Below are 56966 nucleotides of genomic sequence, written 5' to 3' on the forward strand. Positions count from 1 at the left end.
TCCGAGCCAGCTCTCCGGCGGCCAGCGCCAGCGCGTGGCGATCGGCCGCGCCATCGTGCGGCGGCCGGATGCCTTCCTGCTCGACGAGCCGCTATCCAATCTCGACGCCGAACTCAGGGTCAGCATGCGGGCCGAACTGGCGGCCCTTCACGCCCGCCTGAAGGCGACGATGATCTATGTCACCCATGATCAGGTCGAGGCGATGACGCTTGCCGACCGCATCGTCGTCTTGAGAAGCGGCAGGATCGAGCAAGTGGGAACACCGCTGGAACTTTACAACAAGCCGGCCAACCGCTTCGTCGCCGGCTTCATCGGCGCGCCGCACATGAATTTCCTCGAAGGTGCGATTGTTGGTCACGGGGGCGGCTTCGCTGAGGTCGAAACCGTCGGCGGCCATCGACTTTCCGTCATTGCCAAGGAGGCCCGCCCGGCTGGCGAAAGGGTCAGCATCGGCATCCGCCCGCAACATATCACGCTTGCCGGCGAGGGCTCAGCGAGCAGGCTGGACACTCGCGTCACCCTTGTCGAAGAGCTGGGCTCGGAGACGGTGGTTCATGCCGACGCAGGCGGGAAGAAGCTGATCGCTGTCTTTGCCGGCCAGCAGCGGATGAAATCAGGCGACAGCCTGCCGCTGCATCTCGATCCCGACGTACTGCACCTCTTCGGCGAGGACGGCCGGCGTCTGTCCTAAAGCATGGCGCGCAAAAGTGTGCAGCGGTTTTGCGATAACGACATGCGTGTAACAAGCCCAAAACAAAGGCCCGCCCCGAAGCGCGGGCCGAATTTCATATAAGAACAGAGCTTTAGTGGCTGTTCTTGTGGCTTTGTTGGCCAGCCTTTACATGCTGTTCATGGCTGCCGCCGCGGGTTCCGCTGGACTGCGCGTCGCGGCCAACTGAGGCGCTGCGGGCATTAGAGTCGTTCTTGTGACTCTGCTGTCCAGCTTTGACGTGCTGTTCATGGGTTCCACCTTGGTTTGCCATTCGGTTCTCCTTGGGTTTGAACGAGGCCACGTCGACCTCGATGGGAAAACCGGCTCCCAGCGGATGTGTTCCGGATTTTAATATTTCGTGATCTCCGCTCGAAAAGAAGGAGATAAGGAAGCGAACCGGGCGGGTCGGGAGCTCGACTGCCATTTCGTTGACCATCGGGAGAAAGCGGAAAAATCCCGATGTTCTCCAGCACCGCCGCGTCCGCTTGGCGCGGCCCGCAACCTCGGTCCGAAAATGCGCATAACGGCGAAAAGGTTCCAGGAAAACAACCGCATTCCCCCATGCCTGAAGCCTGGACGAGGCGCGCCGGCTCTTTCCAAATCGACAGGTCGCACTAGCTTAAAGGGGACGTGACGAAAGGAGAAACCTATGACCGACGCACCGAATACGGCGACCCCGGCGCGAAGAGTGTTGCGTGGCCGCCCCTACAGCATCGGCGAATTTGCCAGGAAATACCGGTTGGACGACAAGGAGGCAAAGCGCCTCTACGACAAGTTCGGCCCATCGGCCACCGAACTCGACCTGTTGATGGCCGCAAAGCGGCGCCCGCCGAGCCTGCCGACCAATCTCGACGCCTGACGGCCCACCATGAGGATCCGAACCGGAAGCTGCCTTTGCGGGGCGGTCGCCTATCGTGTGGAGGGCGAGCCGTTGCGCACCGGCCTTTGCCACTGCGCCGATTGCCGCAAATCGAGCGGCTCCGCCTTCGTCTTCTTCGCGGTCTGGCCGCGCCAGGCTTTTTCCCACAGCGGCGAGATCGCCACTTTCGCCGGCCGCAGCTTCTGCCCCACCTGCGGCGGCAGGCTTTTCTGCCTCAGGGAAGACGAGGCGGAAATCCGCCTTGGGTCCCTCGACACTCCGCCGACCGACCTTGCGCCTGGCTATGAAGTCTGGATCAAGCGGCGTGAACCGTGGCTGCATCCTTTGCCCGGCGCCGGCCAATTTGCCGAGGATACGAATTGATGGGCGCTGAAGCGCGTCGCGATCGAGATCGCTTGCCACGCTTTAGATCTTTGATTTGCCGCATGTCGTTATCGCAAAACCGCTGCACAGTTTTGCGCGACATGCTCAAGCGCACCGAAACTTGACTTTCCTTACCAATATTTCATTTCACCCATCCGCAATTCCGTGCCAGTTCGGCGGCAACGCTAATCGCCGGTTCATCTGCACTGTGATTATTTCGTCGCAGAGGCCGCAAGCGGCCACTGACTGATTGAGGACGACATGAACAAGATCGTAAGCGGCAGCGAAACCGGAGCAAAGACAGGCGCAGCGTCCGATCTCGCGGCGGTCCTTGCTGCATCGGGACGGCAGGGCAAGCGCAGCCGCTGGCGCGGACGCCTGCTCATCCTGCTGATCCTCATCGCTGCTGCCGCAGTCGCCGCTTATTTCTATATGGGCCGTGGGCAAAGCGAATTGAGCTATGACACCCAGCCGGCAAAACGCGGTGACCTGACGGTGCTCGTCACTGCCACCGGCTCCGTGCAGCCGACCGAGCAGGTGGACATATCAAGCGAGCTTTCCGGCACGGTTCGCGACGTCAACGTCGATTACAACAGCACGGTCACATCAGGCGAAGTGCTCGCTCTCCTCGATACCAACAAGCTCGAGGCGGATGTGAAGAGCTCGCGCGCCAAGCTCAATTCGGCCAAGGCGAACGTCGTCAAGGCCAATGCCGATATGCAATCGGCAGGTACCTCGCTCGAGCGGTTGAAGAGCCTGGTCAGAAGCAACGTCTCCACCCAGCAGAGCCTCGACGACGCCAGTTACAAATATGATTCCGCCGTCGCCGCCAAGCAGATCAACGAGGCCGAGGTCCTGGCCTCGGAAGCCGACCTGCAACTGGCTGAGGTCAATCTCGCCAAAGCGAAAATCATATCGCCGATTGACGGCGTCATCCTCACACGCTCCGTCAATCCGGGCGCCACGGTCGCAGCCTCGCTTTCGGCGCCGATCCTTTTCACCATCGCCGGCGACCTGAAGAAGATGGAGCTACAGGTTGATGTCGACGAGGCCGATGTCGGCCAGATCGCTGTCGGCCAGAAGGCGAAATTCACAGTCGACGCCTATCCCGACCGCACCTTTCCCGCCGAGATCGAGCAGATCCGCTTCGCCTCCGAAGTGGTCAACAATGTCGTGACCTATAAGGCGGTCCTGTCGGTCGATAATGCCGATCTGCTGCTGCGCCCCGGCATGACGGCAACGGCTGATGTCACCGTTGAGGCTGTCAAGGACACGCTGATGGTGCCGAACGCGGCGCTGCGCTACGCCCCGGCACAGGCGGAAAGGCGCGGCCGCGGTATTTTCGGCCTCTTCGGCCCGCCGCGCCAGCGCAACAACAATGCCGGTCCGGCGCTGAAGGGCGCTGAGCGCCGCGTCTGGGTGCTGCGCAACGGTCGCCCGGCGCCTGTTGTCATCCAGGTCGGTTCATCCGACGGCCAGTTCACCCAGGTCGTCTCCGGCGACATCAAGGAAAACGACGCACTGGTGACCGACGCCACGACGCGTGCGAATTAGGCGGAGAGACGGATGGCAAGCCCGCCGCTCATCGAATTCAGGCAGGTCTCGAAAATCTACGGCGAGGGCGAGGCGGCGATCCGCGCGCTCGACCACGTCGACCTTGCGATCAACGCCCATGAATTCGTCGCGATCATGGGGCCGTCTGGCTCCGGCAAGTCGACGGCGATGAACATTCTCGGTTGCCTCGATGTGCCGAGTGCCGGCGACTACATCTTCGAGGGCATTCCGACCAGCGGCTTCGACCGCAGCCAGCTGACGCTGCTGCGCCGCCACATGCTCGGCTTCGTCTTCCAGGGCTTCAACCTCCTGTCGCGCACCTCGGCCGTCGAAAATGTCGAGCTGCCGCTGATCTATCGCGGCATGGCGGTGCGCGAGCGGCGCGAGCGAGCCCGCGAGGCCTTAGCGCTCGTCGGCCTCACCGGGCGCGAACATCACAAGACACAGGAACTGTCAGGCGGCCAGCAGCAGCGCGTCGCCATCGCCCGCGCCATAGTCACCGAGCCGGCGCTGCTGCTGGCCGACGAGCCCACAGGCAATCTCGATACGAAGACCAGCGTCGAGATCATGGATTTGATGACGCGGCTGAACCGCGAGCAGGGCATCACCATCGTCATGGTCACCCACGAGCCCGATATCGCTGCCTATGCGCAGCGGCTGCTGCGTTTCGTCGACGGCAAGCTGGAGACTGAGGTCGAGCACCGGAGGAGGGCGGATCATGTTCTTTGAGACGCTGAAGCTGGCGCTGCGGGCCATCAGCCGCAATATGCTGCGCTCGTTCCTGACCGTGCTCGGCGTCGTCATCGGCGTTGCCGCCGTCATCGCGCTGGTGACAATCGGTAACGGCACCACCGCGCAAGTCTCGACCGAGCTGTCGCGGCTCGGCACCAACATGCTGTTCGTCCGCCCCGGCCAGTTCGGCCCCGGCCGGGCGAGCTCCGAGGCCAAGCGTTTCAGCGTCAAGGATGTCGCGGCCATCCGTGATCAGATCACCGGTCTGCGAGCGGTGGCGCCGCTCAGCCAGTCGACGGCGACGGTGATTTTCGGTGGCCAGAACCATTCGACCAGCGTCTCCGGCACCACCAACGATTATTTCATCGCGCAGGACTGGAACCTGGCGCTCGGCCGCAATTTCACCCCCGCCGAGGAACGCGGCCAGGCACGCTGCATCATCGGCGAAACGGTGCGCTCGCAGCTCTTTGGCAGCGCCGACCCCAGCGGCCAGCAGATCCGCGTCGGCAAGGTCTCGTGCCCGGTCATCGGCGTGCTTGCCAAACGCGGCCAGTCCGGCATGGGCAACGACCAGGACGATGTCGTCATCATGCCGGTCAAGGTGTTTCAGCGGCGCATCAGCGGCAACAGCAATGTGCCGCAGATCATCATCTCGGCGCGCGACGGCGTCTCCACAGCCAAGGTTCAATCGGACGTCGAAAATCTCCTGCGCGAGCGCCGCAAGATCGTGCCCGGCCGCCAGGACGATTTCAACGTCAACGACATGACGCAGATCGCCGAGGCGATGACCGGCACGACGACACTGCTGACCGGCCTGCTTGGCGCCGTCGCTGCGATCAGCCTGCTCGTCGGCGGCATCGGCATCATGAACATCATGCTGGTCTCCGTCACTGAGCGCACCCGCGAAATCGGCATCCGCCTGGCGATCGGCGCGCTCGAGAACCAGGTGCTCACCCAGTTCCTGGTCGAAGCGGTGGCGCTGTCGCTGTTCGGCGGCATCACCGGGATCGTGCTGGGGCTCAGCCTCGGTTTCGGCGCCGTGACGCTGCTGAAAGTGCCCTTCGTCTTCAGCCCCCTGATGGTCGCCGTCGCTTTTCTTTTCTCGGCGGCGATCGGCATGATCTTCGGCTATTTCCCGGCGAGAAGGGCCGCGCAGTTGAACCCCATCGAGGCGCTGCGGCACGAATAATGCGTCATGGCAAAGCGCATGATGTCTCTCTACTCCTATTAATCGAACGCAACCGCTATCGGAGGTCAGCATCATGCCGCTCAACAGGCTGGTGATCTACGCCGGCAACGTCGAGGAAACGGCGCGCTTTTATGAGAAGCACTTCGGTTTCAAGGCAACCAGCCTGCCTGGCGACAGGATCATTGAACTGGTCGCTCAGGACGGCGGTGCGAATATCATGCTGCACCAGGCCGCGAAGGGCCAGCGGAGCGGCCAATCCACCGTCAAGCTGGTCTTTGACGTGGAGGATGTCGAGGCTTTTTGCAGACGATGCGCGGAGAATGGCCTCAAGTTCGGTGCCATCCATAAAGCCGATGGTTATCTGTTCGCCAATGCAAAAGACCCGTGTCAAAATTCGATCTCGGTTTCCAGTCGGGCGTTTCGCAAGCGGTGACCAAGGGGTAGCGCCGGCCCTGATGACGTAGGCGAGGCGGTGTGCCTCAGCAGGCCGGGGCGGGTGGCAGGAGCCTTCACGGCGCAGACGTCAATGTCTCGCCGGTTTTCGGTAGCCTCACCTATGTTATCTATCTGTCTCTATTCTGATATTTCAATGCCGACTTGTCTTCGGTTTTTGACCGTGTCACTATGTGATATATCAGACTTGGCGACGGAGCTCCGTTTTGCAGACTTCTCAGAGCCATCTTGCCTATCTCGCGCTGGAGCATCTGATCGTCACGCTGGCGCTGAAACCCGGCGCGCTGGTCACTGAAAAACAGCTGATCGATATGGCGGGCCACGGGCGTACGCCGGTGCGCGAGGCAATCCAGAAGCTCGCCTGGCAGGGACTGATCCTGGTGAAGCCGCGTGTCGGGCTGCAGGTCGCCGAGATCGCGCCTGAGGATCATGGCAATGTCATGCAGGTGCGCCGCGAGCTGGAGCCGATCGCGGCAAGCCTTGTCGCTGAACATGCGAGCGACGAACAGCGCGCGCGTCTCCTCGACTGCGCCCGCGCGATGGAGGAATGCGCCGTCAGCGGCGATCTCGCCGGCTTCTTCGCTGCCGACAAGGCCTTCGACGAAATCCTCGAGGCTGCTTGTCCGAACGGCTTCATCACGGCAGCACTCGGTCCGGTGCAGACGCATTCACGTCGCCTCTGGTACTCCACCGCAAGCCCGGAGCGCATGGATCGCTCCATCTCGCTGCACGTCGCCGTCATCCGCGCCATCCATCAGGGCAGGCCGGATGAGGCGCGTACCACCATGGCGGTGCTGATCGATTACCTCAGCCAGGCCTCTGCATAATTCCTTAAACCGAAATCGGTTTAAGGAATTATGCAGCATTCAAAGCGCTACAGCGTCCTTTGCGCGTCTGAAAGACGCGCGGCGCTGTAGAAACGGCCCCGTTTCCGGAGCCGTTGACAGATCAGATTGTCAGAAATGCTTTAGCCGACGAAAGCGCGCTCGATGACGAATTCGGCAGGCTTGCTGTTGGCGCCTTCATCGAGGCCGGCCTTTTCGAGCAGTTCCTTGGTATCCTTCAGCATGGCCGAGGAGCCGCAGATCATGCCGCGGTCGATTGCCGGATCGAGCGGCGGCACGCCGAGATCGGTGAACAGCTTGCCGGAGGAGATCAGGTCGGTGATGCGGCCGCGATATTCGAAATCCTCGCGCGTGACTGTTGGATAGTGGCGCAGCTTGTCGCCGACGACTTCCTTCAGCAGCTCGTCATTCTGGATCTCGTGTACGAGGTCGAAGCCGTATTTCAACTCGGCGACATCGCGTGTCGTATGGGTGAGGATGACTTCCTCGAACTTCTCATAGGTCTCGGGATCGCGGATCAGGCTGGCGAAAGGCGCAATGCCCGTTCCCGTCGAGAACATGTAGAGACGACGGCCGGGCGTCAACGCATCGAGCACCAGCGTGCCCGTCGGCTTCTTGCGCATCAGCACCTGGTCGCCCGGCTTGATCGCCTGCAGATGTGAGGTGAGCGGACCGTCCGGCACCTTGATCGAGAAGAATTCAAGCTCTTCGGCCCAGGCGGGGCTGGCGATCGAATAGGCGCGGAAGACCGGCTTGCCCTCGACCATCAGGCCGATCATCGCGAATTCGCCGGAACGGAAACGGAAGCCCTGCGGCCGGGTCATCGTAAATCGGAAGAGCCGGTCGGTATAGTGCGTGACATCGAGCACCGTCTCGGCATAGACGCCGGCGGGGATGGACAAGGCGAAGTCTTCGGTCTTTGCAGGCGCGTTCATTTCGGTAGCGGATCCCGTTTCGTCGGATGAACAGTCGGATGCGAGCGAGATATTACAAATCGGGCCGGAATTAAAGGCATTCCATTCCACGCGACGCTTCTAAAGGGAAATATGCATGTCATTGTCAGGATTCAATGGCTGGCGGGGAATGTCGTATTTCCCGCTGGCGAAGCCCGGCAAAGGATGCATATTAGAGCAGCACGCCGGAAACGGATGCCGGTTTTCGGCAAAAACGGTGCGACAACAAAGACCTACGGCGTCGAACCCGATTCAGCAACAGGGTTCGGCGATGGTAGCGAAAAAAAAGATGCTTGCCGGGGCGGGCGCGATAGGGCGGTCGGGGGAATATGAAGATTTTCAACTACAAGCGTGTTCCTTATGCGGAGATGCGCGCCTTTTCCGTCCATATCCTGACGGCCTCCGGCTCCTTCCTTGCCTTTCTCGGCGTCGTTGCCGCCGCCGAGCACCGCTTCATCGACATGTTCTGGTGGCTGGGCCTCGCCCTTCTCGTTGATGGCATAGACGGCCCGATTGCCCGCAAGGTGCGCGTCAAGGAAGTGCTGCCGAACTGGTCGGGCGATACGCTCGACAATATCATCGATTACGTCACCTATGTGCTTCTGCCGGCCTTCGCGCTTTATCAGAGCGGCATGATCGGCGAGCCCTGGTCCTTCGTCGCCGCCGGCATGATCGTCGTCTCCAGCGCCATCTACTATGCCGATATGGGCATGAAGACGGACGAGTATTTCTTCTCCGGCTTCCCCGTCGTCTGGAACATGATCGTCTTCACGCTGTTCGTCATCGATGCCAGCGCCACGACGGCGCTCACTGTTGTCATCGTCTCGGTGGTGCTGACCTTCCTGCCGATCAATTTCCTCCACCCGGTTCGGGTCAAAAGGCTGCGCCCGCTCAATCTCGGCGTCTTTTTCCTGTGGTCGGCGCTCGGGATTTTTTCGCTGCTGATGCATTTCGACACGCCCGAATGGGCGCTCATTCTCTTCATCGTGACCGGAATCTATCTTTACGTCATCGGCGCGGTGCTGCAATTCTTTCCCGCCCTTGGACGCGAAGCTTAGGATAGGCTGATGACCAAAACGCAGGCGGTTTCATTCTCGAGAACGGGCGGACCGGAGGTTTTCGACTATGTCGAGATCGATCTTCCGCCGCCGTCGACCGGGGAAGTGCAGATCAGGCAGGCGGCAATCGGGCTCAATTTCATCGACGTCTATTTCCGCAACGGCACCTACAAGGTGCCGCATCTGCCCTTCGTCACCGGCAAGGAGGGCGCTGGCACCGTGACATCGATCGGTCCCGGCGTCGAGGATTTCAAGGTCGGCGACCGTGTCGCCTATGCCGGCGCCGACGGCGCCTATAGCGTTGAACGCAATATCGAGACGCGGCATCTGGTGCAGGTGCCCGAAGGCATCGAGCTCGAAACGGCGGCGGCGATGATGCTGAAGGGCATGACCGCCGAATATCTCTTGAACCGCACCTTCAAGGTCGGCCCTGAGACGGTCCTGCTGTTCCACGCTGCTGCCGGCGGCGTCGGCCTGATCGCCGGCCAGTGGGCAAAGGCGCTCGGCGCCACAGTCATCGGCACGGCGGGCTCGGAAGACAAGATCGAGCTGGCGCTCGCCCACGGCTACAACCATGTGATCAACTACAAGAGCGACAGCTTCGTCGACCGTGTCCGCGAAATCACCGGCGGCAAGGGCGTGGATGTCGTCTACGATTCGATCGGCCGCGATACTTTTCCACAGTCGCTCGATTGTCTGAAGCCGCGCGGCCTTTTTGCCTCCTTCGGCCAATCTTCCGGGCCGATCGAGAATTTCACCCTTGCGATGCTGGCGCAGCGGGGCTCGCTCTTTGCGACGCGGCCGACGCTCTTCACCTATATCGCCGCGCGCCAGGAACTGATCGACAGTGCGAAAGCGCTATTTGATATTGTGCAAAGCAACAAAGTGCGTATCAATATCAATCAAACCTATCCGTTGCGTGAGGTTGGGCAGGCTCACGCGGATCTGGAAACAAGAAAAACAACAGGAACGACGCTGCTGATTCCATGAGATCCGAACGGACCGGTTGGCAGAAGAAATGAGGGGAACGTGTCGCCATTGAATGTGCCGGATTCCGGTGCGTTATTATCGGTCCAGAAGCTGACGAAGTTCTTCGGTGGCTTTGCAGCCTGCAATGAAATCGATCTCGATATCGCGCCGGGCGAAATTCATGCGCTTCTCGGCGAAAATGGTGCAGGTAAATCCACCCTGGTGAAGATGCTGTTCGGCGTTCTCGAGCCGACGGGCGGGCATATCCTCTGGCAGGGCCAGCCGGTCGCGATCGCATCGCCAGGGGAGGCCCGCAAGCTCGGCATCGGCATGGTCTTCCAGCATTTTTCGCTGTTCGAGGCGCTGACGGTTGCCGAAAACATCGCCCTGTCGCTCGATGACGCCATCCCGATCGACAAAATCGCCGAGGAGGCGAGGGCGCTGTCGGTGGCCTACGGCCTGCCGCTCGATCCGCATGCCCATGTCGCCGATCTCTCGGTCGGCGAGCGCCAGCGCATCGAGATCGTCCGTGCGCTGCTGCAGAACCCGAAGCTAATCATCCTCGACGAGCCGACCTCGGTGCTGACGCCGCAGGAAGCCGACAAGCTGTTCGAGACGCTGTTCAAACTGCGCGCCGAGGGGCGTTCGGTTCTTTATATCAGCCACCGCCTGGAAGAGGTGCAGCGCATCTGCGATCGCGCCACCGTCCTGCGCCATGGGCGCGTGACCGGCGCATGCGATCCCAAGCACGAAACGCCGGCCTCGCTCGCCCGCATGATGGTCGGCAGCGAGGTGGCGACCGTGACGCATCCGGAGCGCAGCGACAAGGGCGAGGTTCAGCTTGCCGTGGCAAACCTTTCCGTCGCCGCGCGCACCCCCTTCGCCATGCCGCTGCGTGATGTGTCGATGGCTGTGCGCTCCGGCGAGATCCTCGCCATTGCCGGGGTCGCCGGCAACGGGCAGAGCGAGCTCTTCGACGCCCTGTCCGGCGAATATCCGGTCGCCTCGGCCGAGGCGATCGTCATCCGCAAGAAGCACGTGGGCAATCAGGGCATTACCGCCCGCCGTCTTCTCGGCGCCGGCTTCGTGCCGGAGGAGCGCCACGGCCATGCCGCCGTCTCCGCCATGAAACTGTCGGACAACCTCGTCCTTGCCCGCAGCCAGTCGGACCGCAAGGCGTTTCTGGGCCTGCTCGGCATCATCCGTCACGCTGCGGTGAAATCTGCCGCAAGGCGCATTTCCGAGGCCATGGATGTCCGCAAGAGCGGCGATGACCCGGCGGCCGGCTCCTTGTCCGGCGGAAACCTGCAGAAGTTTATCGTCGGCCGCGAGCTCGACCGTCAGCCGGCAGTACTCGTCGTCAACCAGCCGACCTGGGGCGTCGATGCCGGGGCTGCAAGCCGCATTCGCCAGGCGCTCGTCGATCTCGCAAGAGCTGGTTCAGCCGTCGTCGTCATCAGCCAGGATCTCGATGAGATCTTCGAAGTGGCGACCGATATTGCCGTCATCTGCGAAGGCCGTCTTTCCCGCCCGTTCCCGGCCGGCGAACTGACGCGGGAAAGGATCGGACTGCTGATGGGCGGACTGCACGAGAGCAGCTCTGCCCCGGAGGCGCCCCATGCGCATTGAACTTGAAAAACGGCCCGACGTCTCGAAGCTCTTCGCCTTCGTCTCGCCGCTGCTTGCCCTTGTCCTGACGCTGGTATTCGGCGCCATCATGTTCGCCATGCTCGGCAAGGACCCGGTCGAGGCACTCGACGCCTTCTTCATCGAGCCGCTGCTCGAGGTCTGGTCGCTGCACGAGCTGGCGATCAAGGCCGCCCCTCTGATCCTGATCGCCGTCGGCCTGGCAGTCTGTTACCGGTCGAATAACTGGAATATCGGCGCCGAGGGCCAGTTCACCATCGGCGCCATTACCGGTTCCTATCTGCCGATCGTCTTTTACGACTGGCATTCGCCGCTCGTGCTGCCACTGATGCTGATCCTTGGCGCGCTCGGCGGTGCGCTTTTCGCCGCCATTCCGGCGCTGCTGAAAGCGCATTTCAATACCAACGAGATCCTGACGTCACTGATGCTGGTCTATATCGCCCAGCTCTTCCTCGACTGGCTGATCCGCGGCGCCTGGCGCGATCCGAAGGGCTTCAACTTTCCGGTTTCCCGTGATTTCGCACCGGAGGCCGTGCTGCCGGCGATCTGGGAAGAGTCCGGCCGCGCCCATTGGGCCTTCATCTTCGCCATTGTCGCCGCAATCGGCGTCTGGTTCATGCTGCGCTATACGCTGAAAGGCTTCGAGATCGTCGTGCTCGGCCAATCGGAGCGGGCAGGGCGCTTTGCCGGCTTTTCGTCGAAGAAGATGATCTGGTTCAGCTTTCTCTTCTCGGGCGCTCTTGCCGGCCTTGCCGGGATAGCCGAGGTCTCGGGCTCGATCGGCCACCTGCAGCCGGCGATCTCGCCGGGCTACGGCTTCACCGCCATCATCGTCGCCTTCCTCGGCCGCCTCAATCCGCTCGGCATCATCGCATCCGGCCTGGTGCTGGCGCTGACCTATCTCGGCGGCGAGGCCGCCCAGCTTTCGCTCGGCGTTTCCGACAAGGTCACCCGCGTCTTCCAGGGCCTGCTGCTCTTCTTCGTGCTCTCCTGCGATACGCTGATCTATTACAAAATCCGCATTGTCTGGTCGCGGCTAAGGGGCAGGGTGGCATGAGCATCTTCGAAGCCATTCTGCTGACTGTCATCACCGCCTCGACGCCGCTCGTCATCGCCGCACTCGGTGAACTCGTGGCCGAGCGTTCCGGCGTTCTCAATCTCGGTGTCGAGGGCATGATGATCATGGGCGCGGTTGCCGCGTTTGCCGGCGCGCAGATGTCGGGCTCGCCCTATGTCGGCATCGTCTGCGGCATTGCGGCAGGCGCGCTTTTCTCTCTTCTGTTTGCCTTCCTGACGCTGACCCTGGTGGCGAACCAGGTGGCGACCGGTCTGGCGCTCACCCTTCTCGGCCTCGGCGCCTCAGGCATGCTTGGCGAAGCCTATGTCGGCATGCCCGGCATCCGGCTGGGAGAGATCGTCATTCCGGTCCTGTCGGATCTTCCGGTCGTTGGCCATGTTCTCTTCAGGCAGGACTTGATCTTCTACCTGTCGATCGCGCTCGTGGTCGGCGTCAGCTGGTTTCTGTTTCGCAGCCGGACCGGGCTGAAGCTCAGGGCGATCGGCGACAATCACGGTTCGGCCCACGCGCTCGGCATTCATGTCATCCGCACGCGATATCTGGCGGTGATGTTCGGCGGCGCCTGCGCCGGTCTTGCCGGGGCGCAGCTTTCGCTCGTCTACACCCCGCAATGGGCCGAGAACATGTCAGCCGGCCGCGGCTGGATCACGTTGGCGCTGGTGGTCTTCGCCTCCTGGCGGCCGTGGCGGGTCTTTGCCGGCGGCTATCTCTTCGGCGCAGTCACCATCCTGCAGCTTCACGCGCAGGCCTTCGGTCTCGGCATTCCCTCGCAGTACCTTTCGATGCTGCCCTATGCCGCGACTATTGTGGTTCTCATCATCATTTCCCATAATCGCCGCACGACGTTGATCAACACGCCCGCGTCGCTCGGAAAAGCCTTCGTGCCGGAGCGATAAAGCAACAACAAAGACGGGTTTCCGCAATAACTTCAAACCAACAGGGGTCCCCATGAAGAAGTTAGCATTCACACTTGCCGCCTCGGCTGCCGCCGTGATCGGCATCTCTTCCGCTGCTCACGCCGCGGACAAGACCAAGGTCTGCTTCGTCTACGTCGGTTCGCATACCGACGGCGGTTATTCGCAGGCCCACGATCTCGGCCGCCAGCAGGTCCAGGCCGAGTTCGGCGACAAGATCGACACGCCTTACCTCGAAAACGTCCCGGAAGGCCCGGATGCCGAGCGCGCCATCGAGCGCCTTGCCCGTTCCGGCTGCAAGCTGATCTTCACGACGTCCTTCGGCTTCATGGATGCGACGGTGAAGGTCGCCGCCAAGTTCCCGAAGGTCAAGTTCGAGCATGGCACCGGCTACAAGGCCGGCCCGAACCTTGCGACCTACAATTCCCGCTTCTATGAAGGCCGCTACATCCTCGGCCAGATCGCCGCCAAGACCTCGAAGAATCACGGCGCGGCCTATATCGCCTCCTTCCCGATTCCCGAAGTCGTGATGGGCATCAACTCGTTCGAGCAGGGCGCCAGGTCGGTCGATCCGAGCTTCAAGCTGAAGGTCATCTGGGTCAACACCTGGTTCGACCCCGGCAAGGAAGCCGATGCCGCCAAGGCGATGGTCGACCAGGGCGTCGACGTCTTGACGCAGCACACCGACACGACCGCGCCGATGCAGGTGGCCGAAGAACGCGGCATCCACGCCTTCGGTCAGGCCTCCGACATGATCGCAGTAGGCCCGAAGGCTCAGCTGACGGCAATTGTCGACACTTGGGGGACCTACTACTCCAAGCGCGTTCACGCTCTTCTGGATGGCACCTGGAAGTCCGAGCAGAGCTGGGACGGCCTGAAGGACGGCATCCTGAAGATGGCGCCCTATACCAACATGCCCGACGACGTGAAGAAGATGGCCGAGGAAACCGAAGCCAAGATCAAATCAGGCGAACTGCATCCCTTCACCGGACCGATCAACAAGCAGGACGGAACGCCCTGGCTGAAGGCCGGCGAGAAGGCCGATGACGGCACCCTGCTCGGCATGAACTTCTATGTCGAAGGCGTCGACGATAAGCTGCCGGGTAAATAATCCCGTAGCCATCTCGCAGATGCGAAGAGCGCCCCTAATGGGCGCTCTTTTTTGCTGCAATGCATCCCAAGATTCCGATTTACAAAAGTAATACTATATGATTTTTTGACCCCTGCGCCGCGAGATGCGGCATTGGGAGGAAATCATGAAATTGAAGACTGCACTTTTGAGTGCCACGATTCTGGCTGCCTGCATGTTCGGTTCGGCTTCAGCCGCCGGCCTCACTGTCGGCTTCTCGCAGATCGGCTCGGAATCGGGCTGGCGTGCGGCTGAAACGACCGTGACCAAGGAGCAGGCCAAGAAGCGCGGCATCGATCTGAAGTTTGCCGATGCGCAGCAGAAGCAGGAAAACCAGATCAAGGCTCTGCGCTCTTTCATTGCTCAGGGCGTCGATGCCATTCTCATTGCTCCGGTCGTTGAAACCGGCTGGGACGACGTTCTCAAGGAAGCCAAGGAAGCCAAGATTCCGGTCATCCTTCTCGACCGTACCATCAAGGCTCCGGACGATCTCTATCTGACGGCTGTTACGTCGGACCTGGTCCATGAAGGCAAGGTCGCAGGCGACTTCCTGGTCAAGACCGTCGGCGACAAGAAGTGCAATGTCGTTGAACTTCAGGGCACAACCGGTTCGTCGCCGGCCATCGCCCGCAAGAAGGGCTTCGAAGAGGCCCTTGCCGGCCACGACAACCTCAAGATCGTTCGCAGCCAGACCGGTGACTTCACCCGCACCAAGGGCAAGGAAGTCATGGAAAGCTTCCTGAAGGCCGAGAATGGCGGCAAGGATATCTGCGCTCTCTACGCCCATAACGACGACATGGCCGTCGGCGCCATCCAGGCGATCAAGGAAGCCGGCCTGAAGCCCGGCAAGGATATCCTCGTCGTCTCCATCGACGCCGTGCCCGATATCTTCAAGGCCATGTCCGAAGGCGAGGCCAATGCCACGGTCGAGCTGACGCCGAATATGGCAGGTCCGGCCTTCGATGCGCTCGAAGCCTATCTGAAGGACAAGAAGGCTCCGGCCAAATGGATCCAGACCGAGTCGAAGCTCTACACGCCTGCCGACGAGCCGATGAAGGTCTACGAAGAGAAGAAGGGTCAGGGCTACTGATCTGATGTGACACTGCTGCATAATTCCTTAAATCGGAATTCGATTTCGGGACAAATCATGCAGCAATTCAAAGCGCTACAGCGTCCTTATGCGTCTCAAAAGACCAGGCGGCGCTGTAGAACCGCACCGGCCCGTCATGGACCGGTGCGGAACTGCCTCGCCGCCTTGGGACATCATGTCCGGCCGCGGCGCGGCTTTTGCCGTCAATATCAGGAAAACAGACCCTTATGACTCACGATTTCGAGAACGTTCTCGCGGCCTCCGGAATATCGAAATTCTTTCCTGGCGCGGTGGCGCTGGATAAGGTCGATTTCACGCTCCGCAGAGGCGAGGTGCACGCATTGCTGGGCGAGAACGGCGCCGGCAAGTCGACGCTGATCAAGTGCATCACCGGCGCCTATCATCGTGATGAAGGCAGCCTGGCGCTCGACGGCCAGGAAATCAATCCGGCCAATACGCTCGCCGCCCAGAAGCTCGGCATCGGCACGGTCTACCAGGAGGTCAACCTGCTGGCCAATCTAAGCGTCGCCGAAAACCTCTTTCTCGGACGCCAGCCAAGACGGTTCGGCATGACCGACGTGCGCGCAATGAACCGCAAGGCGCGCGATCTGCTCACCGGCTACGGCATCGATATCGACGTTACCGCCGAACTTGGCCGTTTTTCCGTCGCTGTCCAGCAGGTGGTTGCCATCGCCCGCGCCGTCGATCTCTCAGGCAAGGTGCTGATCCTCGACGAGCCCACGGCAAGTCTCGACAACCAGGAGGTGGCGCTGCTCTTCCGCATCATCGACGACCTGAAGAAGCGCGGCCTGGGCATCGTCTTCATCACCCATTTTCTCGAGCAGGTCTATGCGATCAGCGACCGCATTACCGTGCTGCGCAACGGCAAGCTCGTCGGCACCCGCGACGCCGCCGATCTGCCGCGCCAGGGCCTGATCGCCATGATGCTCGGCCGCGAGCTGGCGCATGTCGAAGAGACTGTCAGGGAACGCAGCCTTGCGGCCGGCGACGTCCGCTACCGCTTTTCAGGCTATGGCAAACGCGGCAAGGTCAAACCTTTCGACCTTGAAGTGCGCGCCGGAGAAGTAGTCGGCGTCGCCGGGCTGCTCGGTTCCGGCCGCACCGAAACCGCCGAACTGCTTTTCGGCATCGAGCATGCCGACAGCGGCAGCGCCACGATCGACGGCCAGCCGGTGACGATTTCGAGCCCGCGCGCCGCGATCGCAAAGGGTTTCGGCTTCTGCCCCGAGGACCGCAAGACCGATGGCATCATCGGCGACCTGTCGATCAGGGAGAACATCGCACTTGCGCTCCAGGCCCGCCGCGGCTGGACGCGGCCGCTGTCGCGCGCCGAACAGAACACGCTTGCCGACCGCTACATCAAGGCGCTCGATATCCGCACCACCGATCGCGAGAAGCCGATCCGGCTACTGTCAGGCGGCAATCAGCAAAAGGCGATCCTCGCCCGCTGGCTGGCGACCAATCCGAAGTTTCTGATCCTCGACGAGCCGACCCGCGGCATTGATGTCGGTGCCCATGCCGAGATCATCCGGCTCATCGAAGAGCTCTGCGCCGGTGGCATGTCGCTCATCGTGATTTCCTCGGAACTTGAAGAGCTTGTCGCCTATAGTTCACGTGTCATCGTACTTCGCGACAGACAGCATATCGCCGAACTGACAGGCGAGCGTATCACCGCTGCCGGCATCGTCGAAGCCATCGCCGCCGCTGAACACAAGATGGAGGATGCATGAGGTCCTCGCTGAAAGCGCTGGCATATCGCCTGGCGCCGCAATTAATTGCGCTCGTTGTCATTCTTCTGTTGAATTTCATAACGTCCCCGCAGTTTTTTAATGTCGTGGTTCAGAATGACCGCCTCTATGGCAGCCTGATCGACGTGCTGAACCGCGGCGCGCCGGTGGCGCTGCTGGCGATCGGCATGACGCTGGTCATCGCCACCAAGGGCATCGACCTGTCCGTCGGTGCGGTCATCGCCATCTGCGGCGCCGTTGCCGCGTCATCGATTGTCTCTGGAAATTCAGTCTCTTATACCATTATCCTGACGCTTGCGATCGGGCTTGCCTGCGGTGTCTGGAACGGTTTCCTGGTGGCGGTCCTCAATATCCAGCCGATCATCGCGACGCTAGTGCTGATGGTCGCCGGCCGCGGCATCGCCCAGCTGATCACCGAAGGCGCCATCCTGACCTTCAATAATGATGGCCTCACCTTCTTCGGCAGCGGTTCGCTGCTGCTCCTGCCGATGCCTGTCGTCATCTGGCTTCTCGTCGGCCTGCTCGTCATCCTGCTCGTCCGCCGCACGGCGCTAGGCATGCTGATCGAGGCCGTCGGCATCAATCGCCGCGCCAGCACGCTCTCCGGCATTCAAACGCCGGTGCTGCTGATGGCGGTCTATATGCTGAGCGGGCTCTGCGCCTCGATCGCGGGCATCATCGTCGCAGCCGACATCAAGGGCGCCGATGCCAATAATGCCGGCCTATGGTTGGAACTCGACGCCATCCTCGCCGTCGTCGTCGGCGGCAATTCGCTGCTCGGCGGCCGCTTTAGCATTCTCGGATCGCTGATCGGCGCGATGATCATCCAGGCGGTGAATACCGGCATCCTGTCCGCCGGCTTCCCACCTGAATTCAACCTGATCATCAAGGCCGTCATCATTATCGTCATCCTCGTCATCCAGTCGCCGGCGGTGCAATCGCTCGCCATCTTCGCCAGCCGCCGGCAGGGCGGTAGGGAGCAGCCGAAATGAACTCCAAATACCTGCCGCTGCTTGCGACCATCGTCATCTTCGTGCTCGCCTATGCCGGCTGCGCGCTGCAATATCCGAACATTCTGTCGACGCGCGTCATCGGCAATCTTTTGACCGACAACGCCTTTCTCGGCATTGCCGCCGTTGGCATGACTTTCGTCATCATTTCGGGCGGCATCGATCTGTCGATCGGCTCGGTCATCGCCTTTACCGGCGTCTTCCTCGCGGTGATCCTGCAGAACACCTCGATCCATCCGCTGCTCGCTTTCGCGATCGTGCTCGTCATCACCACTGTCTTTGGTGGTATCATGGGCGCGATCGTCCATTATCTCGAAATGCCGGCCTTCATCGTCACGCTTGCCGGCATGTTCCTGGCACGCGGCATGGCCTTCGTGCTCTCGATCGACAGCATCCCGATCGATCACGAATATTATTCGACGCTGACGAGCCTCTACTATCGTCTGCCCGGCGGCGGGCGGCTGACGCTGATCGGCGGCATCATGCTTCTGGTCTTTGCCGTCGGCATCTTCATCGCCCAGCGCACCCGCTTCGGCACCAATGTCTATGCACTCGGCGGCGGTCCGCAGACGGCGCGGCTGATGGGCGTGCCGGTCGGCCGCACGACAATCCAGATCTATGCGCTGTCGGGCTTTCTGGCGGGCCTATCCGGGATCGTTTTTTCGCTGTACACCTCTGCCGGATATTCTCTTGCAGCAGTCGGCGTCGAACTCGATGCCATCGCGGCGGTGGTCATTGGGGGGACGCTGCTGACCGGAGGAGCGGGATTCGTGGCGGGAACCTTGATCGGGATCCTGATCCAGGGGCTCATTCAGACCTACATCACCTTCGATGGTACGCTGTCGAGCTGGTGGACCAAGATTCTGATTGGTCTTCTGCTGTTTGCATTCATCCTGATGCAGAAAGCCATCCTGTTCATTTCCAGTCTGAACAAGAGGTACGCCTGAGGGGGAGACGGATCGCTTGCGCTACAAATTGGACGAGACACGCAAGACGGGGCGCAGAACCCGGACGAGCCACGCTCAGGTCGTCGACGAGCTCGGCAAGGCGATCGTCGCCGGCACCTATCCCGTCGGCTCGATCCTGCCGGGCGATACGGAACTGGCGCAGCGTTTCAAAGTGTCCCGCACGGTCTTGCGCGAGACGATGAAGACGCTCGCCGCCAAGGGCATGGTCGTCGCCAAGGCCCGGGTCGGCACGCGTGTGACCGAGAAGAATCTCTGGAACATGTTCGACAGCGAGATTATCGCCTGGCACTTCGACAACGGCGTGACGGAAGAATTCCTGTTGCAACTCTACGATATTCGCCTCGCCTTCGAACCCTTCGCCGCCGGTCTCGTCGCTGAACGGGCGAATGCCGAGGAGATCGAGACGCTGCGCGGGCTGGCGCTCGAGATGGCAGCGGCGGGTCATACGGCCGACAGCCTGGCACTCGCCGACCTTCATTTTCACCTGGCGATCGCCGAAGCCTCGCACAATCCCTTCATGCGGACACTGGGCAGCCTCATCGAAGCGGCTCTCGTCGGCATGTTCCGGATGAGCACGCCGCCAACCGAAAACGGCTTCGCCAATATCGCCGACACCCATATGCGCATCGTCGATGCGATCGTGTCCGGCGATAACGCCGCCGCGCGCCGTGCGATGGAGGACGTCATCCTGGACGGTCGCATTCATGTGCACGAAGCCTTCGCGGCCCGCGGTTCCGAGGCCGTCATAGGATCGATTTCGGCCGCAATTTCACCTTTGTGAAGGCTTTGCATATCGACAGCGATTTATCCTTAAATCGATTCCGATTTAGGGATTTTTGCAGTATGAGGCGATAAAGCCGCCTCATGGCGCGGATTCGCGGAGCAAATCATGGAACGCACTTGTCTTGCCGTCATCCTTGCCGCCGGTGACAGCACGCGGATGAAATCCTCGAAATCGAAGGTGCTGCATCCGGTCGCCGGACGGCCGATGATCGCCCATGTGGTCGAGGCGGTCGCCTCCGCCGGCATCTCGTCCGTCGCCCTTGTCGTCGGCCGTGATGCCGAGGACGTGGCAAAGGCGGCGAGCATCGGCGGCGTCAGCATCGAATCCTATCTGCAGAAGGAACGCCTCGGCACCGGCCATGCAGTGCAGGCGGCGCGCGACGCGATCGCCAAGGGCTATGACGATATTCTCGTCACCTATGGCGACGTGCCGCTGCAGACCGACGGACCGCTGAAGGCCGCTCGCCAGGGCCTTGCCGATGGCAGCGATGTCGTCGTCATCGGTTTCCACACCGACCGCCCGACCGGCTACGGCCGCCTGCTTGTCAAGGACGGCGAACTCATCGCCATCCGCGAGGAGAAAGATGCGACCGATGCCGAGCGCACCGTCACTTGGTGCAACAGCGGACTGATGGCGATCAACGGCAGAAAGGCGCTCGATCTTCTCACGCGCATCGGCAATGCCAATGCCAAGGGCGAATTCTACCTGACCGATCTCGTCGAGATCGCCCGTTCGCTCGGCGGACGCGTCACCGCCGTCGATGCTCCCGAGATCGAGATGACCGGCTGCAACACCCGTGCCGAACTCGCCGTGATCGAGCGTTTCTGGCAGGAGCGTCGCCGCCACCAGATGATGCTTTCAGGCGTCACCATGATCGCGCCAGAAACGGTTTTTCTCTCCTACGATACCGTCATCGGCCAGGATGCGTTGATCGAGCCGAACGTCGTCTTCGGCCCTGGTACTGTTATCGACAGCGGCGCCGTCATCCATGCCTTCTCGCATATCGAGGGCGCCCATGTCAGCCAGGGCGCGACCGTCGGGCCCTTTGCGCGACTGCGGCCGGGTGCGGATCTTGGCACCGGTTCGAAGGTCGGCAATTTCTGCGAGGTCAAGAATGGCCGGCTCGGCGAGGGCGCCAAGGTCAACCACCTGACTTATATCGGTGATGCCGTCATCGGCGCCGGCAGCAATATCGGTGCCGGCACGATCACCTGCAACTATGACGGCGTCAACAAGAGCGAGACGGTGATCGGCGAAAACGCCTTCATCGGTTCCAATTCCTCGCTGGTCGCGCCGGTGACGATTGGCGACGGCGCCTATATCGCCTCCGGCAGCGTCATCACCGCCAACGTGCCGGCCGACGCGCTGGCGCTCGGCCGTGCCCGGCAGGAGATCAAGCCCGGCCGCGCGACGCTGCTGCGCGAGCGTGCGCTCGCCATCAAGGCGGCGAATAAGGCGAAAGCCTGACCGGCCTTGCGTAACCGGCGGAAATTGAAAGTGACCGCCGAGGTGATTGAGAAATAAGCAGGAATCGTTAGGACTGGCCTCATCGAAGCCTAGAGCAATTCCAGCAAAAGTGCGCAGCGGTTTTGCGTCCGGAATTGCGCAAAGACAAACAGAAGAGCATTTCCGGATTCAGGAAATGCTCGAGTGGGGATACTATATGTGCGGCATTGTGGGGATCGTCGGAACTGCGCCTGTTGCCGGGCGCCTGGTCGATGCGCTGAAGCGTCTCGAATATCGCGGTTACGATTCCGCCGGCGTCGCCACAATTCATGACGGCGTGATGGATCGCCGCCGCGCCGAGGGCAAGCTGTTCAATCTGGAAAAGCGCCTCGACAGCGAACCGCTGCCCGGCATCGTCGGCATCGCCCACACGCGCTGGGCGACCCATGGCGTTCCGAACGAGACCAATGCCCATCCGCATTTCGTCGAAGGCGTCGCCGTCGTCCATAATGGCATCATCGAGAATTTTTCCGAGCTTCGCGACGAACTGACCGAAGAGGGTTCGGTCTTCCAAACCCAGACCGACACCGAAGTCGTTGCCCATCTGATGGCGAAATACCTGCGCGAAGGCCTGGAGCCGCGCGCCGCCATGCTGAAGATGCTGAACCGGGTGACCGGCGCCTATGCGCTGGCCATCATGCTCAAGGCCGATCCCGACACGATCATGGCCGCCCGTTCCGGCCCGCCGCTCGCCGTCGGCTATGGCCGCGGCGAGATGTTCCTCGGCTCGGACGCGATCGCGCTTTCGCCCTTCACCAACGAGATCACCTATCTCGTCGACGGCGATTTCGCCGTCCTCACCCGCGACGGCGTCGCGGTGCTCGATTTCGCCGGCAAGCCGGTCAAACGCGCCCGCCAGATCTCGCAGGCGACCGCCTATGTCGTCGACAAGGGCAACCACCGCCACTTCATGGAAAAAGAAATCTACGAGCAGCCGGAGGTGATCTCTCACGCTCTCAGCCATTATGTCGATTTCGCCGAGAATACGATCGGCGCCAATGCGGCCGCGATCGACTTCAAGGCGGTGACCGGCCTTGCGATCTCGGCCTGCGGCACTGCCTATCTCGCCGGCCTCGTCGGCAAATACTGGTTCGAGCGTTATGCTCGCCTGCCGGTCGAGATCGACGTTGCCTCCGAGTTCCGCTACCGGGAAATGCCGCTGTCGCCGTCGCAGGCAGCACTCTTCATCTCCCAGTCCGGCGAGACCGCCGATACGCTGGCATGCTTGCGTTATTGCCGCGACAACGGGTTGAAGATCGGCGCCGTCGTCAATGTTCGCGAATCGACGATCGCGCGCGAATCCGACGCCGTCTTCCCGATCATGGCCGGCCCGGAAATCGGCGTCGCCTCGACCAAAGCCTTCACCTGCCAGCTTGCCGTGCTGGCAGCGCTGGCGATTGGCGCCGGCAAAGCGCGCGGCACGGTGAGTGCTGACGAGGAGAGGGCGCTGGTGCGCCATCTCGCCGAAATGCCGCGCATCATGAGCCGGGTGCTGAACCTTATTCAGCCGCAGATGGAAAGCCTGTCGCGCGAGCTGTCGAAGTGCAAGGACGTGCTCTATCTCGGCCGCGGCACCAGCTTCCCGCTCGCCATGGAAGGTGCGCTGAAGCTCAAGGAAATTTCCTATATCCATGCCGAAGGTTACGCCGCTGGCGAATTGAAGCACGGACCGATCGCACTGATCGACGAGAACATGCCTGTCATCGTCATCGCCCCTTACGACCGTTTCTTCGAAAAGACCGTCTCGAACATGCAGGAGGTCGCAGCCCGCGGCGGCCGCATCATCTTTATCACCGACGAGGCCGGTGCAGCGGCTTCGAAACTGCCGACCATGGCGACGATCACCCTGCCTGTGGTCGATGAAATCATCGCGCCGATGATCTTCTCGCTGCCGATCCAGCTGCTCGCCTATCACACCGCCGTCTTCATGGGCACCGATGTCGATCAGCCGCGCAACCTGGCGAAATCCGTGACGGTGGAATAAGCCTGTAACGCCGGGACCTACGCGCCGAAACATATTGTGCGACGCCCCGAATTCTGGCAGTTTTGGTCCGCGGACAAGGGGGAAGGGCCGGCGTACCGGCCTGTCCACGACTGAGATGGAGATCATCAGGAAACGATGACCGACAACACCCCCAGAATGCCGGTCGCGACCCGGCTGAGGAATAATTTTCTCGCAGGACTGATCATCTGCGCGCCGATCGCGATTACCATCTGGCTGACCTGGACCTTCATCCATTGGTCGGACAGCTGGGTCCGGCCCTATATTCCGGCGCGTTGGAATCCGGAAAGCTATCTCAATTTCGCCATTCCCGGTTTCGGCCTGCTGATTGCCATCGTGCTGATCACCGTCGTCGGCTTCCTCGGCAAGAACCTCATCGGCCAGAGCATCGTCCGTTTCGGCGAATCGATCGTTCAGCGCATGCCGCTGGTGCGCACGATCTACAGAAGCGTGAAACAGATTTTCGAAACCGTGCTGAAGGAACAGGCGAACTCCTTCAAGAAGGTCGGCCTCATCGAATATCCGGGTCCCGGCCTCTGGGCACTGATCTTCATCGCCACCGACGCCAAGGGCGAAATCGCTTCGAAGTTCAATGCGATGGGCCAGGACATGGTCGCCGTCTTCCTGCCGCCGACGCCGGTGCCGACGGCCGGCTTCCTCATCTTCGTACCGCGCGAGAAGATCGTCATGCTCGATATGTCGCCGGAAGACGCCGCCAAGTTCCTGATTTCAGGCGGGCTCGTGGCGCCAGAACACAAGCCGGCTGATCCGAAGCAGAAGCATTTGCCGCGGCCGAAGCCGGTGGCGGTTTCCAAAGCTGAATGATGCATGTCGCCCAAAAGTGTTCAGCGGTTTTGGGATAAAGACATGCATGGAAGGAGACTTAAAGCGCGCCGCGGCGCGCTTTATCCAGCCCTGAGAAAACGGATCGCCTCGTCGCGGCGGAAGAGATAGAGCAGGGTGCGGATCGCCGCTCCCCTTTCGCTGGTCAGCTCCGGATCCCGCTCGATGAGGTAAGCGGCATCCTTGCGGGCAATCTCCAACAGGTCGGCATGCGCCTCGAGGCTGGCGATGCGGAAGCCCGGCGTGCCGGATTGCCTTGTGCCGAGCAATTCGCCTTCACCGCGCAGCTTCAGGTCCTCCTCGGCAATGCGGAAGCCATCCTCCGTCTCCCGCATGATCGAAAGCCTGGCATGGCCGGTCTCGCCGAGCGGCCCCTTGTAGAGCAGGATGCATGTCGAGGCTTCGTCTCCGCGCCCGACGCGGCCGCGCAGCTGATGCAGTTGCGCCAAGCCGAAGCGTTCGGCATGTTCGATCACCATGATCGTCGCATCCGGCACGTCGACACCGACCTCGACGACGGTCGTGGCGACGAGCAGCCGGGTCTCGCCGTTCTTGAACGCCATCATCGCCGCGTCCTTCTCCGGCCCGCTCATGCGACCGTGGATGAGGCCGATACCGGGGCCAAGTGCTGAGACCAGCGTTGCATGCCGTTCCTCGGCCGACATCAGGTCGAGCTCTTCGGACTCCTCGACCAGCGGGCAGATCCAGTAGGCCTTCTTGCCCTCGGTGATTGCGCTTTGCAGCCGTCCGACGATTTCGCCGGTCCGTTCCATCGGCACGGTGATCGTCTGGATCGGCTTGCGGCCGGCCGGTTTCTCGGTGAGCTTGGAGACGTCCATATCGCCGAAGGCGGCGAGCACCAGCGTGCGCGGGATCGGCGTCGCCGTCATGACAAGCATATGCGGCGAGAGGCCCTTGGCGGTCAGCCGCAGGCGCTGATGCACGCCGAAACGGTGCTGCTCGTCGACGACGGCAAGCATCAGATTGGCGTAGGCGACGCTGTCCTGGAACAGCGTATGCGTGCCGATGATGATCTGGGCGGCGCCCGAGGCGATTCGCTCCAGGATTTCCTCCCGTTCGCGTCCCTTGGTGCGCCCGGTCAGCACCTCGATGCCGAGCCCGGCGGAGACGGCGAATTTCGAGATCGTTGCATGGTGCTGCCGCGCCAGGATTTCGGTCGGCGCCATCAGCACGGCCTGGCCGCCGCTCTCGATCACCGCCGCCATCGCCATCAGCGCCACCAGCGTCTTGCCGGAACCGACATCGCCCTGCAGCAGCCGCAGCATGCGCTCGTTGCCGGCCATATCCTTCAAAACCTCGGCGATTGCCTCGTTCTGGCTGCCGGTAAGCGAGAAGGGCAAGGTTTTCAGGATCTTGCTGCTGATGGCGCCGGTCGCAGTGACCGGCTGGCCGGCCACCTTGCGCAGCCTCTGCCGCACTAGGCTCAGCGACAGCTGGCCGGCGAGGAATTCGTCATAGGCAAGCCGCCGCCGGGCAGGGGCCTGCGGGTCGATATTGCTGGGATCGCGCGGCTCGTGCAGCATGTGGAAACTGTCGCGGATCGACGGCAGGCCTTGTTTCTCCGTCAGCGCCAGATCGATCCATTCCGGCAGCTCGGGAAAACGCGGCAGGCCGGCGTCGATGATCTTGCGCAGCGTCTTCGGCGAAAGTCCCGCCGTCAGCGGATAGATCGGCTCGACCAGCGGCAGGCTCTCCGCCTCGTCGGCCCTGACGATATAGTCGGGATGCACCATCGAGGCGCGGCCGTTGAACCAGTCGATCTTGCCGCTGACCGTCACCTCCGCGTCAACAGGCAGCTGCTTTTCCAGCCACGCCGCCTGTCCGCGGAAGAAGACGAGCGTCAGCTCGCCGGTCTCGTCATGCAGGAAGACGCGGTAGGGGATATTGCTTTTGCCGCCCGGCGGCACCTGGTGGCGGTCAACGCGCGCCGTGATCGTCACGATCGCGCCCTGCGGCGCGCGGGCGATTCCAGGCTGGTTGCGCCGGTCGATCAGCGAAAAGGGCGCGTGGAAGAGCAGATCGATGACCCGGCAATCCTCCAGCGTCTCGCGCCCGAGCAGCTTGACCAGCAGGTCGGCGATCTTCGGGCCGACGCCCGGAAGGCCAGAAATGGGGGAAAACAGAGGATCGAGAATGGCGGGGCGCATGCGGCCAAAATGCGATGAACAATGCGGCCTTGGCAAGGCTGACAAGCCGCTTTCCAGGGTCTATAGAGGCGCATCAACAGGAAGGTAATGCCATGACAGGTGTCACGCTCACGAGTGCCGGTCTCGACCCGCGCCGCCGCAGAATCCTTTTCCGCTGCTGGCATCGCGGCATCCGCGAGATGGATCTGGTCTTCGGCCAGTTCGCCGAAGCCGAGGTCGCGACTCTGTCGGAAGCCGAACTCGACGAGTTCGAGACGATCATGGCGGAAGAGGACAATGATCTCGTCCGCTGGATCATGGGAACATGGCCGGTGCCTGAGCGTTTCCAGACACCGATGTTTGCCCGCATCGCCGCCTATAAGCCCGATTTTGACAAGCCCCTCAGGACGCCGGAATGATCCCTGGTTTCGATGCGAAGAAGCTTGCGGCCATTGCCGAGCCGCTGACGATCGGCAATGTGCCGGCAGGTCTCGAGACGCTGCTGCTCGCCGAGCTCGCCCGAACGGGAGAGCCGGTCGCCTATGTCATGTCCGACGGCCACCGCATGGCCGATCTCGAACAGATGCTGGGCTTTGTCGCCCCCGACATTCCGGTTCTCACCCTGCCGGCCTGGGACTGTCTGCCCTATGACCGCGTCTCACCAAGCGCCGACACCTCGGCCCGCCGACTTGCCGCACTCGGCGGTCTCATCGCCCATCGCAAGAAGCCGCATGCGGCAATCGTGCTCGTCACCGCCAATGCCATGCTGCAGAAGGTGGCGCCGCAGGATATCATCGAAAGCCTGACTTTTTCGGCCCGTCTCGGCAACCAGCTGCGTATGGACGATCTCGCCGGTCGCCTGGAGCGCAACGGCTTCGAGCGCGTCGCGACCGTTCGCGAGGTCGGCGAATATGCCGTGCGCGGCGGCATTCTCGACGTCTTCGTGCCGGGTTCCGAAGAGCCGGTCCGCCTCGATTTCTTCGGCGACACGCTGGAGAGCATCCGCAGCTTCGATCCGGCAAGCCAGCGCACGATCGGGCAGGTGCGCTCCCTCGATCTCAATCCGATGAGCGAGGTGACGCTGACGCCCGATACGATCAGCCGTTTCCGTAAGAATTACCTCTCCGCTTTCGGCGCGACCACCCGCGACGACGCGCTCTATCTTGCCGTCTCCGAAGGCCGCCGTTATCCCGGCATGGAGCACTGGCTGCCGCTTTTCTACGAGAAGCTCGATACTGTCTTCGATTATTTGAGCGGCTTCCGTATCGTCATCGACCATACGGTGCGTGAGGCAGCAGAGGAGCGCTCCAAGCTCGTTTTTGATTATTACGATGCCCGCCTGAATTCCGGCCAGCCGGCCAAGGGACAGATGACGCAGGGCACGCCTTACAAGCCGGTGACGCCGGGCCAGCTCTATCTCGACAGCAAGCTTTTCGTCAAAACCCTCGACGCGCTCGGCGCGATCCGCATCAGCCCCTTCAACGAACATGAGGGCGAGGCGCGGCGGGTCGTCAATGTCGATGCCCGCCAGGGCCAGCGCTGGGCTCGCACCAATGCCGAAGGCGGCGGCGATGCCGAGCGCATCAACATCTTCGACGTCGTCGTCAAGCATATTGCCGACCGCCGTGCCGCCGGCGCCAAAGTGCTGGTTACCGCCTGGACCGAAGGCTCGCTGGAGCGCCTGCTGCAGGTGCTGAACGAACACGGGCTGGAAAAGGTCAAGCCGATCGAGGCGTTGAAGGATGTCGGCTCGCTGGCGAGGGGCGAGGCGGCCGCTGCCGTGCTCAGTCTCGAAGCCGGCTTCGAGGCGGGCGACCTCGTCGTCATCGGCGAGCAGGACATCCTAGGCGACCGCATGGTGCGCCGCTCCAAGCGCCGCAAGCGCGCAGCCGATTTCATCTCGGAAGTCGCCGGTCTCGACGAAGGCTCGATCGTCGTCCACGCCGAACATGGCATCGGCCGCTTCATCGGGCTGAGGACCATCGAGGCCGCTGGTGCTCCGCATGCCTGCCTTGAGCTGCAATATGCCGACGAGGCCAAGCTGTTCCTGCCGGTCGAAAACATCGATCTGCTCTCGCGCTATGGCGGCGAGGGCACCGAAGCCCAGCTCGACAAGCTCGGCGGCGGCGCCTGGCAGATGCGCAAGGCCAAGCTCAAGAAGCGCCTGCTCGACATGGCCGATGCGCTGATCCGCATCGCCGCCGAGCGCCTGACGCGCCATGCGCCGATGCTGACGACGCCGGAAGGCCTTTACGACGAATTTGCCGCCCGCTTCCCCTATGACGAGACCGAGGACCAGGAAAACGCCATCGAAGCCGTGCGCTCCGATCTTGGTGCCGGCCGGCCGATGGATCGCCTCGTCTGCGGCGACGTCGGCTTCGGCAAGACCGAAGTAGCACTGCGCGCCGCCTTCGTCGCGGCAATGAACGGCGCCCAGGTCGCCGTCGTCGTGCCGACGACGCTGCTTTCCCGCCAGCATTTCAAGACCTTCTCCGACCGTTTCCGTGGTCTGCCGGTGCGCATCCAGCAGGCCTCGCGCCTCGTCGGCGCCAAGGAGCTGGCGCTGACCAAGAAGGAAGTGGCGGAAGGCAAGACCGATATCGTCGTCGGCACCCATGCGCTGCTCGGCGCCGGCATCAAATTCGCCAATCTCGGTCTGCTCGTCATCGATGAGGAGCAGCATTTCGGCGTCAAGCACAAGGAGCGGCTGAAGGAACTGAAAAGCGACGTGCACGTGCTGACGCTGTCGGCAACGCCGATCCCACGCACCCTGCAGCTTGCCATGACCGGCGTGCGCGAATTGTCGCTGATCACCACGCCGCCGGTCGACCGCATGGCGGTGCGCACCTTCATCTCGCCCTTCGACAGCCTGGTCATCCGCGAGACGCTGATGCGCGAGCATTATCGCGGCGGCCAGAGCTTCTATGTCTGCCCCAGGCTTGCCGATCTCGAGGACGTGCATGCCTTCCTGCAGTCCGATGTGCCGGAGCTGAAGGTCGCCATTGCCCATGGCCAGATGCCGGCCGGCGAACTCGAAGACATCATGAACGCCTTTTATGAAGGCCGCTACGATGTGCTGTTGTCCACAACCATCGTCGAATCCGGCCTCGACGTGCCCACAGCCAATACGCTGATCGTCCACCGTGCCGACATGTTCGGCCTTGCCCAGCTCTATCAGCTGCGTGGCCGCGTAGGCCGCTCGAAGGTGCGCGCTTTCGCCCTCTTCACCCTGCCGGTCAACAAGGTGCTGACGGCCACCGCCGAACGCCGCCTCAAGGTGCTGCAGTCGCTGGATACGCTCGGAGCCGGTTTCCAGCTGGCAAGCCACGATCTCGATATTCGCGGCGCCGGCAACCTGCTCGGCGAGGAGCAGTCAGGCCATATCAAGGAAGTCGGCTTCGAACTTTATCAGCAGATGCTGGAAGAGGCGGTCGCCGAGGTCAAGGGTGTCGACGAGATCCACGATACCGGCTGGTCGCCGCAGATCTCGGTCGGCACGACGGTGATGATCCCGGAAACTTACGTTCCCGACCTGCATCTGCGCATGGCGCTCTACCGCCGTCTCGGGGAAATCACTGAACTCAAAGAGATCGACGGCTTCGGCGCCGAGATGATCGACCGCTTCGGCCCGATGCCGATCGAAGTCCAGCACCTGCTGAAGATCGTCTACATCAAGTCGCTCTGCCGCACCGCCAATGTCGAAAAGCTCGATGCCGGCCCGAAGGGTGTCGTCGTGCAGTTCCGCAACAAGGAATTCCCCAACCCGGCAAACCTCGTCGGTTATATCGGCAAGCAGGGCACGATGGCAAAGATCCGCCCCGATCACAGCCTGTTCCTGACCCGCGACTTGCCGACGCCGGAAAAACGCCTGCAGGGCGCTGCCGTCATCATGACGCAGCTGGCCGAATTCGCGAAATAGAGCAATTCCAGCAAAACTGTGCCACGGTTTTGCGTCCGGAATTGCGTGGAAAAAGGAGATGGAGATGGGAACATACGGCGCAACGATCGCCTGGCAGCGGAACGGCGAAACCTTCACCGACAACCGCTACCGCCGCGCCCACCGCTGGAGCTTCGACGGCGGCATCGAGGTGAGGGCGTCCTCTTCCGCGCATGTCGTGCCGCTGCCCTATTCCGCCGAGGATGCCGTTGATCCGGAAGAGGCTTTCGTCGCTTCGCTCTCCAGCTGCCACATGCTCTGGTTCCTGTCGATCGCAGCAAAACAGCGCTTTTGCGTCGACAGCTACACCGATGCCGCCGAGGGCATCATGGAGAAGAATGCCGACGGCCGCCTCGCCATGACCGTCGTGACCCTCCGTCCGCATGTCGTCTTCAGCGGCGAAAAGCAGCCCTCGCTCAGCGAGTTGGAAAGCCTTCACCATCGCGCCCACGACGAATGTTTCATCGCCAATTCGGTGAAGACCGAGGTGCGCTGCGTTCCGATTCTGGGCTGAAGCTGGAGCCGTCGGCGTCAGTTCATGCCTGATCGCGCCTCGGCTTTCGCCTTGGCGATATCGCGCAATGCATTGGCCAGCACGTCCGGCGTTTGTGCGCCGCTGACGGCATATTGCTGGTCGAAGATGAAGAACGGCACGCCGTTGACGCCCATCTCCTGCGCCGCGGTGATCTCGGCGACGATCAGATCCCGATCGGCATCGGAGGCAAGCAGCGAGGCGATGACCGAGCGATCAAGGCCGGCCTTGTCGGCGATATCGAGCAGTACCGCGTGGTCGCCGACATTGCGGCCTTCCTCGAAATTCGCCTTGAACAGCGCGGCAACGACTTTGTCCTGCTTCTCGCGGCCTTCGATCATCGCCCAGTGGATCAGTCGATGCGCGTCGAGCGTGTTCGGGCCGATCTTGATCGCTTCGAAATTGAAGGCGATGCCGACTTCGCGGCCGTAATCGGTGAGCATCTTGTGCGCCTGCGCCACGCGCTCCTCGCCGCCGAGCTTCTCAGCCAGCGCCTTCTTCTGGTCGACGCCTTCCTTGGGATAGTCGGGATTGAGCCGGTACGGCCGCCAGTTGATGTCGACGCCGATTACGTCCTGCACCTCGGCGATGGCGAGCTCCAGCCGTGCCTTGCCGAGATAGCACCAGGGGCAGACGACATCCGAGACGACGTCGATGGTGATACGCTCCATGATGATTTTCCTTATTCTGTGCGTCTCCAAGGGAGACATTTGAGCCGGGGTGGTTCGGCTGCTTCTTATTGGGCGCTCGTATCCCACCATAGCGGCAGCTGGTAGCCGTAGAGCGGCACCGTGTCGGGATGGCCGATGCGTTTGCTGCGCGCCACCCATTGCTGACCCATATGATAGAGCGGCAGCACGTAATGGCTGGACAGCAGCAGCCGGTCGTAAGAGCGCACCGCTGCTGTGAAATCCTCCGCCGAGCGCGCCCGGAGCAGGTGATCGATCAACGCATCGAGATCGGCGTCGGCAGCGCCTGCGAAGCTGTCGCTGCCCTCGCGGGTCTTCGCGGCCGAAGACCAGCGGCCGAGCTGTTCGTTTCCAGGCGATAGCGAGGACGTGTAGGACTTCATGATCATGTCGTAGTCGAAACTGTTCGTCCGGCTCTGATACTGCGAATCGTCGACCGTGCGAATCGAAGCGGCAATGCCGATGGTCTGCAGTGAACGCTGGTAGGCGACGGCAAGCTTCTCCTGGTCGGCATTCTGCGTCATGATCTCGAAGGCGAGCTGGCGGCCGGAGGCATCGAGCATCTTGCCGCCCTGGATCGTATAACCGCCCTGTTTCAGCAGCTCGACGCCCTGTTTCAGCACATTGCGGTCGCGGCCGGAGCCGTCGGTGACCGGCAGCTTGTAGGTGCCGTCGAGAATCTCCGGGGCAATTTTGTCCTTGATCGGCCCAAGCAGGGCAAGCTCGGCCGCATTGGCGGGGACGCCAAAACTCGACAGCTCGGAATTCTGCCAGAAGCTCTGCGTGCGCTTGTAAGCGCCGGAATAGAGGTTCTTGTTCGCCCATTCGAAATCGAACACCATCGACAGGCCTTCGCGCACCTTGAGATCGGCAAAGATCGGCCGGCGCGTGTTGAACACGAAGCCGAGCATGCCGCTCGGCAGTTTCGGCGTGAACACGTCCTTGACCACGGCCCCCGAGGTAACGGCGGGGAAATTATAGGCATTGGCCCAATGACCGGGATTGCCGTCGGGATAGATGTCGACATCGCCTTTCTTGAAGGCCTCGAACAGCGTCGTATCCTGCAGGAAATACTGGACGGTGATCTGGTCGTAATTGTCGGTGCCGACCTTGGCGGGAATGTCCTTGCCCCAATAGTTCGGATCGCGCTCATAGGTGATGCTCTCGCCGGGCTTCACCGTCTTCACCTTGTAGGGACCGGACCCGACCGGCGGCGTCAGCGACGAACGGTCGAAGGTTTCTGGGTCGATCGCATGTTTCGGCAGCACCGGGAACAGGCCGAAGATCAACGGCGTTTCGCGGTCGGCCTTGTCGTTGAAGGTGAAACGCACGCTGTGCTCGCCGACCTTCTCCATCTTGGCGACGACGTTGAGGCGGTTGGCGAAGGGCACGCGGCCCTTGTCGCGCATCAGCTCGAAAGTGAACATCACGTCTTCGGGCGTCACCGGCTGGCCATCGGCCCATTTCGCCTTCGGATTGAGGTTGAACTGAATGAAGCTCCGGTCGTCATCCCATTCGACCGTCTCGGCAAGAAGGCCGTAGAGCGTGAAGGGCTCGTCCCTGGAGCGCTGCATCAGCGATTCGTAAACGAGGTTGCCATAATCCGGATCCCACATGCCGCGCGCCGTCGTGCGCATGCTCTTCAGGATGAACGGGTTGAGGCTATCGAAGGTACCGACCACGCCATAGGTGATCTTGCCGCCTTTTTTCACGTCGGGATTGACGTAAGGGAAGTGCTTGTAATCCGGTGGTAAAGCCGGTTCGCCGTGCATCGCGATGCCATGCAGCGGCTCGGCGGCGACCGTGCCGCACAGCAGCGAGAGGACGAGGGGGACGACGATCCTGAGCATTCGGCAATCCTTGATCCGTGAAAACGGGCATGATTCACGGCAAAGATTATCATGGGGTCGATCGATTCCAACACAGAACGGCGATTTCTTTGGCATCGCGACGAAATGCACCTCAAATTGCCAAAGAAATGCTGGATATCTTGGACGCTGCGATGTAACAGGTGAACCCGAAGTTTCGGGGTCATGCATTTGCCTTATTTTTTTAAGAGGTGGAGTGCCGAACGACCCGATGGTTGGGGCGGCAAACCGCTGCCCCGAACGGATATCAGGAGACGGAATTCGTTATGATGTTCAAGTCTGAAAAGAAAATGCGGGCAGCGCTGTCCGTTCTGGCAGTGGTGTTCGGCGCTTCGGCTCCGGTCTCCTCCTTCGCGCAGGATGCGGCGGCACAGGCTCCGGCCGATGCCCCGGCACAGGCCGCAGGAGCGCCGAAGCTCGGCTGGTACAAGACCTGCAGCAAGCAGGAAGACAACGACATCTGTGTTGTCCAGAACCTGATCCTCGCCAATGGCGGCCAGCTCGTCACGGCCGTCGGCCTGATCTCGGTTTCCGGCAAGATCAACCGCAAGCTCCTGCAGGTCTCGGTTCCCACGGCACGCCTCGTCCCTCCAGGCGTCCTCATGCAGATCGACGGCGGTAAGGGCCAGAAGCTCGACTACGCCGTCTGCCTGCCGGACAAGTGCACGGCTGAAATCCCGCTGACCGACGCGATGATCGCCAGCCTCAAGAAGGGCAGCGACGTGATCTTTACCTCGATCAATTTCCGCCGCGCTCCGAACCCGATCAAGATTTCGCTTGAAGGCTTCACCGGTGCTTATGACGGCGAACCGGTTTCCGAATCCAAGCTCGTTGAAAGCCAGCGCAGCCTGCAGGAAGGCATGCAGAAAAAGGCCGAAGAAGCCCGCAAGAAGCTGGAAGACGCCCAGAAGGCAGCCAAGGCGCAGTAATCCTGTCACCTTCTTTGAAACAGAAACCCGGCTTCATGCCGGGTTTTTTGTTGCGCAAAGAAAAGGCCTCGCCGGGAGAAGCGAGGCCTTGATTCAACGATCGGCACGAGTGAGTTAGTGGGCGAAGCTCATCTTGGGTTTGAACTGCCCTGACGGGGCCTGATCGAAAATCTGGTAGATCTGTGGGTTGCGAAGCGGCGTGCCGCTTTCGTCGTTCATCAGGTTCTGCTCGGAGACATAAGCGACATATTCGCTTTCGTCGTTTTCAGCGAGCAGGTGATAGAAGGGCTGGTCCCTGCTCGGGCGCACCTCGGCGGGAATGGAATTCCACCATTCCTCCGTATTCGCGAACTCCGGATCAACGTCGAAGATGACACCGCGAAACGGAAATACCTTGTGCCGAACCACTTCGCCGATACTGAACTTTGCTACTCTTTCTTTCATGGTACGACTTCCTTTCATCACCGAATTTGGTGATTGGTGTCGCGCAAATCAAGATTTTTGCACGAGTTCGTCACATGAACGTCATATCCTCCTTCTGCATAATTCCTTAAATCGAAATCGATTTAAGGACAAAATTATGCAGCACTCCAAGTTCTACAGCGTCCTTTGCGCGTCTGAAAGACGCGCGACGCTGTAGTGGCGTCCATGACCTGGGAGGCGAAAGCCCCGGCGAGCCGGGACTTTCTGTGTTCAGAGCCCAATTAGGCCGAATAGTACATGTCGTATTCGACCGGATGCGGCGTCATTTCGAAACGCATCACCTCAGCCATCTTCAGCTCGATGAAGGCATCGATCTGATCGTCGTCGAAGACGCCGCCGGCCGTCAGGAACTTGCGGTCCTTGTCGAGGCTTTCGAGTGCTTCGCGCAAGCTGCCGCAGACGGTCGGGATCTTCTTCAATTCCTTCGGCGGCAGATCGTAGAGATCCTTGTCCATGGCCTTGCCGGGATGGATCTTGTTCTTGATGCCGTCGAGGCCGGCCATCAGCATGGCGGCGAAGGCGAGATAGGGATTGGCGGTCGGATCCGGGAAGCGGACTTCGACGCGTTTGGCCTTCGGGTTGGAGCCGAACGGAATGCGGCAGGAGGCCGAGCGGTTGCGGGCCGAATAGGCGAGCAGCACAGGTGCTTCGTAACCCGGGACGAGACGCTTGTAGGAGTTCGTCGACGGATTGGTGAAAGCGTTGATCGCCTTGGCATGCTTGATGATGCCGCCGATATAAAACAGGCAGCTCTCGGAAAGACCGGCATATTCGTCGCCGGCAAAGGTCGGCTTGCCGCCCTTCCAGATCGACTGGTGCACGTGCATGCCCGAGCCGTTGTCGCCGAAGATCGGCTTCGGCATGAAGGTCGCCGTCTTGCCATAGGCGTTGGCCACCTGGTGCACGACGTATTTGTAGATCTGCATCTTGTCGGCGTTGCGCACCAGCGTATCGAACTTGATACCGAGTTCGTGCTGGGCGGCCGCGACTTCATGGTGATGCTTTTCGACGACGACGCCCATCTCGGAGAGCACCGTCAGCATTTCCGAACGCATGTCCTGGGCGCTGTCGACGGGGGGAACCGGGAAGTAGCCGCCCTTGACGCGCGGGCGATGGCCGAGGTTGCCGGTCTCGTAATCGGTGTCGTCGTTCGACGGCAGTTCGGTCGAATCGAGCTTGAAGCCGGTATTGTAAGGATCGGCCTTGTACTTGACGTCGTCGAAGACGAAGAATTCGGCTTCCGGGCCGACGAAAACCGTATCGCCGATGCCGGATGCCTTGAGGTAGGCTTCGGCCTTCTTGGCGGTGCCGCGCGGATCGCGGTTATAGGCCTCGCCGGAGACCGGATCGAGGATGTCGCAGACGATGACCATGGTCGACTGTGCGAAGAACGGGTCCATATGCACCGTTTCGGTGTCGGGCATCAGCACCATGTCGGACTCGTTGATGGCCTTCCAGCCGCCGATCGAGGAGCCGTCGAACATCACGCCGTCAGCGAACATGTCCTCATCGACGCAGACAACGTCCATCGTCACATGCTGCAGCTTGCCCTTCGGGTCGGTGAAACGCAGATCGACGAACTTTACGTCGTTCTCCTTGATCTGCTTCAGAATTTCGCTTGCGGTCGCCATTAAGTAGTTTCCTCCGATTTGCGATGACGGTGTGGGTCGGCGATGACGGTAACGGACTTTGCGCGATTGGCAAAGTGGTCAGATGGCATCAATGCCGGTCTCGCCGGTGCGGATGCGGATAACCTCTTCGACGTTGGAGACGAAGATCTTTCCGTCGCCGATGCGGCCGGTCTGCGCCGCCTTGCGGATCGCTTCAATGACGGCTTCCGCATTCTCGTCGGCCAGTACAACCTCGACTTTTACCTTCGGCAGGAAATCGACGACGTATTCGGCTCCGCGGTAGAGTTCCGTGTGGCCCTTCTGACGGCCGAAACCCTTGGCTTCCGTGACCGTGATACCCTGCAGACCGACTTCCTGAAGGGCTTCCTTCACTTCGTCCAGCTTGAAAGGCTTAATGATCGCTTCGATCTTTTTCATGAGAAAATGTCTCTCCGCTTCTCCTGTTATGGCAGGAATTTTCCCGCTCGCCGGATATGATGCAGATATCGTGCCAGTTTGAAATCCATCTTCTCGAAAAAAGACGTCGATTCTGTCAAAAACGGCGCGTTTGCGGGGAATTCTATGTGGTTTTGGTGGCGGAACAGGTGGAAAAACATTGTCTCCGATCAAAAACACATCCGAAACGGAAAAAGTCAGGTATTTTCGCAACTGCGAATACACATCTCGAGGCGGTGAAAATATAGGCAAATGATTAAATTGCGTTCTTCTCTTTGGTATTTCAGGCGGTTGTTTTTTAGGCGTTTTTTGATTGAATAGGATGATGATCAAACATCTGTCCGACCTTCTTCTCACGCCGGCCGAAATGGCCGCCGTCGATACGGCCGCTGCCGCATCCGGCATCGATTCCTTCGCCCTGATGGAAAGGGCAGGCGCCGCAGTTGCGGCCGCGGCTCTGCGCCTTCATCCCGGAGCGTTGCGCTTCGTCGCGTTTTGCGGACCCGGCAACAATGGCGGCGACGCCTATGTCGCAGCACGTCATCTGCAGCAGAGCGGGGCGAGGGTGGCGCTGTTCCACCTCGGCGATCCCGTGAGGCTGAAGGGCGATGCCGCCCGCGCCCGCATCGGCTGCGAATTGAAGGGACAGGAACTCGACCTCTATCGGCCCGAAACCGGCGACGTCGTCATCGATGGCCTGTTCGGGGCGGGGCTTGGCCGCGCGGTGTCAGACGATGTGCGCGCGCTGATCGGCCGCGTCACGCAGGCCGATATTCAGGTGCTCGCCATCGATCTGCCCTCCGGCCTTGATGGCCGCACCGGCAAGGTGCTGGGTGCCGCCTTCCGGGCCCACAACACCATCACCTTCATGACCCGTAAGCCCGGCCATCTGCTGATGCCGGGCAGGGAGCTTTGCGGTGAATTGGAGGTCTTCGATATCGGCATTCCCGCCCGCATCATCAGGGCTGAGGCGGGCGGTCTCATCGCCGAGAACACGCCGGATGCCTGGAAGAGTGCGCTGCCGGCCGAGCAACTGGAAACCCACAAATACAAGCGTGGTCATCTGGTCGTCTTCTCAGGCGAGGCCGACAAGACGGGTGCGGCGCGCATGTCGGCGATCTCGGGCCTGAAGGCCGGCGCCGGCCTGGTGACGATCGCCGCCCCCCGCGCGGCGATGGCGGCCAATGCCGCGCATCTCACCGCCGTCATGCTGCATGCCATCGACGACGAGGCCGACCTCGGCGACTGGCTCTCGGACAAGCGGCTGCAGACCTTCGTCCTCGGCCCGGGTTTCGGCATTGGCGCCAGGGCGCGCGGCTTCGTCTCGGCCCTTGCTGATCGCCATCTGGTGCTCGATGCCGATGGCATCTCCTCGTTCAAGGACGATCCGCAACAGCTGTTTAATCTTTTCCGGGGTGAGCCGCGTCTGGTGCTGACGCCGCACGAAGGCGAATTCGCGCGGCTCTTTCCCGATATCGGCGGCGACGAAGCGCTCGGCAAGGTGGACAAGGCGTTGGCGGCCGCCCGCCGCGCCAATGCCGCGATTATCTACAAAGGCGCCGATACCGTCATCGCCGCGCCAGACGGCCGTGCGCTCATCAATACCAACGCTCCCGTCTGGCTTGCCACCGCCGGTTCCGGCGACGTGCTTGCCGGCATCATCGGCGGATTGCTCGCGCAGGGCTTGCCGGCCTTCGAGGCCGCGGCTGCCGGCGTCTGGCTGCACGGCAAGGCTGGCCAACGCGCTGGCAAGGGGCTGACGGCAGAGGAGCTTGCAGCCGAAGTATTGCCGCTTTAGAGCGCCTGCCCGCTGCTGGCCTTCTGCACCTTGAACGCAGAATCTGGACCGTCACCCGACATGTCTGACTGTGGCGCAGTCCGGGATTGTTTTACAATTGTAAATGCGGGTTTCGCAGAAACGGGAACGGCAGGTCCGTCCTCCGCTGGACGAGGCGGGTTGAGCCCGATGCCGGCTGAATAACGGCCATTGTCGTCGCGCTCCTTGCGTGGCATCTTCCCGGCGGAGGATTCCGCGTCTTGTTGACGGGCTTTCCGTTTTTTACTGCGTAAGTCTGTCTTTCGACGGAGGCTCGAATGAGTATTGGCCTGATCGCCCTTCTTGATGATATCGCGGCATTGGCCAAGGTGGCTGCGGCGTCGCTCGACGATATTGCCGGCCAGGCTGCCAAGGCAGGCGCGAAAGCGGCTGGCGTCGTCATTGATGATGCGGCAGTCACACCCCGCTACGTCACCGGATTTTCGGCAGCACGCGAATTGCCGATCATCGGCAAGATCACGCTCGGCTCGCTGAAGAACAAGCTTCTGATCCTGCTTCCGGCAGCACTGATCCTGAGCCTTGTCGCACCGCAGGCGATCACGCCGCTGCTGATGATCGGCGGGCTTTATCTCTGCTACGAGGGTGTGGAAAAAGTCTACGAACTGGTGATGCCGCATGCAGCCCATGCCCATGAATCGGCACTCGAGACGACAAGCCTCGATGCCAAATCGCTAGAAGACGAGAAGGTTGCCGGCGCAATCAAGACGGATTTCATCCTGTCGGCCGAAATCATGGCGATTACGCTCGCCGCGGTGCCGTCAGGCAGCATGTTCACGCAGGCCCTCATCCTTGCCGTCGTTGGACTGGGCATCACGATCATGGTCTATGGCGGCGTGGCGCTTATCGTGAAGGCCGATGATCTGGGGCTGATGCTGGCGCGTGTGCGGACGGCATCTCCGACGGGCGCCGTCTTGCGTTCGATCGGGAAGGGGCTTGTCACAGGCATGCCTTACTTTCTGAAAGTGCTCGGCATCGTCGGAACGGCCGCCATGATCTGGGTCGGCGGCGGCATCATCGTTCATGGCCTCGAAGCCTATGGCATCAGCGGTCTTGCGCATCTGATCCATGATGCCGGCGAGGCGACTGCGCATGCAGTTCCCGTTCTGGCATCGGTGCTGCGCTGGATCGTCGAGGCCGCAGGCGCGGGCATCGTCGGTATCGTCGCCGGCTTGATCGCAATTCCGGTCACAGGCTACGCCGTCTCGCCGATATGGCGGTACCTCAAATCGCTCCTGCCGCGCCGCCGGCGGAAAGAGGCGCTGGCGAACGGGAAAAAATAAAGCCGTCGTCCATCGACGAGCAAAGCGTCATATCCAGCCTCATGGAATGCGTGACTGACGATATGATACCCACGATGTCACGATCCTGTTGTGACTATCCAGCCTCGCCTATTTCGCCAGCGCCTGCTGCAGGGCGATTGCTCCATGCGGCGCATTGACCTTGCCCTCATGGATCATGAAGGCGAAGACGTCGCGCGGCTCGACCTTCACTTTGCGATCTCCATCGATCAGCGGCAGGTCATCAGGAACCTTGCCCTCGGCCCAGGTCTCCAGCCGGTCTGCCCAGGCCTTCAGGTCCTTTTCCGGATAGCAGGTCGGGATATCGTCCGATCCCTTCTGCAGCCTGATATAGACGAAATCGGCCGTCACGTCGGCGATCATCGGATATTCGAAATGTTCGGCGCAAACAGGCGCCACGCCATATTTCGAAAGCAGCGCCACGAACTCCGGCACCTTGAAGGAATCGTGCCGCACCTCGACCACGTGGCGGAGCGTCAGCCCGTCCTGTTTTGCCGGCAGCAGCTTCAGGAAGGCCTCGAAATCTTGCGGATCGAACCTCTTCGTCGGCGCGAACTGCCAGAGCAGCGGCCCGAGATGATCGCCGAGTTCGCTAATGCCTGACAACAGGAACCGCTCCATCGATTCACCGGCTTCGGCAAGCACCCGACGATTGGTGACGAAACGCGTCGCCTTCAGCGAAAAGATGAAACCGTCGGGCACGTCAGCCGCCCATTTGGCAAAGACTGCGGGCTTCTGCGTGCTATAATAGGTGCCGTTGACCTCGATGACCTTCAACTGGCGGCTGGCATAATTCAGCTCGTCCTTCTGTTTCAGGCTGTCGGGAAAGAAATGCCCACGCCAGGGCTCGAAGGTCCAGCCGCCGATGCCGGTGCGGATAGTGCCGGATTTCGTCATGTCGTCCTCCCCATTCGCAGCCTCTCAGGCCGCATTGATCTCTTTCGTCATGTCGACGAGTGTCCATCCTGGCCGATAAGGGTTCGGCCGGCGACCCGTTTCCTGAAACCCGAAGGCGCTGTAGACCGCGATGTTCCGCTCCATCCGCGCATTGGTGTAGAGCCGGATCTCCGGCACGTCCCATTCCCGCGCCTTGCCCTCCAGCCAATGCAGCATGGCCAGCCCATGTCCGGCACCCTGAAAGGCCGGCGAGACCGCGATGCTGAACAGCATGAGGTGATCGGAATGCCGTTCGAGGACCACCACGCCGGCCGTTTGCCCGCCGATCTCGCGCAGCCAGACCTCGCCGCGTTCGATCCGCGGCGCGTAGTCCTCCGTCACCGGGATCGGCGGAGCGCCGAAGAGTTCGGTATAGGGCCGATAGGCGGCGGCTGTCAGCGTCACGATCGTTTCCAGATCATCGGGTGACGCTGGCCTCATCGTCATTCCGCCGCAACCGCCTTCTTCACCGGGCGCCGTTCCAGCAATTCCTTCAGGAAGTGTCCGGTATAGGACCGCTTTTCCTTGACGATCGCTTCGGGCGTACCGGTTGCGACGATCTCACCGCCGCCATCGCCGCCTTCGGGGCCGAAATCGAGCACCCAGTCGGCCGTCTTGATGACTTCGAGATTGTGTTCGATCACCACCACCGAATTGCCCTGGTTGACCAGTTCGTGCAGCATTTCGAGCAGCTTGGCGACGTCGTGGAAATGCAGGCCGGTCGTCGGTTCGTCGAGAATGTAGAGCGTGCGTCCCGTCGAGCGTTTCGACAGTTCCTTGGCAAGCTTGACGCGCTGCGCCTCGCCGCCCGAGAGCGTATTCGCCTGCTGGCCGACCTTGATATAACCGAGGCCGACATCCTTCAGCGATTGCAGCTTGTCGCGCACGGCAGGCACCGCCGCGAAGAAATCGACGCCTTCCTCCACAGTCATGTCGAGCACGTCGGCGATCGACCTCTGTTTGAAGGTGACGTCGAGCGTCTCTCTGTTATAGCGCTTGCCGTGGCAGACGTCGCAGGTGACGTAGACATCGGGCAGGAAGTGCATCTCGATCTTGATGACGCCGTCTCCCTGGCAGGCCTCGCAGCGTCCGCCCTTGACGTTGAAGGAGAAGCGGCCCGGCTGGTAGCCGCGGGCCTTCGCCTCCGGCAGACCGGCGAACCAATCTCGGATCGGCGTGAAGGCGCCGGTATAGGTCGCCGGGTTCGAGCGCGGCGTGCGGCCGATCGGTGATTGGTCGATGTCGATCACCTTGTCGATATGCTCGAAGCCGTCGATGCGGTCGTGATCGGCCGGGTTTTCACGCGCGCCCATGACGCGCCTTGCCGCCGATTTATAGAGCGTCTCGATCAGGAAGGTGGATTTGCCGCCGCCCGAAACGCCGGTCACCGCCGTGAAGACCCCAAGCGGGATCGCCGCCGTGACGTTCTTCAGATTGTTGCCGCGTGCGCCGACCACCTTGATCTCGCGGCCTTTCTTCTGCTTGCGGCGCTCGTTGGGAACCGGAACGCCGAGTTCGCCCGAGAGATATTTGCCGGTCAGCGAGTTCGGATTGTCCATGATGTCTTGCGGCGTACCATGGGCGATCACCTGGCCGCCGTGAATGCCGGCTGCCGGGCCGATATCGACCACGTCGTCGGCCGACAGGATCGCATCTTCGTCATGTTCGACGACGATGACGGTGTTGCCGATGTCGCGCAGGTGCTTCAGCGTGTCGAGCAGCCGGGCATTGTCGCGCTGATGCAGGCCGATCGACGGCTCGTCGAGCACGTAAAGCACGCCCGTCAGCCCCGAGCCGATCTGCGAGGCAAGCCGGATGCGCTGGCTTTCGCCGCCCGACAGCGTGCCGGAATTGCGCGACAGGCTGAGATATTCCAGGCCGACGTCGTTGAGGAAGCGCAGCCGGTCGCGGATTTCCTTGAGGATGCGCACGGCGATCTCGTTCTGCTTGGCGTTGAAGCTTGCCGGCAGCGTCTCGAACCAGTCACGGGCGACGCGGATCGACATACCAGTCACTTCGCCGATATGCAGCGTGTCGATCTTCACCGCCAAGGCCTCCGGCTTCAGACGGAAGCCGTTGCAGGAAGGGCAGGGGGCCGCCGACATGAAGCGTTCGATATCCTCGCGCGCCCAGGCGGAATCGGTCTCTTTCCAGCGGCGCTCGAGATTGGTGATGATGCCTTCGAAATTCTTCTGCGTCGTGTAGGAGCGCGCGCCGTCGGCATAGTGGAATTCGATCTTGTCGTTGGTGCCGTTGAGGATGACGTCCTTGGCCTCGTCGGAAAGATCGTTCCAACGGGTGCCGAGCTTGAAGCCGTAATGTTTGCCGAGCGCTTCCAGCGTCTGGTTGTAATAGGGCGAGGTCGACTTGGCCCAGGGCGCGATCGCCCCGTCGCGCAACGTCCGCTCGGGCTCCGGCACGATCAGATCCGGATCGATCTTCTGCTGGGCGCCGAGGCCGTCGCAGGTCGGGCAGGCGCCGAAGGGATTGTTGAAGGAGAACAGCCTGGGCTCGATCTCGGGAATGGTGAAGCCCGAGACCGGGCAGGCGAATTTCTCCGAAAACAGCACGCGTTCATGTGTCTCGTTCAGCGACTTGTTGGCTGAGCCGCCGGCCGATGTCTCTTCCGGGGGCAGCGGTTTGTCGGCGAATTCGGCGACCGCCAGCCCGTCGGCGAGCTTGAGGCAGGTCTCCAGGCTGTCCGCCAGGCGCGCCGAGACATCCGAGCGCACGACAATGCGGTCGACCACCACGTCGATGTCGTGCTTGTATTTCTTGTCGAGCACCGGCGCCTCGGCGATCTCGTAGAACTGCCCGTCGACCTTGACGCGCTGGAAGCCCTTCTTCATCAGCTCCGCCAGTTCCTTCTTGTATTCGCCCTTGCGCCCGCGCACGAGCGGCGCAAGGATATAAAGACGGGTGCCGTCGCCGAAATCGAGGATGCGGTCGACCATCTGGCTGACGGTCTGGCTCTCGATCGGCAGGCCGGTCGCCGGCGAATAGGGAACGCCGACGCGGGCAAAGAGCAGGCGCATATAGTCGTAGATCTCGGTGACGGTGCCGACCGTCGAGCGCGGATTGCGCGAGGTGGTCTTCTGCTCGATCGAGATTGCCGGCGAAAGCCCGTCGATCTGGTCGACATCGGGCTTCTGCATCATTTCGAGGAACTGCCGGGCATAGGCCGACAGGCTCTCGACATAACGCCGCTGGCCCTCGGCATAGATCGTGTCGAAGGCAAGCGAGGATTTGCCGGAACCCGAAAGCCCGGTCATGACGATCAGCTTGTTACGCGGCAGATCGAGATCGATGCTCTTGAGATTATGCTCGCGCGCGCCGCGGATGGAGATCGTCTTCAGTTCGCTCATCGTCTCTGCTTTGGTTTTCTGGATGACAGCCCTTATTTAGTGATGCCGACGGGCGAGTCGAGGCTGAATATCCGCAAGGGCTCAAGGTTTTCGATTCTGTTGACAGGATCATACGGATAAACTAGAACAAATAAAGAACAAAATTCCTGATGAATGCATGCGGCTTTCTGATGGGATAAACATGTGGATTAATTGCCGCCCATGCGCATCGGCGGTCCGTGATGGTTTAAGGTGCGCCGATCGATTAAACGCCGCCGGGCAGGGCGGCAGGCAGGGTGAGAAGTATGGCTGGTAGCGTGAATAAGGTAATTCTGATTGGAAACGTCGGTGCGGACCCCGAAATCCGCCGCACTCAGGATGGCCGGCCGATCGCCAATCTTCGTATCGCGACCTCGGAGACCTGGCGTGACCGCAATTCCGGCGAGCGCCGTGAAAAGACCGAATGGCACACTGTCGTCGTCTTCAACGAGGGCCTCTGCAAGGTCGTCGAGCAATATGTGAAGAAGGGCGCCAAGCTCTATATCGAAGGCCAGCTGCAGACCCGCAAATGGCAGGACCAACAGGGCCAGGATCGCTACAGCACGGAAGTGGTGCTGCAGGGCTTCGGTTCGACGCTGACGATGCTGGACGGTCGCGGCGAAGGCGGCGGCGCGAGCTCCGGCCGCGGCGGCGGCGCTGGCGGCAACGATTATGGCGACGACTACGGTGCGCCGGCTCCCGCTTCATCGCCGAGCCGCGGCGGTGGCGGCGGCAACTTCTCGCGGGATCTCGACGACGATATCCCGTTCTGATCGATAGCCTTTCCTGGCTTGGTGAGAGACGTGAGAGAGCATGATGCCTTGGATGGCGTCATGCTCTTTTTCTTTGATCTCGCTGCAGATCGTTCAGACCGGATCGGCCTCAATCGTCTACGGCCGTTTTCAGTGCGGTGTCGCGCTGATCAGATTGAACGCCGACTTAGCCCCGTCGACGACGAACTGTGCGGCAAGGGCGGCGAGGATGACGCCGAGGAGTCGCGTCAGGATGGCCCGGCCGGTGACGCCGAGGAAACGGTCCAGCCTTTCGGCGATGAGCAGCATGAGGAAGGTCAGCAGCAGATTGGCGGCAATGACGCCGATCAATTGCGCTTTCCCGATCGAGGTGGCCAGCGTGCCGGCAAGCAGGATCGTCGCCGAGATCGCACCCGGACCGGCAATCAGCGGCAAGGCGAGGGGGAAGACGGCAATATTCTCGATGTGATCCTTGGTGATCGCCGCCTCGGTCGCCTTCTCCTTGCGCTCCTGCCGCCTCTCGAACACCATCTCGAAGGCGATCCAGAACAACAGCAGCCCGCCGGCGATGCGGAAGGCGCCGATCGAAATCCCGAGCACGCCGAGAACGCCGGCGCCGAACAGCGCGAAGACGGCGAGGATGATGAAGGCGATGGTCGAACCTCGCAGCGCCACCTGCGTACGCTCGCTGCGGCTCATGCCTGTCGTCAGGCCCAGGAAGATCGGTGCGAGCCCCGGCGGATCGATGGTGACGAGCAGCGTCGTGAAGGCGTTGATCAATTGGTCGGCGCTTGCCATCGGCTCTCCGAAACCCCATATGGGTGTGTGGTTTTTTATGATTGTGAAGCGGGGATTCCGATTTGGCAAATATCCCGCGGCGGCCCGCAGCGGATTTGTCCGGTTTGGCCGCGCAACTTGTATGTTTTACCGTCTTTAAGCCGCAAAAGCCTGTTCAAAACGCGCTGTGAAATTGGCGTGGCAACAGGCTTTCCGCTATAAATCTTCAAGTGATTCTAGAAGAGATCGTGATCTGTTTTGACTGAGCAAACACCCCCCGGCGGCGGGAAGCTCCCGCCAGGCATCGAGCCCATCTCCATCATGGAGGAAATGCAGCGGTCGTATCTCGATTACGCCATGAGCGTCATCGTCAGCCGCGCGCTGCCCGACGTGCGCGACGGCCTGAAGCCCGTGCACCGGCGCATCCTCTACGGCATGTCCGAGCTCGGTATCGACTGGAACAAGAAATACGTCAAATGCGCCCGCGTCACTGGTGACGTGATGGGTAAATTCCATCCGCACGGCAATTCCGCGATCTATGATGCGCTCGCCCGCATGGCGCAGCCCTGGTCGCTGCGTCTGCCGCTGATCGACGGTCAGGGTAATTTCGGCTCGGTCGATGGTGATCCGCCGGCGGCCGAACGTTATACCGAATGCCGTCTGGAAAAGGCTGCCCACTCGCTGCTCGACGATCTCGACAAGGAAACCGTCGATTTCCGCGACAACTACGACGGTACGCTCTCCGAGCCGGTCGTGGTGCCTGCCAAGTTCCCGAACCTGCTCGTCAACGGCGCCGGCGGCATCGCCGTCGGCATGGCGACCAACATCCCGCCGCACAATCTCTCCGAAGTCATCGACGGCTGCGTCGCGCTGATCGACGATCCGGCAATCGAGCTGCCGGAACTGATGCAGATCATTCCCGGCCCCGATTTCCCCACAGGTGCGAAGATCCTCGGCCGTGCCGGCATTCGGTCCGCCTATGAGACCGGCCGCGGATCCGTCATCATGCGCGGTGTCGCCGCTATCGAGCCGATGCGCGGTGACCGCGAGCAGATCATCATCAGCGAGATTCCCTACCAGGTGAACAAGGCGACGATGATCGAGAAGATGGCCGAGCTGGTGCGCGACAAGCGCATCGAAGGCATCTCCGACCTGCGCGACGAATCCGACCGCCAGGGTTATCGCGTCGTCGTCGAGCTGAAGCGCGATGCCAATGCCGAGGTCATTCTCAACCAGCTTTATCGCTATACGCCGCTGCAGACGTCCTTCGGCTGCAACATGGTGGCGCTGAACGGCGGCAAGCCCGAACAGCTGACCCTGCTCGACATGCTGCGCGCTTTCGTCTCTTTCCGCGAGGAAGTCGTTAGCCGGAGAACGAAATTCCTGCTACGCAAGGCGCGTGACCGCGCCCATGTGTTGGTCGGTCTCGCCATTGCCGTCGCCAATATCGACGAGGTCATCCGCGTCATCCGTCAGGCGCCCGATCCGCAGTCGGCCCGCGAAGAACTGATGACCCGCCGCTGGCCGGCGGCAGATGTCGAAAGCCTGATCCGTCTGATCGACGATCCGCGCCATCGCATCAATGAGGACCTGACCTACAATCTGTCGGAAGAGCAGGCCCGCGCCATCCTCGAACTGCGCCTTGCCCGCCTGACGGCTCTTGGCCGCGACGAAATCGGCGACGAACTCAATAAGATCGGCGAGGAAATCAAGGATTACCTCGATATTCTCTCCTCGCGCGTCCGCATCCAGACCATCGTCAAGGATGAACTCATCGCCGTCCGCGACGAGTTCGGCACGCCGCGCCGCACCGAGATCGTCGATGGCGGTCTCGAAATGGACGACGAGGATCTGATCGCCCGCGAAGACATGGTCGTCACCGTCTCGCATCTCGGTTATATCAAGCGCGTGCCGCTGACCACCTACCGCGCCCAGCGCCGCGGCGGCAAGGGCCGCTCCGGCATGACCACCCGCGACGAGGATTTTGTTAGCCGGCTATTTGTAGTCAATACTCACACGCCGGTGCTGTTCTTCTCCTCGCGTGGCATCGTCTACAAGGAGAAGGTCTGGCGCCTGCCGATCGGCACGCCGACCTCACGTGGCAAGGCGCTGATCAATATGCTGCCGCTCGCACCCGGCGAGCGCATCACCACCATCCTGCCCTTGCCCGAGGACGAGACGAGCTGGGACAATCTCGACGTGATGTTCTCGACGACGCGCGGCACGGTTCGCCGCAACAAGCTGTCGGACTTCGTCCAGGTCAACCGCAACGGCAAGATCGCCATGAAGCTCGAGGAGGAGGGTGACGAAATCCTCTCCGTCGAGACCTGCACCGAACATGACGACGTGCTGCTGACGACCGCGCTCGGTCAGTGCATCCGCTTCTCCGTCGACGACGTCCGGGTCTTTGCCGGCCGCAATTCGATCGGCGTGCGCGGCATCTCGCTTGCCGGCGGCGACCGCATCATTTCGATGACCATCGTGCGCCATGTCGACGCCGAGCCGTGGGAACGCGCCGCCTATCTGAAGCGCGCTGCCAACGACCGGCGCCTGACGACGGGCGAGGCCGAGGAGATCGCGCTGGTCGGCGAAGAAGTCACCGAAGAGGGACAACTGAGCGACGAGCGTTACGAAGAGCTGAAGGCGCTGGAGCAGTTCGTGCTCACCGTTTCCGAGAAGGGCTTCGGCAAGCGTTCTTCGTCCTACGACTTCCGCATTTCCGGCCGCGGCGGCAAGGGCATCCGCGCCACCGACACCTCGAAGACCACCGAGATCGGCGAACTGGTCGCGGCCTTCCCAGTCGATGATGGCGACCAGATCATGCTGGTCTCCGATGGCGGCCAGCTGATCCGTGTACCGGTCGGCGGCATCCGCATAGCCAGCCGCGCCACCAAGGGCGTCACCATCTTCTCGACGGCCAAGGACGAGAAGGTCGTCTCCGTCGAGCGCATCAGCGAGCCGGAGGAGGATGAGACGGAAGAGGCTGTTGAGGTCGCCGAAGGCGTCGCTGTTGCCGACGAAGGGGCTGCCGAGGAAGGTGGTGGCGACGGGGCGCCGATTGCCGATGGCGATCCGGCCGGGCCTGCCGAAGAGTGATCAAGTGAATGGGGCGGCTTCGAGCCGCCCTTTTCATTTCAAGTCGCCCTTTTGCTTTTCAAATCGGATGATGGTTCGGGACCACGCCACAGAAAAAGCCGGACGCTGATGCATCCGGCTTTGAATGGCCCTGGCGACGGAAGGGTGCCGCTCAAGGGTGGGAAGAGGGTGTAGGCAAGAGAGGAATGTCAGAACGCTCTATGTTTGTCGTTCAGCGCCTTCACCTCTTCGCCTTCGCGCCGGAGCGCTGAAATCGTCGAGGCCACAGACACGATGAACATGACACTGATAAGGGCGGTGAGCACTGTCAAGATCGTGAACATAGGCATTCCTTTCCTGGGGAGTTGCGTTCTCGCCCCTCAGTACTGGCCCAGCACGGCCGTCCGGGCCGAAGCATAGGGACCATAAACCTTGGACGTATCGACCTTTTGATCATAGAGAGCGACAGTTGCGGTCAGCATGCCCGTGACCATTACCATCCAGAGCACGTTAATCATCGTAATCTTACCGGGCATTTTTATTCCTTCCGCGCCGCATCTATGTATCGGTTGAATGAACGCATCCGTCTGAAAATGGTTCCGCCGGATGTTGATCGGGTGTTTACCAATGGCGATCTGAAGCGACCTTGAATGTCTCGTTCATCTGGCGTTCAGATTCGAAGCTTCGCGCAGCCGGCCCTGGGCGCGCACGATCGCCGCATGCTCGGCGAGCTCCGGCCGTACCCAGCGCACCTCGTATTGATCGGCGAAATAGCCATAGGCCATCTCGGCGGCGAGAGAGAAAACGACGGCAAGTGCAACGAGCACGATCAGCATGGACTTGGTCTTTCGGGGAGCGCCGGATGCCGGAATGGCATCGGCTGCTTTGATGATGCGAATTAAGCAGATCGAGCCTGAAACGGCCTTGAACGGGCCATTCATCCGTCGTTCAGTCGCCCGGAACGACTGGCCAAATCACTTGCGGCAAGGCAGCATCCGTGACAAAAGGCGTCAAACCAACGGCCGGGCCACATGACGACAGCTTTCTATCCGGGGTCCTTCGACCCGATCACCAATGGACATGTGGATGTTCTGGTCCAGGCGCTGAACGTCGCCGAAAAGGTGATCGTCGCGATCGGCATCCATCCCGGCAAGGCGCCGCTCTTCTCCTTCGAAGAGAGAGCCGAGCTGATCCGCCGTTCTCTGGCGCAAGCGCTGCCCGGCAAGACCGGCGACATAACCGTCGTCGCCTTCGACAATCTGGTGGTCGATGCCGCCCGCACCCATGGTGCGACGCTGTTGATCCGCGGCCTTCGTGACGGCACCGATCTCGATTACGAAATGCAGATGGCCGGCATGAACCGGACGATGGCGCCTGATATCCAGACCATCTTCTTGCCGGCGGGCACGGCCTCCCGGCCTATTACCGCCACATTGGTTCGCCAGATCGCCGCCATGGGCGGCGATGTCAGCGCTTTCGTGCCGGCCGCCGTCTTGCAAGCCCTGACATCCAAGCGCCCAAACTAGTAAGAACAAAGACTAGGCGGAACCCGCCGCAACGGAGCCCACATGAAACTCTTCTATCTCGCATTTGCCGGCGTGCTGTATCTCGCCTCCTTCGCGGGGGATGCTTTTGCCCAGTCGGCCGATCATTATCTCACCATCCAGCTGAAGAACGGCCCTGTCGTCATCCAGCTCATGCCTGAGGTGGCGCCGAAGCATGTCGCCCAAATCGAGGCGCTGGCAAAGAAGGGCGAATACGACAACGTCGCCTTCCACCGCGTCATCGACGGTTTCATGGCGCAGACCGGCGACGTCAAGTTCGGCAACATGGAGAAGGGCTTCGATGCGAGCCTTGCCGGCACCGGCTCCTCCGATATGCCTGACATTCCGGCCGAGTTCTCCAAGACCCCATTCGTGCGCGGCACGGTTGGCATGGCCCGCTCACAGGATCCGAATTCCGCCAATTCGCAGTTCTTCATCATGTTCGCCGAGGGGTCGTTCCTGAACGGCCAGTACACCGTCGTCGGCAAGGTCGTCTCCGGCATGGAGAATGTCGACAAGATCAAGAAGGGCGAAGGCCAGAACGGCGAAGTCAGCAATCCCGACCGGATGATCAAAGTCACCCTGGGCAAGAAGTAAGTTACGAGAGAAACAAGAGGAGAAGGCAAATGGCCGAGATCAAGGATCCCGAAAACACCGTCATTCTGGAAACCACCAAGGGCAAGGTTGTCATTCAGCTTTTGCCGCAGGTCGCCCCGGAGCATGTCGCCCGCATCAAGGAACTCGCCCGCGAGAAGGCCTATGACGGCGTCGTCTTCCACCGCGTCATCCAGGATTTCATGGCCCAGACGGGCGATGTCGAATTCGGCAAGAAGGGCTCGGAAACCTTCAATCCCAGTCGCGCCGGCATGGGCGGCTCGTCGAAGCCGGATCTGAAGGCTGAATTCTCGGCGACCACGCATACGCGCGGCACCTGCTCGATGGCCCGTTCGCAGAACCCGAACTCGGCTAATTCGCAGTTCTTCATCTGCTTCACCGACGCGCCCTGGCTGAACAAGCAGTATTCCGTCTGGGGCCAGGTCATCGAAGGCATGGACAACGTCGACAAGATCAAGCGCGGCGAGCCGGTTTCCGATCCGGACTCGATCGTCTCCATGCGGGTTGCCGCCGACGTCTGATTGTGATTTCTGCTGAAACCCGCCCTTGCGCATAGCTGCGTGGGGCGGGTTTCGCTTTGCCTGAAAGTGCCCTGATGCGCGTAGACCTTTTCGATTTCGATCTGCCCGACGAACGCATTGCGTTGAGGCCCGCCGAGCCGCGCGACAGCGCGCGCCTGCTCGTCATCGATCCGAATGCGGAAAGCAGCCTGTCGGACCATCGCGTCGGCGATCTCACGTCGTTCCTGCGGGCCGGCGACGCGTTGGTCTTCAACGATACCAAGGTCATTCCCGCCCAGCTCGAGGGCATCCGCCATCGCGACGGCGCCGGCGGCCAGCAGGTTTCCGCAACGCTGCACATGCGCATCGACCCCAGCCGCTGGAAGGCCTTCGCCAGGCCGGGCAAACGCATCAAGGAGGGCGACCGCATCTCCTTCGGCCATTCCGGCGAGAGCTGCTTCCTCGGCTCGCTCGACGCCACCGTCGAGGAAAAGGGCGAGGCCGGCGAGGTGACGCTGCTGTTCGATCTCTCCGGCCCGGCGCTCGACGAGGCGATCGCCGCCGTCGGCCATATTCCGCTGCCGCCCTATATCGCCGCCAAGCGTCCCGAGGACGCGCGCGACAGCGAGGATTACCAGACGATCTATGCTCGCGAGGAGGGTGCCGTTGCCGCCCCGACCGCCGGCCTGCATTTCACACCCAGGCTGTTCGATGCGCTCGATAGCGCCGGCATCGAACTCCATTTCGTCACGCTCCATGTCGGTGCCGGCACTTTCCTGCCGGTCAAGGTCGACGATACCGCCGATCACAAGATGCATCTCGAAAGCGGCACGGTCAGCGCCAAGACGGCGGCACGGCTGAACGCCGTCAAGGCAAGCGGCGGGCGCATCGTCTGCGTCGGCACGACCTCGCTGCGGCTGATTGAAAGTGCGGCGGAAGAGAGCGGCGAAATCCGCGCCTGGAGCGGCGCCACCGGCATCTTCATCACGCCGGGTTACCGCTTCAAGGCGGTCGACATGCTGATGACCAATTTCCACCTGCCGCGCTCGACGCTGTTCATGCTGGTCTCGGCCTTTGCCGGCTTCGAGACCATGCGTGCCGCCTATGACCACGCCATTCAGACGGGCTACCGCTTCTATTCCTATGGCGATGCCAGCCTTCTCTTCCGGAAAGACTAGATGACCGACAACTTCCAATTCACCCTTGACAAGACCGATGCCGGCGCACGCCTAGGTAAAATCTCCATGCCGCGCGGCGAGATCCGCACGCCGGCCTTCATGCCGGTCGGCACCGTCGGTACTGTTAAGGCCATGTATCTCGACCAGGTGCGCGAGACCGGCGCCGACATCATCCTCGGCAATACCTATCACCTGATGCTGCGCCCGACGGCCGAGCGCGTCGCCCGTCTCGGCGGCCTGCATAAGCTCATTCGCTGGGAGCACCCGATCCTGACCGATTCCGGCGGCTTCCAGGTCATGTCGCTGTCCGGCCTGCGCAAGCTCGACGAGCAGGGCGTCACCTTCAAGTCGCATGTCGATGGCAGCCTCCACCATATGTCGCCGGAGCGCTCCATCGAAATCCAGGGGCTGCTCGGCTCCGACATCCAGATGCAGCTCGACGAGTGCGTGGCGCTGCCGGCCGAGCCGAAGGAGATCGAGCGCGCCATGGAAATGTCGCTGCGCTGGGCCGAGCGCTGCAGGGTCGCCTTCGGCGAGCAGCCCGGCAAGGCGATGTTCGGCATCGTCCAGGGCGGCGATATCCCGGCGCTGCGCATCCGCTCGGCCGAGGCGTTGAGCCAGCTCGACCTCAAGGGATATGCGATCGGCGGCCTCGCGGTCGGCGAGCCGCAGGACGTCATGCTGCAGATGCTGGAAACGACGCTGCCGGTACTTCCTCTGGAAAAGCCGCGTTACCTCATGGGCGTCGGCACGCCTGATGACATCCTGAAATCGGTCGCCCGCGGCATCGACATGTTCGACTGCGTCATGCCGACCCGCTCCGGCCGCCATGGCCTGGCCTTCACCCGTCGCGGCAAGGTCAATATCCGCAATGCCCGCCATGCCGAGGATATGCGCCCGCTCGACGAACAGTCGAACTGCCCGGCCTCGCGTGACTATTCGCGTGCCTATCTGCACCATCTCGTCCGCTCCAACGAGGCGCTCGGCGGCATGCTGCTCTCCTGGCACAATCTCGCTTATTACCAGGAACTGATGCAGGGCATCCGCAAGGCGATCGCCGAAGGCCGCTTCGCCGATTTCATGGCGGAAACACAGGAGGAATGGGCGAGGGGCGACCTCCAGCCGGTGTAAGCTATTTCGCTCCCGCATTGCTTGCCGCGGGGACCGCAGACGCCGGGTTTGGCGCAACCATCATTTTGAGCCTTTTGCGCACTGGCTCGTCGAAGCGAATGGCGACGATCCCAGCCGCAATGAAAATCGCTATCACGACGACCATACCGGATGCCGGAGAGGCCGGGAGGTCAAAGCCCTTTTGCCGCAGTGACTGCAGCAGGCTGAAGATAGGCCCATGTAGAATATAAATCGGATAGGAAAGCCTCCCCAGCCAACGGAATAGCAACTCGACCAGGCCGGTCTGCCTTGTGCGCATCGCAAGCCAGACAATGGCCGGAAAGACTACGAGGCATATTAAAAAATCAAAATACGGGAAACCGAAGAACGTGCTGGCCGATATGCCTGTGATGAAGATCAGGCATCCACACAGAAGAAGGCCGACAATGTTGCCGTTATTGGCCGTAGTCGGGTTCTGGATATCATATAGCCTGTAGAGGCAGATCCCGAGCGAGAACGAGAACAGCACCCTTGAAAAGCCAAATATGAAGTAGCCCGGCTGATGGACCGATGTCGAGGTTGCCTCCGACCAATGCCCCGCACATGGTGATGCCCGCAGTCCCCAAGGCGATGGCGAGCAAGCTTCTGAGTGACAGTCGTATTAGAAGGACGGAGAATAGCATCCCTGCCCAGAGCTCGAAGAAGAGCGACCAGCTAGGTTCGTTGAAAGGAAAGAGACTTTCCAGGTTTGTGCTTTGAATGAGCAGGATCGCCTTCAGCAGAAGGCCTGCCAGAGTGAAGTAGTCCAGCCCGTTTTGAAGTGCATAGTTGAAAAGGCCAATCGGAAGCGAAAGAAGATAAATTGGATAAAGCCGAATGATACGCTGCAGCAGAAATCCGGCGGGCGAAATCTGTCCCGTTGTCAGCTGCCTCTCATATGAATTTGCAAGAACGACGCCGCTCAATAGAAAGAAGAGGTCAACGGCAAGGTAACCGATATTCGCCGGTATCGGACCCAGCGTACCACCCGTGTGAAGGAACATGACTACGACAGCCGCAATTCCTCGCAACGCCTCAAGAGCTGTGAAAAATTGTTTGCCAGTGTTCAATATAACAACCCTCCGTTGGTATTTTGTTACTCCAGGAGGATTTCTAAATCGTTAGCGCAACGAGGCCGTGTAATCGATTGGGTCCTGTCGAAGAGAGGAGACAGCGCGTCAGATACCCTTGCTGTCCGCGTCCGGCATGATCTGCACGCCGTTGATCCTGTAGCTGCCGTCCGGCTGGCGGGTGATCTGGTAGATCGCCGTCCAGTCCTTGCCGTCGCGGCCCGAAATCAGCACCTCGTGATAGATCAGCGCGCCGTTGTCGATCGAGCGGCTGCGCCCGAAGGCGTAGTTGCCTGGGTGATAGACCGGCTCGTAGCTCTTCTTCACCATGGCGAAGAACAGGTTCTTGTCGGGATACATCGCCCTGATGCCGGGCGCGGCGAAGGAATAGGCGGTCTCGGCATCGTCCTTGAGGAAGGCTTTGATCTGTTCCTCGATCATCGTCCGCGTCGTGTCGATCGGATCTTGGGCGCGGGCCGATACGGGGGAGAGGGCGGATGCGGCACACAGGATGAGAACTGCGAAGAAGGCGCGCATGGATTGATCTCCGGCTCTGTCAGGGAAACGATCCCCCGACAGGCAGAAGTGTAGGCGATTTCTGACGCAAGAAAAGCGGACTTTACGACCAGCGCTGGAAGAGAGCGCTGGCATTCACCCCGCCGAAGCCAAAACCGTTGGTAATCGCATAGTCCATCACCAGCGGCCGCGCTGTCTTGCCGACGATATCGATGCCGTCGGCGGCCGGATCCGCATGCTCCAGGTTGCGGGTCGGCGGCGCGATCTGGTCGCGCAGCGCAAGGATGGTGAAGATCGCTTCCAGCCCGCCGGCGGCGCCAAGCAGGTGGCCGGTCGCCGATTTCGTCGCGCTGACGGCAATGCCGCCGTCGCGGCCGAAGACCGTGCCGATCGCCGCGATCTCGCCCCTGTCACCGACCGGTGTCGAGGTCGCATGCGCGTTCAGATGCCTGACCTGCGAAGCCGGGATCTTCGCCTGCTTGAGTGCCGTCTCCATCGCGCGGCGGGCGCCGTCGCCGTCTTCGGGGCCTGAGGTCATGTGGTAGGCGTCCGCCGCCGTGCCGTAGCCGACGAGTTCGGCGAGCGGTGTGGCGCCGCGGGCAAGTGCATGTTCCAGTGTTTCGATAACCAGGATGCCGGCGCCTTCGCCCATGACGAAACCGTCGCGCGCCGTGTCGAAGGGCCGAGATGCCAGCTCCGGCGTCTCGTTGAAGCCGGTGGAAAGCGCACGCGCAGCGGCAAAGCCGCCAAGGCTCACCTTGTCGATGCAGGCCTCGGCACCGCCGCAGATCGCCACATCGGCTTCGCCGGAGCGGATCAGCCGCGCCGCATCGCCGATCGCCTGGACGCTGGCCGCACAGGCCGTCACCGGAGCACCCAGCGGCCCCTTGAAGCCGTAGCGGATGCTGACCTGGCCGGCGGCAAGGTTGACGAGGAAGGACGGCACGGTGAAAGGCGACAGTCGCCGCACGCCACGCGTTTCGCCGATCCGCACCGCTTCGGCGATCGCCGGAAAGCCGCCGACGCCCGACGCGATGATCGTTGCCGTGCGCTCGCGCTCGCCTTCGTCGGTCGGCATCCAGCCAGCCTGTTTTACCGCTTGCTCCGTCGCCGCCATGGCGAAGTGGATGAAGCGGTCCATCTTCTTCTGGTCCTTGGGCGTGATGTAACGGTCTGGATCGAAGCCGGCTTGCGCATCCCCAGCGATGTCGGGAACGATACCGCCGACCTTGGCCGA

At 61.5% G+C, this 56966-nt stretch carries 52 protein-coding genes and 1 pseudogene (1 of these 53 running past the window's edge); 35 read left to right on the forward strand and 18 right to left on the reverse strand.

Features of this window, described 5'->3' with window-relative positions; all coding sequences use genetic code 11:
- Positions 1-691: ABC transporter ATP-binding protein (locus tag C3Y91_RS13625; protein ID WP_168575450.1), on the forward strand; the 691-nt coding region annotated here is incomplete at its 5' end.
- A gap of 112 nt (positions 692-803) precedes the next feature.
- Here C3Y91_RS13625 and C3Y91_RS38545 read toward each other — a convergent pair.
- A complete protein-coding gene (locus C3Y91_RS38545; protein WP_024321955.1) occupies positions 804-983 on the reverse strand; it encodes a hypothetical protein in 180 nt (59 codons plus the stop codon).
- 378 nt (positions 984-1361) lie between these two features.
- Here C3Y91_RS38545 and C3Y91_RS13635 point away from each other — a divergent pair, with 378 nt between their 5' ends.
- The 7 genes from C3Y91_RS13635 (at position 1362) to C3Y91_RS13665 (ending at position 6710) form a co-directional block, all read left to right on the forward strand.
- Positions 1362-1571 (forward strand): hypothetical protein, encoded by a 210-nt coding sequence (locus tag C3Y91_RS13635; protein WP_018069607.1) that lies wholly within the window; start codon positions 1362-1364, stop codon positions 1569-1571.
- Positions 1572-1580: 9 nt separating this feature from the next.
- Positions 1581-1955: a GFA family protein gene (locus C3Y91_RS13640; protein WP_024321956.1), complete on the forward strand. Its 375-nt coding sequence runs from the start codon at positions 1581-1583 to the stop codon at positions 1953-1955.
- Positions 1956-2216: 261 nt separating this feature from the next.
- Complete coding sequence (locus C3Y91_RS13645; RefSeq protein ID WP_130664561.1) at positions 2217-3509, forward strand: efflux RND transporter periplasmic adaptor subunit; 1293 nt, start codon at positions 2217-2219, stop codon at positions 3507-3509.
- A 12-nt stretch (positions 3510-3521) separates the two neighbouring features.
- Positions 3522-4238 carry an ABC transporter ATP-binding protein gene (locus C3Y91_RS13650; RefSeq protein ID WP_003539566.1) on the forward strand — a complete coding sequence of 239 codons (717 nt, stop codon included), beginning with the start codon at positions 3522-3524 and terminating at the stop codon, positions 4236-4238.
- On the forward strand, positions 4228-5430 hold the full coding sequence (locus C3Y91_RS13655; RefSeq protein ID WP_168575451.1) for an ABC transporter permease: 1203 nt from the start codon (positions 4228-4230) through the stop codon (positions 5428-5430). The genes C3Y91_RS13650 and C3Y91_RS13655 overlap by 11 nt, the downstream gene beginning before the upstream one ends.
- 73 nt (positions 5431-5503) lie before the next feature.
- Complete coding sequence (locus C3Y91_RS13660) at positions 5504-5863, forward strand: VOC family protein (protein ID WP_164568090.1); 360 nt, start codon at positions 5504-5506, stop codon at positions 5861-5863.
- Positions 5864-6089: 226 nt separating this feature from the next.
- The gene (locus tag C3Y91_RS13665) at positions 6090-6710 is read left to right on the forward strand and encodes a GntR family transcriptional regulator (protein ID WP_018069602.1); all 621 of its coding nucleotides are present in this window, start codon (positions 6090-6092) and stop codon (positions 6708-6710) included.
- Positions 6711-6850: 140 nt separating this feature from the next.
- Here the strand turns inward: C3Y91_RS13665 and C3Y91_RS13670 are convergent, their stop codons facing one another.
- Positions 6851-7663, reverse strand: a complete 813-nt coding sequence (locus C3Y91_RS13670) for a ferredoxin--NADP reductase (protein ID WP_018069601.1) — start codon at positions 7661-7663, stop codon at positions 6851-6853.
- 347 nt (positions 7664-8010) lie between these two features.
- Between C3Y91_RS13670 and pcsA the strand changes: the two genes are divergently transcribed.
- The 14 genes from pcsA to C3Y91_RS13740 all read left to right on the forward strand — a co-directional run bounded on the left by pcsA (position 8011) and on the right by C3Y91_RS13740 (position 24430).
- Positions 8011-8739, forward strand: a complete 729-nt coding sequence (gene pcsA / locus C3Y91_RS13675; RefSeq protein WP_018069600.1) for a phosphatidylcholine synthase — start codon at positions 8011-8013, stop codon at positions 8737-8739.
- 9 nt (positions 8740-8748) lie between these two features.
- On the forward strand, positions 8749-9729 hold the full coding sequence (locus C3Y91_RS13680) for a quinone oxidoreductase family protein (RefSeq protein WP_130675089.1): 981 nt from the start codon (positions 8749-8751) through the stop codon (positions 9727-9729).
- Positions 9730-9768: 39 nt separating this feature from the next.
- The gene (locus C3Y91_RS13685) at positions 9769-11337 is read left to right on the forward strand and encodes an ABC transporter ATP-binding protein (protein WP_018069598.1); all 1569 of its coding nucleotides are present in this window, start codon (positions 9769-9771) and stop codon (positions 11335-11337) included.
- On the forward strand, positions 11327-12412 hold the full coding sequence (locus tag C3Y91_RS13690; protein WP_130686391.1) for an ABC transporter permease: 1086 nt from the start codon (positions 11327-11329) through the stop codon (positions 12410-12412). Before C3Y91_RS13685 ends, C3Y91_RS13690 begins: the two co-directional genes overlap by 11 nt.
- On the forward strand, positions 12409-13329 hold the full coding sequence (locus tag C3Y91_RS13695; RefSeq protein ID WP_024321964.1) for an ABC transporter permease: 921 nt from the start codon (positions 12409-12411) through the stop codon (positions 13327-13329). The genes C3Y91_RS13690 and C3Y91_RS13695 overlap by 4 nt, the downstream gene beginning before the upstream one ends.
- Before the next feature lie 52 nt (positions 13330-13381).
- Positions 13382-14458: a BMP family ABC transporter substrate-binding protein gene (locus C3Y91_RS13700; RefSeq protein ID WP_130686392.1), complete on the forward strand. Its 1077-nt coding sequence runs from the start codon at positions 13382-13384 to the stop codon at positions 14456-14458.
- 145 nt (positions 14459-14603) lie between these two features.
- Positions 14604-15566: a galactofuranose ABC transporter, galactofuranose-binding protein YtfQ gene (gene ytfQ, locus C3Y91_RS13705; protein WP_003559333.1), complete on the forward strand. Its 963-nt coding sequence runs from the start codon at positions 14604-14606 to the stop codon at positions 15564-15566.
- 227 nt (positions 15567-15793) lie between these two features.
- Positions 15794-17317, forward strand: a complete 1524-nt coding sequence (gene ytfR / locus C3Y91_RS13710) for a galactofuranose ABC transporter, ATP-binding protein YtfR (protein ID WP_168575452.1) — start codon at positions 15794-15796, stop codon at positions 17315-17317.
- On the forward strand, positions 17314-18327 hold the full coding sequence (locus C3Y91_RS13715; protein WP_168251816.1) for an ABC transporter permease: 1014 nt from the start codon (positions 17314-17316) through the stop codon (positions 18325-18327). The genes ytfR and C3Y91_RS13715 overlap by 4 nt, the downstream gene beginning before the upstream one ends.
- Positions 18324-19292, forward strand: a complete 969-nt coding sequence (yjfF, locus tag C3Y91_RS13720) for a galactofuranose ABC transporter, permease protein YjfF (protein WP_130686394.1) — start codon at positions 18324-18326, stop codon at positions 19290-19292. Before C3Y91_RS13715 ends, yjfF begins: the two co-directional genes overlap by 4 nt.
- Positions 19293-19308: 16 nt before the next feature.
- Positions 19309-20094 carry a FadR/GntR family transcriptional regulator gene (locus C3Y91_RS13725; RefSeq protein ID WP_130686395.1) on the forward strand — a complete coding sequence of 262 codons (786 nt, stop codon included), beginning with the start codon at positions 19309-19311 and terminating at the stop codon, positions 20092-20094.
- 108 nt (positions 20095-20202) lie between these two features.
- On the forward strand, positions 20203-21564 hold the full coding sequence (gene glmU, locus C3Y91_RS13730; protein WP_130686396.1) for a bifunctional UDP-N-acetylglucosamine diphosphorylase/glucosamine-1-phosphate N-acetyltransferase GlmU: 1362 nt from the start codon (positions 20203-20205) through the stop codon (positions 21562-21564).
- A 196-nt stretch (positions 21565-21760) separates the two neighbouring features.
- Positions 21761-23587 (forward strand): glutamine--fructose-6-phosphate transaminase (isomerizing), encoded by a 1827-nt coding sequence (glmS, locus tag C3Y91_RS13735; protein ID WP_130686397.1) that lies wholly within the window; start codon positions 21761-21763, stop codon positions 23585-23587.
- Between the two features lie 135 nt (positions 23588-23722).
- The gene (locus C3Y91_RS13740; RefSeq protein ID WP_012757426.1) at positions 23723-24430 is read left to right on the forward strand and encodes a DUF502 domain-containing protein; all 708 of its coding nucleotides are present in this window, start codon (positions 23723-23725) and stop codon (positions 24428-24430) included.
- Positions 24431-24510: 80 nt separating this feature from the next.
- On the opposite strand, the gene recG is transcribed toward C3Y91_RS13740, so the two are convergent.
- A complete protein-coding gene (gene recG, locus C3Y91_RS13745; RefSeq protein ID WP_130686398.1) occupies positions 24511-26616 on the reverse strand; it encodes an ATP-dependent DNA helicase RecG in 2106 nt (701 codons plus the stop codon).
- Between the two features lie 92 nt (positions 26617-26708).
- Here recG and C3Y91_RS13750 point away from each other — a divergent pair, with 92 nt between their 5' ends.
- The 3 genes from C3Y91_RS13750 to C3Y91_RS13760 all read left to right on the forward strand — a co-directional run bounded on the left by C3Y91_RS13750 (position 26709) and on the right by C3Y91_RS13760 (position 31046).
- Complete coding sequence (locus C3Y91_RS13750) at positions 26709-27014, forward strand: FAD assembly factor SdhE (RefSeq protein ID WP_017960426.1); 306 nt, start codon at positions 26709-26711, stop codon at positions 27012-27014.
- Positions 27011-30514 carry a transcription-repair coupling factor gene (gene mfd / locus C3Y91_RS13755; protein ID WP_024321974.1) on the forward strand — a complete coding sequence of 1168 codons (3504 nt, stop codon included), beginning with the start codon at positions 27011-27013 and terminating at the stop codon, positions 30512-30514. Before C3Y91_RS13750 ends, mfd begins: the two co-directional genes overlap by 4 nt.
- A gap of 64 nt (positions 30515-30578) precedes the next feature.
- On the forward strand, positions 30579-31046 hold the full coding sequence (locus tag C3Y91_RS13760; protein ID WP_168575453.1) for an OsmC family protein: 468 nt from the start codon (positions 30579-30581) through the stop codon (positions 31044-31046).
- Between the two features lie 17 nt (positions 31047-31063).
- Here C3Y91_RS13760 and C3Y91_RS13765 read toward each other — a convergent pair whose 3' ends face one another.
- Together C3Y91_RS13765 and C3Y91_RS13770 are read right to left on the reverse strand one after the other, a co-directional pair.
- Complete coding sequence (locus tag C3Y91_RS13765; protein WP_024321976.1) at positions 31064-31735, reverse strand: DsbA family oxidoreductase; 672 nt, start codon at positions 31733-31735, stop codon at positions 31064-31066.
- Positions 31736-31800: 65 nt separating this feature from the next.
- Positions 31801-33603, reverse strand: a complete 1803-nt coding sequence (locus tag C3Y91_RS13770) for an extracellular solute-binding protein (protein WP_024321977.1) — start codon at positions 33601-33603, stop codon at positions 31801-31803.
- Between the two features lie 284 nt (positions 33604-33887).
- Between C3Y91_RS13770 and C3Y91_RS13775 the strand changes: the two genes are divergently transcribed.
- The gene (locus C3Y91_RS13775; protein ID WP_024321978.1) at positions 33888-34550 is read left to right on the forward strand and encodes an invasion associated locus B family protein; all 663 of its coding nucleotides are present in this window, start codon (positions 33888-33890) and stop codon (positions 34548-34550) included.
- Positions 34551-34664: 114 nt separating this feature from the next.
- On the opposite strand, the gene hspQ is transcribed toward C3Y91_RS13775, so the two are convergent.
- The 3 genes from hspQ to C3Y91_RS13790 all read right to left on the reverse strand — a co-directional run bounded on the left by hspQ (position 34665) and on the right by C3Y91_RS13790 (position 37081).
- Positions 34665-34994, reverse strand: coding sequence for a heat shock protein HspQ (hspQ, locus tag C3Y91_RS13780; RefSeq protein ID WP_003539613.1), 330 nt, complete (start codon positions 34992-34994; stop codon positions 34665-34667).
- Between the two features lie 260 nt (positions 34995-35254).
- Positions 35255-36664: a type I glutamate--ammonia ligase gene (gene glnA / locus C3Y91_RS13785; RefSeq protein ID WP_011651961.1), complete on the reverse strand. Its 1410-nt coding sequence runs from the start codon at positions 36662-36664 to the stop codon at positions 35255-35257.
- Between the two features lie 78 nt (positions 36665-36742).
- The gene (locus C3Y91_RS13790) at positions 36743-37081 is read right to left on the reverse strand and encodes a P-II family nitrogen regulator (RefSeq protein WP_015339877.1); all 339 of its coding nucleotides are present in this window, start codon (positions 37079-37081) and stop codon (positions 36743-36745) included.
- Positions 37082-37424: 343 nt separating this feature from the next.
- Here C3Y91_RS13790 and C3Y91_RS13795 point away from each other — a divergent pair, with 343 nt between their 5' ends.
- Complete coding sequence (locus C3Y91_RS13795) at positions 37425-38897, forward strand: NAD(P)H-hydrate dehydratase (RefSeq protein ID WP_130687125.1); 1473 nt, start codon at positions 37425-37427, stop codon at positions 38895-38897.
- Positions 38898-39193: 296 nt separating this feature from the next.
- Positions 39194-40216 (forward strand): DUF808 domain-containing protein, encoded by a 1023-nt coding sequence (locus C3Y91_RS13800; RefSeq protein WP_130686400.1) that lies wholly within the window; start codon positions 39194-39196, stop codon positions 40214-40216.
- A 108-nt stretch (positions 40217-40324) separates the two neighbouring features.
- On the opposite strand, the gene C3Y91_RS13805 is transcribed toward C3Y91_RS13800, so the two are convergent.
- From C3Y91_RS13805 to uvrA, 3 genes are read right to left on the reverse strand one after another with little or no spacing between them, the layout of a single operon-like run.
- Positions 40325-41131 carry a DUF72 domain-containing protein gene (locus tag C3Y91_RS13805; RefSeq protein WP_130686401.1) on the reverse strand — a complete coding sequence of 269 codons (807 nt, stop codon included), beginning with the start codon at positions 41129-41131 and terminating at the stop codon, positions 40325-40327.
- A gap of 24 nt (positions 41132-41155) precedes the next feature.
- A complete protein-coding gene (locus C3Y91_RS13810; RefSeq protein ID WP_075223848.1) occupies positions 41156-41617 on the reverse strand; it encodes a GNAT family N-acetyltransferase in 462 nt (153 codons plus the stop codon).
- Positions 41614-44535 carry an excinuclease ABC subunit UvrA gene (gene uvrA, locus C3Y91_RS13815; RefSeq protein WP_130686402.1) on the reverse strand — a complete coding sequence of 974 codons (2922 nt, stop codon included), beginning with the start codon at positions 44533-44535 and terminating at the stop codon, positions 41614-41616. Before uvrA ends, C3Y91_RS13810 begins: the two co-directional genes overlap by 4 nt.
- Positions 44536-44819: 284 nt before the next feature.
- On the opposite strand from uvrA, the gene C3Y91_RS13820 reads away from it, so the two are divergent.
- Positions 44820-45326, forward strand: coding sequence for a single-stranded DNA-binding protein (locus C3Y91_RS13820; RefSeq protein ID WP_130686403.1), 507 nt, complete (start codon positions 44820-44822; stop codon positions 45324-45326).
- A 129-nt stretch (positions 45327-45455) separates the two neighbouring features.
- Here the strand turns inward: C3Y91_RS13820 and C3Y91_RS13825 are convergent, their stop codons facing one another.
- Positions 45456-46103, reverse strand: a complete 648-nt coding sequence (locus tag C3Y91_RS13825; RefSeq protein WP_018069570.1) for a MarC family protein — start codon at positions 46101-46103, stop codon at positions 45456-45458.
- 237 nt (positions 46104-46340) lie between these two features.
- Here C3Y91_RS13825 and gyrA point away from each other — a divergent pair, with 237 nt between their 5' ends.
- Positions 46341-49178 (forward strand): DNA gyrase subunit A, encoded by a 2838-nt coding sequence (gene gyrA, locus C3Y91_RS13830; RefSeq protein ID WP_168251812.1) that lies wholly within the window; start codon positions 46341-46343, stop codon positions 49176-49178.
- Between the two features lie 188 nt (positions 49179-49366).
- Here gyrA and C3Y91_RS38405 read toward each other — a convergent pair whose 3' ends face one another.
- From C3Y91_RS38405 to C3Y91_RS13840, 3 genes are all read right to left on the reverse strand, one after another.
- Positions 49367-49501: a hypothetical protein gene (locus C3Y91_RS38405; protein ID WP_269207301.1), complete on the reverse strand. Its 135-nt coding sequence runs from the start codon at positions 49499-49501 to the stop codon at positions 49367-49369.
- 36 nt (positions 49502-49537) lie between these two features.
- Positions 49538-49693 (reverse strand): hypothetical protein, encoded by a 156-nt coding sequence (locus tag C3Y91_RS13835; RefSeq protein ID WP_003539654.1) that lies wholly within the window; start codon positions 49691-49693, stop codon positions 49538-49540.
- Between the two features lie 123 nt (positions 49694-49816).
- Positions 49817-50098: a hypothetical protein gene (locus tag C3Y91_RS13840; protein ID WP_130686405.1), complete on the reverse strand. Its 282-nt coding sequence runs from the start codon at positions 50096-50098 to the stop codon at positions 49817-49819.
- 90 nt (positions 50099-50188) lie between these two features.
- Here C3Y91_RS13840 and coaD point away from each other — a divergent pair, with 90 nt between their 5' ends.
- The 5 genes from coaD to tgt all read left to right on the forward strand — a co-directional run bounded on the left by coaD (position 50189) and on the right by tgt (position 54125).
- Positions 50189-50683: a pantetheine-phosphate adenylyltransferase gene (gene coaD, locus C3Y91_RS13845; RefSeq protein WP_018069566.1), complete on the forward strand. Its 495-nt coding sequence runs from the start codon at positions 50189-50191 to the stop codon at positions 50681-50683.
- Between the two features lie 42 nt (positions 50684-50725).
- Positions 50726-51298, forward strand: a complete 573-nt coding sequence (locus C3Y91_RS13850; protein ID WP_130686406.1) for a peptidylprolyl isomerase — start codon at positions 50726-50728, stop codon at positions 51296-51298.
- 29 nt (positions 51299-51327) lie between these two features.
- Positions 51328-51837: a peptidylprolyl isomerase gene (locus C3Y91_RS13855; protein ID WP_003539661.1), complete on the forward strand. Its 510-nt coding sequence runs from the start codon at positions 51328-51330 to the stop codon at positions 51835-51837.
- Positions 51838-51911: 74 nt separating this feature from the next.
- Positions 51912-52994 carry a tRNA preQ1(34) S-adenosylmethionine ribosyltransferase-isomerase QueA gene (queA, locus tag C3Y91_RS13860; protein WP_168575454.1) on the forward strand — a complete coding sequence of 361 codons (1083 nt, stop codon included), beginning with the start codon at positions 51912-51914 and terminating at the stop codon, positions 52992-52994.
- Positions 52995-54125: a tRNA guanosine(34) transglycosylase Tgt gene (gene tgt / locus C3Y91_RS13865; protein ID WP_130686407.1), complete on the forward strand. Its 1131-nt coding sequence runs from the start codon at positions 52995-52997 to the stop codon at positions 54123-54125.
- Position 54126: 1 nt separating this feature from the next.
- Here the strand turns inward: tgt and C3Y91_RS13870 are convergent.
- From C3Y91_RS13870 to fabF, 3 genes and pseudogenes are all read right to left on the reverse strand, one after another.
- Positions 54127-55213: pseudogene (locus C3Y91_RS13870) on the reverse strand (acyltransferase family protein).
- Between the two features lie 108 nt (positions 55214-55321).
- Positions 55322-55750 carry a DUF4864 domain-containing protein gene (locus tag C3Y91_RS13875; protein ID WP_130686408.1) on the reverse strand — a complete coding sequence of 143 codons (429 nt, stop codon included), beginning with the start codon at positions 55748-55750 and terminating at the stop codon, positions 55322-55324.
- 82 nt (positions 55751-55832) lie between these two features.
- Positions 55833-56966, reverse strand: the 3' portion of a protein-coding gene (fabF, locus tag C3Y91_RS13880) for a beta-ketoacyl-ACP synthase II (RefSeq protein ID WP_130686409.1). It continues 132 nt past the right edge of the window; 1134 of the gene's 1266 nt are visible here — the last part of the coding sequence; its start codon lies beyond the right edge, outside the window; it ends in the stop codon at positions 55833-55835.

Origin of the sequence: Rhizobium ruizarguesonis, assembly GCF_012349115.1 — a bacterium.
GTDB lineage: Bacteria > Pseudomonadota > Alphaproteobacteria > Rhizobiales > Rhizobiaceae > Rhizobium > Rhizobium ruizarguesonis.

What these genes read in the sequence shown, in the direction of transcription:
- C3Y91_RS38545 (WP_024321955.1), bottom strand. Translation starts at nt 983, where the DNA reads ATGGCAAACCAAGGTGGAACCCATGAACAGCACGTCAAAGCTGGACAG.
- C3Y91_RS13635 (WP_018069607.1), top strand. Translation starts at nt 1,362, where the DNA reads ATGACCGACGCACCGAATACGGCGACCCCGGCGCGAAGAGTGTTGCGT.
- C3Y91_RS13640 (WP_024321956.1), top strand. Translation starts at nt 1,581, where the DNA reads ATGAGGATCCGAACCGGAAGCTGCCTTTGCGGGGCGGTCGCCTATCGT.
- C3Y91_RS13645 (WP_130664561.1), top strand. Translation starts at nt 2,217, where the DNA reads ATGAACAAGATCGTAAGCGGCAGCGAAACCGGAGCAAAGACAGGCGCA.
- C3Y91_RS13650 (WP_003539566.1), top strand. Translation starts at nt 3,522, where the DNA reads ATGGCAAGCCCGCCGCTCATCGAATTCAGGCAGGTCTCGAAAATCTAC.
- C3Y91_RS13655 (WP_168575451.1), top strand. Translation starts at nt 4,228, where the DNA reads ATGTTCTTTGAGACGCTGAAGCTGGCGCTGCGGGCCATCAGCCGCAAT.
- C3Y91_RS13660 (WP_164568090.1), top strand. Translation starts at nt 5,504, where the DNA reads ATGCCGCTCAACAGGCTGGTGATCTACGCCGGCAACGTCGAGGAAACG.
- C3Y91_RS13670 (WP_018069601.1), bottom strand. Translation starts at nt 7,663, where the DNA reads ATGAACGCGCCTGCAAAGACCGAAGACTTCGCCTTGTCCATCCCCGCC.
- pcsA (WP_018069600.1), top strand. Translation starts at nt 8,011, where the DNA reads ATGAAGATTTTCAACTACAAGCGTGTTCCTTATGCGGAGATGCGCGCC.
- C3Y91_RS13680 (WP_130675089.1), top strand. Translation starts at nt 8,749, where the DNA reads ATGACCAAAACGCAGGCGGTTTCATTCTCGAGAACGGGCGGACCGGAG.
- C3Y91_RS13690 (WP_130686391.1), top strand. Translation starts at nt 11,327, where the DNA reads ATGCGCATTGAACTTGAAAAACGGCCCGACGTCTCGAAGCTCTTCGCC.
- C3Y91_RS13695 (WP_024321964.1), top strand. Translation starts at nt 12,409, where the DNA reads ATGAGCATCTTCGAAGCCATTCTGCTGACTGTCATCACCGCCTCGACG.
- C3Y91_RS13700 (WP_130686392.1), top strand. Translation starts at nt 13,382, where the DNA reads ATGAAGAAGTTAGCATTCACACTTGCCGCCTCGGCTGCCGCCGTGATC.
- ytfQ (WP_003559333.1), top strand. Translation starts at nt 14,604, where the DNA reads ATGAAATTGAAGACTGCACTTTTGAGTGCCACGATTCTGGCTGCCTGC.
- ytfR (WP_168575452.1), top strand. Translation starts at nt 15,794, where the DNA reads ATGACTCACGATTTCGAGAACGTTCTCGCGGCCTCCGGAATATCGAAA.
- C3Y91_RS13715 (WP_168251816.1), top strand. Translation starts at nt 17,314, where the DNA reads ATGAGGTCCTCGCTGAAAGCGCTGGCATATCGCCTGGCGCCGCAATTA.
- yjfF (WP_130686394.1), top strand. Translation starts at nt 18,324, where the DNA reads ATGAACTCCAAATACCTGCCGCTGCTTGCGACCATCGTCATCTTCGTG.
- glmU (WP_130686396.1), top strand. Translation starts at nt 20,203, where the DNA reads ATGGAACGCACTTGTCTTGCCGTCATCCTTGCCGCCGGTGACAGCACG.
- glmS (WP_130686397.1), top strand. Translation starts at nt 21,761, where the DNA reads ATGTGCGGCATTGTGGGGATCGTCGGAACTGCGCCTGTTGCCGGGCGC.
- C3Y91_RS13740 (WP_012757426.1), top strand. Translation starts at nt 23,723, where the DNA reads ATGACCGACAACACCCCCAGAATGCCGGTCGCGACCCGGCTGAGGAAT.
- recG (WP_130686398.1), bottom strand. Translation starts at nt 26,616, where the DNA reads ATGCGCCCCGCCATTCTCGATCCTCTGTTTTCCCCCATTTCTGGCCTT.
- C3Y91_RS13750 (WP_017960426.1), top strand. Translation starts at nt 26,709, where the DNA reads ATGACAGGTGTCACGCTCACGAGTGCCGGTCTCGACCCGCGCCGCCGC.
- mfd (WP_024321974.1), top strand. Translation starts at nt 27,011, where the DNA reads ATGATCCCTGGTTTCGATGCGAAGAAGCTTGCGGCCATTGCCGAGCCG.
- C3Y91_RS13760 (WP_168575453.1), top strand. Translation starts at nt 30,579, where the DNA reads ATGGGAACATACGGCGCAACGATCGCCTGGCAGCGGAACGGCGAAACC.
- C3Y91_RS13765 (WP_024321976.1), bottom strand. Translation starts at nt 31,735, where the DNA reads ATGGAGCGTATCACCATCGACGTCGTCTCGGATGTCGTCTGCCCCTGG.
- C3Y91_RS13770 (WP_024321977.1), bottom strand. Translation starts at nt 33,603, where the DNA reads ATGCTCAGGATCGTCGTCCCCCTCGTCCTCTCGCTGCTGTGCGGCACG.
- C3Y91_RS13775 (WP_024321978.1), top strand. Translation starts at nt 33,888, where the DNA reads ATGATGTTCAAGTCTGAAAAGAAAATGCGGGCAGCGCTGTCCGTTCTG.
- hspQ (WP_003539613.1), bottom strand. Translation starts at nt 34,994, where the DNA reads ATGAAAGAAAGAGTAGCAAAGTTCAGTATCGGCGAAGTGGTTCGGCAC.
- glnA (WP_011651961.1), bottom strand. Translation starts at nt 36,664, where the DNA reads ATGGCGACCGCAAGCGAAATTCTGAAGCAGATCAAGGAGAACGACGTA.
- C3Y91_RS13790 (WP_015339877.1), bottom strand. Translation starts at nt 37,081, where the DNA reads ATGAAAAAGATCGAAGCGATCATTAAGCCTTTCAAGCTGGACGAAGTG.
- C3Y91_RS13795 (WP_130687125.1), top strand. Translation starts at nt 37,425, where the DNA reads ATGATCAAACATCTGTCCGACCTTCTTCTCACGCCGGCCGAAATGGCC.
- C3Y91_RS13800 (WP_130686400.1), top strand. Translation starts at nt 39,194, where the DNA reads ATGAGTATTGGCCTGATCGCCCTTCTTGATGATATCGCGGCATTGGCC.
- C3Y91_RS13805 (WP_130686401.1), bottom strand. Translation starts at nt 41,131, where the DNA reads ATGACGAAATCCGGCACTATCCGCACCGGCATCGGCGGCTGGACCTTC.
- C3Y91_RS13810 (WP_075223848.1), bottom strand. Translation starts at nt 41,617, where the DNA reads ATGACGATGAGGCCAGCGTCACCCGATGATCTGGAAACGATCGTGACG.
- uvrA (WP_130686402.1), bottom strand. Translation starts at nt 44,535, where the DNA reads ATGAGCGAACTGAAGACGATCTCCATCCGCGGCGCGCGCGAGCATAAT.
- C3Y91_RS13820 (WP_130686403.1), top strand. Translation starts at nt 44,820, where the DNA reads ATGGCTGGTAGCGTGAATAAGGTAATTCTGATTGGAAACGTCGGTGCG.
- C3Y91_RS13825 (WP_018069570.1), bottom strand. Translation starts at nt 46,103, where the DNA reads ATGGCAAGCGCCGACCAATTGATCAACGCCTTCACGACGCTGCTCGTC.
- C3Y91_RS38405 (WP_269207301.1), bottom strand. Translation starts at nt 49,501, where the DNA reads ATGTTCACGATCTTGACAGTGCTCACCGCCCTTATCAGTGTCATGTTC.
- C3Y91_RS13835 (WP_003539654.1), bottom strand. Translation starts at nt 49,693, where the DNA reads ATGCCCGGTAAGATTACGATGATTAACGTGCTCTGGATGGTAATGGTC.
- C3Y91_RS13840 (WP_130686405.1), bottom strand. Translation starts at nt 50,098, where the DNA reads ATGAATGGCCCGTTCAAGGCCGTTTCAGGCTCGATCTGCTTAATTCGC.
- coaD (WP_018069566.1), top strand. Translation starts at nt 50,189, where the DNA reads ATGACGACAGCTTTCTATCCGGGGTCCTTCGACCCGATCACCAATGGA.
- C3Y91_RS13850 (WP_130686406.1), top strand. Translation starts at nt 50,726, where the DNA reads ATGAAACTCTTCTATCTCGCATTTGCCGGCGTGCTGTATCTCGCCTCC.
- C3Y91_RS13855 (WP_003539661.1), top strand. Translation starts at nt 51,328, where the DNA reads ATGGCCGAGATCAAGGATCCCGAAAACACCGTCATTCTGGAAACCACC.
- queA (WP_168575454.1), top strand. Translation starts at nt 51,912, where the DNA reads ATGCGCGTAGACCTTTTCGATTTCGATCTGCCCGACGAACGCATTGCG.
- tgt (WP_130686407.1), top strand. Translation starts at nt 52,995, where the DNA reads ATGACCGACAACTTCCAATTCACCCTTGACAAGACCGATGCCGGCGCA.
- C3Y91_RS13875 (WP_130686408.1), bottom strand. Translation starts at nt 55,750, where the DNA reads ATGCGCGCCTTCTTCGCAGTTCTCATCCTGTGTGCCGCATCCGCCCTC.